The 57,671-nt window shown below is 38.6% G+C and carries 44 protein-coding genes, 1 tRNA gene and 2 pseudogenes (1 of these 47 running past the window's edge); 28 read left to right on the top strand and 19 right to left on the bottom strand.

The window, feature by feature from the left end:
- Positions 1 to 201: 201 nt before the first annotated feature.
- A pseudogene (locus AAFF35_RS28900) lies at positions 202 to 1,206 on the bottom strand (recombinase family protein); the annotation flags it as partial.
- A 127-nt stretch (positions 1,207 to 1,333) separates the two neighbouring features.
- Positions 1,334 to 1,696, bottom strand: a complete 363-nt coding sequence (locus AAFF35_RS28895) for a hypothetical protein (RefSeq protein WP_342329909.1) — start codon at positions 1,694 to 1,696, stop codon at positions 1,334 to 1,336.
- Positions 1,697 to 2,422: 726 nt separating this feature from the next.
- Between AAFF35_RS28895 and AAFF35_RS28890 the strand changes: the two genes are divergently transcribed.
- From AAFF35_RS28890 to AAFF35_RS28855, 8 genes are all read left to right on the top strand, one after another.
- Positions 2,423 to 4,084, top strand: a complete 1,662-nt coding sequence (locus tag AAFF35_RS28890; protein ID WP_342329908.1) for a hypothetical protein — start codon at positions 2,423 to 2,425, stop codon at positions 4,082 to 4,084.
- A gap of 10 nt (positions 4,085 to 4,094) precedes the next feature.
- Entirely contained in the window at positions 4,095 to 4,298 is a 204-nt protein-coding gene (locus tag AAFF35_RS28885; protein WP_342329907.1) for a hypothetical protein, read from the top strand.
- A 706-nt stretch (positions 4,299 to 5,004) separates the two neighbouring features.
- Positions 5,005 to 5,460 (top strand): hypothetical protein, encoded by a 456-nt coding sequence (locus AAFF35_RS28880; protein ID WP_342329906.1) that lies wholly within the window; start codon positions 5,005 to 5,007, stop codon positions 5,458 to 5,460.
- A gap of 21 nt (positions 5,461 to 5,481) precedes the next feature.
- Positions 5,482 to 6,270: a hypothetical protein gene (locus AAFF35_RS28875; RefSeq protein WP_342329905.1), complete on the top strand. Its 789-nt coding sequence runs from the start codon at positions 5,482 to 5,484 to the stop codon at positions 6,268 to 6,270.
- Between the two features lie 20 nt (positions 6,271 to 6,290).
- Positions 6,291 to 6,680 carry a hypothetical protein gene (locus AAFF35_RS28870; protein ID WP_342329904.1) on the top strand — a complete coding sequence of 130 codons (390 nt, stop codon included), beginning with the start codon at positions 6,291 to 6,293 and terminating at the stop codon, positions 6,678 to 6,680.
- Positions 6,681 to 6,724: 44 nt separating this feature from the next.
- Positions 6,725 to 7,249: a hypothetical protein gene (locus AAFF35_RS28865; RefSeq protein ID WP_342329903.1), complete on the top strand. Its 525-nt coding sequence runs from the start codon at positions 6,725 to 6,727 to the stop codon at positions 7,247 to 7,249.
- A 256-nt stretch (positions 7,250 to 7,505) separates the two neighbouring features.
- Positions 7,506 to 7,868, top strand: coding sequence for a hypothetical protein (locus AAFF35_RS28860; protein ID WP_342329902.1), 363 nt, complete (start codon positions 7,506 to 7,508; stop codon positions 7,866 to 7,868).
- On the top strand, positions 7,852 to 8,226 hold the full coding sequence (locus AAFF35_RS28855) for a hypothetical protein (RefSeq protein ID WP_342329901.1): 375 nt from the start codon (positions 7,852 to 7,854) through the stop codon (positions 8,224 to 8,226). The genes AAFF35_RS28860 and AAFF35_RS28855 overlap by 17 nt, the downstream gene beginning before the upstream one ends.
- A gap of 421 nt (positions 8,227 to 8,647) precedes the next feature.
- Here AAFF35_RS28855 and AAFF35_RS28850 read toward each other — a convergent pair whose 3' ends face one another.
- The 4 genes from AAFF35_RS28850 to AAFF35_RS28835 all read right to left on the bottom strand — a co-directional run bounded on the left by AAFF35_RS28850 (position 8,648) and on the right by AAFF35_RS28835 (position 11,987).
- Complete coding sequence (locus AAFF35_RS28850; protein ID WP_342329900.1) at positions 8,648 to 9,691, bottom strand: XRE family transcriptional regulator; 1,044 nt, start codon at positions 9,689 to 9,691, stop codon at positions 8,648 to 8,650.
- A gap of 11 nt (positions 9,692 to 9,702) precedes the next feature.
- On the bottom strand, positions 9,703 to 10,347 hold the full coding sequence (locus AAFF35_RS28845) for a hypothetical protein (protein WP_342329899.1): 645 nt from the start codon (positions 10,345 to 10,347) through the stop codon (positions 9,703 to 9,705).
- A gap of 104 nt (positions 10,348 to 10,451) precedes the next feature.
- Positions 10,452 to 11,072, bottom strand: a complete 621-nt coding sequence (locus tag AAFF35_RS28840) for a recombinase family protein (RefSeq protein WP_342329898.1) — start codon at positions 11,070 to 11,072, stop codon at positions 10,452 to 10,454.
- Positions 11,073 to 11,240: 168 nt separating this feature from the next.
- Complete coding sequence (locus tag AAFF35_RS28835) at positions 11,241 to 11,987, bottom strand: hypothetical protein (protein ID WP_342329897.1); 747 nt, start codon at positions 11,985 to 11,987, stop codon at positions 11,241 to 11,243.
- A 176-nt stretch (positions 11,988 to 12,163) separates the two neighbouring features.
- On the opposite strand from AAFF35_RS28835, the gene AAFF35_RS28830 reads away from it, so the two are divergent.
- From AAFF35_RS28830 to AAFF35_RS28815, 4 genes are all read left to right on the top strand, one after another.
- On the top strand, positions 12,164 to 13,690 hold the full coding sequence (locus AAFF35_RS28830; RefSeq protein ID WP_342329896.1) for a phosphoribosyltransferase: 1,527 nt from the start codon (positions 12,164 to 12,166) through the stop codon (positions 13,688 to 13,690).
- Positions 13,691 to 13,697: 7 nt separating this feature from the next.
- A complete protein-coding gene (locus tag AAFF35_RS28825) occupies positions 13,698 to 14,966 on the top strand; it encodes a DNA-processing protein DprA (RefSeq protein WP_342329895.1) in 1,269 nt (422 codons plus the stop codon).
- Positions 14,963 to 15,487, top strand: coding sequence for an HAD hydrolase-like protein (locus AAFF35_RS28820; protein ID WP_342329894.1), 525 nt, complete (start codon positions 14,963 to 14,965; stop codon positions 15,485 to 15,487). The genes AAFF35_RS28825 and AAFF35_RS28820 overlap by 4 nt, the downstream gene beginning before the upstream one ends.
- Before the next feature lie 155 nt (positions 15,488 to 15,642).
- Complete coding sequence (locus AAFF35_RS28815; RefSeq protein WP_342329893.1) at positions 15,643 to 16,125, top strand: hypothetical protein; 483 nt, start codon at positions 15,643 to 15,645, stop codon at positions 16,123 to 16,125.
- Between the two features lie 255 nt (positions 16,126 to 16,380).
- On the opposite strand, the pseudogene AAFF35_RS28810 reads toward AAFF35_RS28815, so the two are convergent.
- The 9 genes and pseudogenes from AAFF35_RS28810 to ruvX form a co-directional block, all read right to left on the bottom strand.
- Positions 16,381 to 17,220: pseudogene (locus AAFF35_RS28810) on the bottom strand (magnesium chelatase domain-containing protein); the annotation flags it as partial.
- Between the two features lie 114 nt (positions 17,221 to 17,334).
- The gene (ffh, locus tag AAFF35_RS28805; protein WP_342329892.1) at positions 17,335 to 18,675 is read right to left on the bottom strand and encodes a signal recognition particle protein; all 1,341 of its coding nucleotides are present in this window, start codon (positions 18,673 to 18,675) and stop codon (positions 17,335 to 17,337) included.
- 84 nt (positions 18,676 to 18,759) lie between these two features.
- Positions 18,760 to 19,755, bottom strand: coding sequence for a DUF3078 domain-containing protein (locus AAFF35_RS28800; protein ID WP_342329891.1), 996 nt, complete (start codon positions 19,753 to 19,755; stop codon positions 18,760 to 18,762).
- Between the two features lie 71 nt (positions 19,756 to 19,826).
- Entirely contained in the window at positions 19,827 to 20,162 is a 336-nt protein-coding gene (locus AAFF35_RS28795) for a hypothetical protein (RefSeq protein ID WP_342329890.1), read from the bottom strand.
- Positions 20,159 to 20,911, bottom strand: coding sequence for a hypothetical protein (locus tag AAFF35_RS28790; RefSeq protein ID WP_342329889.1), 753 nt, complete (start codon positions 20,909 to 20,911; stop codon positions 20,159 to 20,161). Before AAFF35_RS28790 ends, AAFF35_RS28795 begins: the two co-directional genes overlap by 4 nt.
- 49 nt (positions 20,912 to 20,960) lie before the next feature.
- Entirely contained in the window at positions 20,961 to 21,860 is a 900-nt protein-coding gene (locus tag AAFF35_RS28785; protein WP_342329888.1) for a glucosaminidase domain-containing protein, read from the bottom strand.
- Positions 21,860 to 22,546: a glucosaminidase domain-containing protein gene (locus AAFF35_RS28780; protein WP_342329887.1), complete on the bottom strand. Its 687-nt coding sequence runs from the start codon at positions 22,544 to 22,546 to the stop codon at positions 21,860 to 21,862. The genes AAFF35_RS28785 and AAFF35_RS28780 overlap by 1 nt, the downstream gene beginning before the upstream one ends.
- A gap of 3 nt (positions 22,547 to 22,549) precedes the next feature.
- Positions 22,550 to 23,185 carry an O-methyltransferase gene (locus AAFF35_RS28775; protein ID WP_342329886.1) on the bottom strand — a complete coding sequence of 212 codons (636 nt, stop codon included), beginning with the start codon at positions 23,183 to 23,185 and terminating at the stop codon, positions 22,550 to 22,552.
- Positions 23,186 to 23,215: 30 nt separating this feature from the next.
- Complete coding sequence (ruvX, locus tag AAFF35_RS28770) at positions 23,216 to 23,632, bottom strand: Holliday junction resolvase RuvX (RefSeq protein WP_069378247.1); 417 nt, start codon at positions 23,630 to 23,632, stop codon at positions 23,216 to 23,218.
- A 50-nt stretch (positions 23,633 to 23,682) separates the two neighbouring features.
- On the opposite strand from ruvX, the gene AAFF35_RS28765 reads away from it, so the two are divergent.
- The 3 genes from AAFF35_RS28765 to AAFF35_RS28755 are packed head-to-tail and all read left to right on the top strand — an operon-like array spanning position 23,683 to position 26,745.
- Positions 23,683 to 24,831, top strand: coding sequence for a hypothetical protein (locus AAFF35_RS28765; protein ID WP_342329885.1), 1,149 nt, complete (start codon positions 23,683 to 23,685; stop codon positions 24,829 to 24,831).
- 2 nt (positions 24,832 to 24,833) lie between these two features.
- On the top strand, positions 24,834 to 26,273 hold the full coding sequence (ricT, locus tag AAFF35_RS28760; RefSeq protein ID WP_342329884.1) for a regulatory iron-sulfur-containing complex subunit RicT: 1,440 nt from the start codon (positions 24,834 to 24,836) through the stop codon (positions 26,271 to 26,273).
- Positions 26,266 to 26,745 (top strand): gliding motility lipoprotein GldH, encoded by a 480-nt coding sequence (locus AAFF35_RS28755; protein ID WP_342329883.1) that lies wholly within the window; start codon positions 26,266 to 26,268, stop codon positions 26,743 to 26,745. The genes ricT and AAFF35_RS28755 overlap by 8 nt, the downstream gene beginning before the upstream one ends.
- A gap of 5 nt (positions 26,746 to 26,750) precedes the next feature.
- Here AAFF35_RS28755 and AAFF35_RS28750 read toward each other — a convergent pair whose 3' ends face one another.
- Both AAFF35_RS28750 and murF read right to left on the bottom strand, forming a co-directional pair.
- The gene (locus AAFF35_RS28750) at positions 26,751 to 27,380 is read right to left on the bottom strand and encodes a DUF6266 family protein (RefSeq protein WP_342329882.1); all 630 of its coding nucleotides are present in this window, start codon (positions 27,378 to 27,380) and stop codon (positions 26,751 to 26,753) included.
- Between the two features lie 248 nt (positions 27,381 to 27,628).
- The gene (gene murF, locus AAFF35_RS28745; RefSeq protein WP_342329881.1) at positions 27,629 to 28,930 is read right to left on the bottom strand and encodes a UDP-N-acetylmuramoyl-tripeptide--D-alanyl-D-alanine ligase; all 1,302 of its coding nucleotides are present in this window, start codon (positions 28,928 to 28,930) and stop codon (positions 27,629 to 27,631) included.
- Between the two features lie 89 nt (positions 28,931 to 29,019).
- Here murF and AAFF35_RS28740 point away from each other — a divergent pair, with 89 nt between their 5' ends.
- The 9 genes from AAFF35_RS28740 (at position 29,020) to AAFF35_RS28700 (ending at position 49,742) form a co-directional block, all read left to right on the top strand.
- Positions 29,020 to 31,503 carry a M14 metallopeptidase family protein gene (locus AAFF35_RS28740; RefSeq protein WP_342329880.1) on the top strand — a complete coding sequence of 828 codons (2,484 nt, stop codon included), beginning with the start codon at positions 29,020 to 29,022 and terminating at the stop codon, positions 31,501 to 31,503.
- A gap of 1,268 nt (positions 31,504 to 32,771) precedes the next feature.
- Positions 32,772 to 35,942 carry a TonB-dependent receptor gene (locus AAFF35_RS28735; RefSeq protein ID WP_342329879.1) on the top strand — a complete coding sequence of 1,057 codons (3,171 nt, stop codon included), beginning with the start codon at positions 32,772 to 32,774 and terminating at the stop codon, positions 35,940 to 35,942.
- Between the two features lie 12 nt (positions 35,943 to 35,954).
- Positions 35,955 to 37,361 (top strand): RagB/SusD family nutrient uptake outer membrane protein, encoded by a 1,407-nt coding sequence (locus AAFF35_RS28730; RefSeq protein ID WP_342329878.1) that lies wholly within the window; start codon positions 35,955 to 35,957, stop codon positions 37,359 to 37,361.
- Between the two features lie 835 nt (positions 37,362 to 38,196).
- Positions 38,197 to 41,361, top strand: coding sequence for a SusC/RagA family TonB-linked outer membrane protein (locus tag AAFF35_RS28725; RefSeq protein ID WP_342329877.1), 3,165 nt, complete (start codon positions 38,197 to 38,199; stop codon positions 41,359 to 41,361).
- 20 nt (positions 41,362 to 41,381) lie between these two features.
- Complete coding sequence (locus AAFF35_RS28720) at positions 41,382 to 42,911, top strand: SusD/RagB family nutrient-binding outer membrane lipoprotein (RefSeq protein ID WP_342329876.1); 1,530 nt, start codon at positions 41,382 to 41,384, stop codon at positions 42,909 to 42,911.
- A gap of 38 nt (positions 42,912 to 42,949) precedes the next feature.
- Entirely contained in the window at positions 42,950 to 43,858 is a 909-nt protein-coding gene (locus tag AAFF35_RS28715; protein WP_342329875.1) for a DUF1735 domain-containing protein, read from the top strand.
- Positions 43,859 to 44,182: 324 nt separating this feature from the next.
- Entirely contained in the window at positions 44,183 to 44,770 is a 588-nt protein-coding gene (locus AAFF35_RS28710) for a hypothetical protein (RefSeq protein ID WP_342329874.1), read from the top strand.
- 283 nt (positions 44,771 to 45,053) lie between these two features.
- Positions 45,054 to 48,227: a TonB-dependent receptor gene (locus AAFF35_RS28705; RefSeq protein WP_342329873.1), complete on the top strand. Its 3,174-nt coding sequence runs from the start codon at positions 45,054 to 45,056 to the stop codon at positions 48,225 to 48,227.
- Between the two features lie 48 nt (positions 48,228 to 48,275).
- Complete coding sequence (locus tag AAFF35_RS28700) at positions 48,276 to 49,742, top strand: RagB/SusD family nutrient uptake outer membrane protein (RefSeq protein ID WP_342329872.1); 1,467 nt, start codon at positions 48,276 to 48,278, stop codon at positions 49,740 to 49,742.
- Positions 49,743 to 49,935: 193 nt separating this feature from the next.
- Here AAFF35_RS28700 and AAFF35_RS28695 read toward each other — a convergent pair whose 3' ends face one another.
- Positions 49,936 to 50,835 carry an LD-carboxypeptidase gene (locus AAFF35_RS28695; RefSeq protein WP_342329871.1) on the bottom strand — a complete coding sequence of 300 codons (900 nt, stop codon included), beginning with the start codon at positions 50,833 to 50,835 and terminating at the stop codon, positions 49,936 to 49,938.
- On the opposite strand from AAFF35_RS28695, the gene metG reads away from it, so the two are divergent.
- The 4 genes from metG (at position 50,834) to AAFF35_RS28675 (ending at position 57,626) form a co-directional block, all read left to right on the top strand.
- Entirely contained in the window at positions 50,834 to 52,984 is a 2,151-nt protein-coding gene (metG, locus tag AAFF35_RS28690; RefSeq protein ID WP_342329870.1) for a methionine--tRNA ligase, read from the top strand. The genes AAFF35_RS28695 and metG overlap by 2 nt on opposite strands.
- A gap of 5 nt (positions 52,985 to 52,989) precedes the next feature.
- Positions 52,990 to 53,061 (top strand) — tRNA-Arg (locus AAFF35_RS28685).
- A 156-nt stretch (positions 53,062 to 53,217) separates the two neighbouring features.
- A complete protein-coding gene (locus tag AAFF35_RS28680; RefSeq protein WP_342329869.1) occupies positions 53,218 to 54,681 on the top strand; it encodes a gluconokinase in 1,464 nt (487 codons plus the stop codon).
- 509 nt (positions 54,682 to 55,190) lie between these two features.
- Positions 55,191 to 57,626 (top strand): TonB-dependent receptor, encoded by a 2,436-nt coding sequence (locus tag AAFF35_RS28675; protein ID WP_342329868.1) that lies wholly within the window; start codon positions 55,191 to 55,193, stop codon positions 57,624 to 57,626.
- A 13-nt stretch (positions 57,627 to 57,639) separates the two neighbouring features.
- Here the strand turns inward: AAFF35_RS28675 and AAFF35_RS28670 are convergent, their stop codons facing one another.
- Positions 57,640 to 57,671, bottom strand: partial view of a transcriptional repressor gene (locus AAFF35_RS28670; protein ID WP_342329867.1) — the 3' portion only. The gene runs 298 nt beyond the window's last position; the window shows 32 of its 330 coding nt (coding positions 299-330); the start codon falls outside the window, past its right edge; the stop codon is at positions 57,640 to 57,642.

Below are 57,671 nucleotides of genomic sequence, written 5' to 3'. Positions count from 1 at the left end.
GAGTTTATCCTTCTCATACTGTTTAAGTTTGTCATTTATTTGCTCTTTATGTAGGCATAAAGTTTTGATTGAATCTGGACTTTTAAGTTCATCAACTTTTTTTAAAGCATAAGGAACAATAGCTTTTGAGTTGGTTATGATGCTCCAAATCAAGTCATCTAAGTAATCGATATTTATTGATCTGATGCCACATCTTTTATGCTTCTGTATTTTAGATGAGCAATAATAGTAGTGATCCTTTTTACTTTCTCTGGTTCTACCTACGAAATTTGAACCGCATCTTCCGCAACTGCATAATCCTCGAAGTAAATACTTATACTTTATTTTGCCTGTTTGCTTTTTGTTTTTTCCTATTTGAAGCTGAGCTTTGTTCCAGACCTCTTCACTTACTATTGCTGGGGCTTTAAAAATCTCATCCTGATACTTTCTTTCACCTTTGTAGATAGAGTTCTTTAAAATGGATAAAACAGTGTTTCCAACCCATACTAGTTCGCTATTGGGTATGTGTTTAATTTCCTTAGTGAATCTGTTTTCTTTTCTAATCCCATTTTTAAGAAGTTTCCTGCCTTTGGTTTCAATACCATCTTCGTTTAATTTTTCTGCTATCCTTCCTGTACCATATCCTAATAAACATAGGCTATAAATTTCTTTTATAACTTGGGCTTCTTCGTTATGTAGGATAAGATTTTTGTCCTTATCGCTTGTGTATCCAAATGGTTTTAAAATTCCTGTATGAGCTTTTCCTTCGGCAGCTCTATTTCTTAAAACCCCTTTTATTTTTTTTGATGTATCTTTTACAAATTTTGAGGCAAATAAGGTCCGAATATCACTCATAAATTCATTGTCTGAATCGTTAAAATCAATTACACCTTCAATCTTTGTATGTACCTTAATATTGTGCTGACTAAAAACAGATTTTATAATTAATTTGGTTGTTTGATTTCTAGTTAACCTACTCTCGTCATATACAAAGACTGCTGTAATAATGCCATTCTCTATATCTTGGATTAATCTCACAAACTCAGGACGATTATTAAGCGTATCATAAGCAGCTGATTCACCTTTGTCGATGTAAACCTCATGTTCCATTCCTAATTCTGTGGCTTTTATTTTGCCTTGGTATACTTGATCATCAATTGATCCTGTGGTGTCTTTTTCTCTGGATTGCCTTGCGTAGATCCCTAGTTTGTTTATGTTATTTGTCATGTTTTTTAATTTAATTAGGCTACTTATTGATGCAGCTAAAATATTGTTGTTTGTAAAGCACCTAATCAGAACACGAGGTTCTATGTGGTGATGTAAAGTTTTAATATGTATTAATTGAAAATTCAGATTAGGTATCTTCTTTATCGGTGTTGTTTAGGTAAGGTAGAATGCTGCATATACAAACGTTTCCTGAATGTATGACCTCCTCCATTGCATTTGATACAATCGTGTTTAAATATTCTTTTAGCCTATTTGATGGATCTTGGGCAGTAGTCTTAGGGATAGCTGTTATATAGGCTAAATGATTATCATTATCTAAATTCCACATTATCAAATGTTCACCATATCGGTAGTGTTTTCCACTTAGTTCAATAGTGTTCTTACCATCATTTTTTCTAGTATAAATTCTTTCTTTATAGTCATAATCCATGGTAAGATGGTGCACGACTGTATTCAGAAAGTCCATTTTGCAATTATTGTTGTTTTTCATTTTTTTATAATTTAAAAATTCAGGCATACAAGTTCCATCAGATGAGTTTGAATGCAAATTTTAAGCATACCAATTTCATCTCCTGTTTTTGACAGAACATACTTTACTGTTGTTTATTTTTTGATTTTACACCTAATCTGACTAGAAATGTCAATGTGGTGTTGCTAATATGTAGTATTCTATATCTTATCGTTTTGTCTTTATAAAATCTGAAAATTTAATACCAGACATGGGCGGTGGGATTCATTTTTGCCTCTAAAAGAACAATACAAATGTAGGGAAAAAATATTTCTTATGCAATAAATATTTCATAATTCAAAGGTTTTTTTAATTTATTTTTAAATCTAAAAATAATTCGTTAAAAATAGATGTTCTAAGCATGTCAGGGCACGATTTTGTGCTGTTGGCTGTTCATGCTGTAGTTAGGTAATTTATACAGCCTGGAGGCATATTTCTATTTTTTATAGTGTTATGCAATTTTTTTAATGCATTTATACACTTGAAAAAAAATCTTTCTGCCTTATTTTGGTATTAGTCAGTGAATAACTCATTTTTAAAATATGAATACTATTTATGATGGTAACGCAGGTTACAACAGATCGTTTGATTAACAATACTGTAAAGTAGTAAATGGGCGGGAATAATTACCCCGCCTTCTCTTTATCATGTTAATCGGACATAAAGAGAACTACCCCCGATGGATTATTCGGAAACAGTAAAAATTAATTGAACAATTTAAATTCTAAAAACTTTTTTACAACATCAAAATTGTATGAAGAGATTACAAAAAATGTATTTGCCAAATCTGGCATAGATCCATATAAAAGAAGGTACAACTACCTTTATATTACCCATAAAATAATTTGGGATAGCACCATTAAAAAAGGCGATACAGCAGGTGCAAAAATGAACATAGAGACATTGTCCAAGTTATTTGGAAAATCTAAACAAGAAACATCATCAATTTTAAAAGATTTAGAAGATTGGGGAATAATTTATGAATCTGAAAAGTATACATATAAGCAATCATCTTCTCGTTATGCCCTTACTGATGCCTATTCCAAGGATAAATTTACAGTCATGCAGGTAGATATTACTGATGTATCTTTCATTAAAAAGTTGATTGATGTTGATAAGGTTGAAAGTGATAGAATCCTTAAACAGTTGAAAATAAATATTAAAAATATAACTGTCAATGAATTAGGTTTGGAGTATTTAAATTGTAAATATAGTAATATTAAAAAATCTTTTTCTTCAATCAATCTTAATACAATAGAGGGAGGTGTAAGCAAAGAAACAGTCTTTAAAGTGTCAAAGACAGCGATTTTTGGAGGTAAAGAGCCTAAGTTTTTCCTAGGGGGGGTAGAGATTGATCAGATGGATCTTCCATTGATCTCAATTTTTTTAGGTGATTACAATACAAGCAGACCAGATCCAAAATCTAGGGTGTATAATAATCTAACAAATTTGAAAAGGGAATTAAGGAATTATGTTTCTTTTAATGGTAAACCACTTATGATGACAGATATTTCCAATTGCCAGCCATTGTTAAGCGTGGCGTTCGTAAAAAAGGAGTTCAGGATAATATCTGGATTTGGTGAATCAGGTCTTCATGATGATATTAAACACTATCAGGAGTTAACAGAGTCTGGCATGTTCTATGAATATTTACTAGAGAAATCTGGGTACATGGGGGATAGGGGGAAATTCAAAAAAGACTTCTTTGCGCAGGTGTTTTTTAGCAAAGTTGTAAAATATAGTATGCCAATAAAAGATGTGTTCATTCAGGAGTTTCCAAATGTGTATATGCTCATAAATAGACTTAAAAGAGAAAATTTTAAAAATTTCTCTATTGGTTTGCAAAGAATGGAGGCTGGTATTATGATAGATACTGTGGCAAAGAAAATGATTAAACAAGGTAAATGTGTTCTAACCTTGCATGATGCAATTGTTTGCGATAATGAAACTGATTTGGAATTGGCAGAGAAATTAATCAGTGATGCGATGGCAAAGCATTATATAACTCCAAAGTTCAAAAGGGAGTCAGCGCAATTGATTTTATCCAATATGGATGATATTCATGTTGAAGATGTAAGTGGTAGCGAGAGATCAGTTATCATAGCTGATGAAAAATTAATACAACATTCATTTGGTGAGGTTTTAATTCAAAATTACAATGATTTTAAGACCGCTACAGCGACTTTAACAGGTGATGATATGCGAACGTTAATTAATCGGTTTGCAGTGTCTGCAGTGGGCTATAATGGTGCTACAATCAATAATATAATATACAGTTTCATTGTGAAATATGAAGATATTGAAGGTAAGGAGGATGAAATGAAGGTAATAGTATTCAAAGAAAAGATTATTAGAAAATTAGTGGCCTAAAAGTGTAAAAATGTTAGAACTCAAAAGATTAAACCAGTTCCAATTTATCAATAAGTGGGGTACTGTATATACAAAGTTGACGAGAGGTTGGATAGTGTCTAATATGATTGATTGTGATGATCTGGTGCAGGAGATTATAGCTTCTCCAACATTTGAAGAATCAATAGAAGATCTTTTGATATTGAATGATGGTTTAGAACTTGACTTTTTGTAATAATTAAATATCATTGTTACACAGGTGGATGATATACAAGGGGTGGTAATACTCTCGTTATCACCTTTTTAAATGTTTTTTTTATTTAATATGCTGTAATCCAGGCAGATATGTTTATTTTATTTCTATATTTACCTGTAAATAACGTAGAAATATGGTTAAAATTGAAAAAGGGAAGCTGATAATTGTGGTTGATTGCTTCGAGGACTTTGAATATGATACATTAGAGTGTCTACAATTTGATTTAATACACTTGATGAATGCATTACATATCTTAAAGAACTCACATAATCCTGATCATTACGTACCATCCGATTTTATGAGCGTTTTGGCTTTACAAAAAGCACTGGTGCCAACAGCAGAAGGAAATAAAGTATTATACCCAATAGATCAAACTAAAACATCCTTTAGCTCAACTTCCAGTCCTTTGCACACTTGTATAAGGTAGATGTAAGAAGGGTTAACATTTCCAGATTCCAGTCTTTGTATGGATTGTTTGTCTTTATAAATTTTATGGGCTAATTGTTCTTGGCTCATGCCCTTCTCTTTACGAATTTTTCGAATCCTATTGCCAAGATCTTTTAGAAGAATATCCTTTTCCATCGGGATATCAAAAGAAGCTTATAACCTTTAAAATAAAGACAACGGATCAGTAGTTTTATTGTTTTTTTTCTATATTAGCGCTAAATAAACTCGATGCCTCTCGATGAAAAGAATCCTAATTCCAGTACTTATATGCTTGTTAGCATGTAACAATCGCAATCAAAATCCTTCGAATTCTTCCAGCAATACATTAACAAACTCAACGGATAAGCATATAAATGCAGTTGATACATTAAAAAAACTTAATGATATCAAAATGGCTTTACTAGACGCCAGAACCGAGAAAGCTAATATATTCTTAGGTGAACCAGATAAGACAGGTACACTTGTTTTAGGTCGTAGTGAATATAGAATTTACTATAACAGGGTTAATGATGGTGAAAAGGTGAAAAATCTGGTCTTAATAATTGGCGATAGTAATGGAGATTATGCCAACTATACCATAAAAGATATTATGGCTGTAAGCTATGGCGCAAGGGCGCATTACGGATATCATTGGATAAAACTAGAACATGGGCGCTTAACAAGTAACTGCACAACTTTTACAATAGATAATTAAATTACTAATTCTAATAACAACATGAAAAAAAGGCTATTTGTATTTGTATTTTCTACTTTTACCATATTCGCATCTGCTCAAATAAAGAAAACATTGAGCTGGGATGATGGGATCATAACAAAAAGCCAATTGGACTCTAGTGGGAATGTATTGTCAACACAGTTTACGACTACAGTATCAGCTCCAAAATACATAAATAACCAAATAATAATTGGGACTGTCGAAAAGTCGATTTACTCTTTAGATTCAAAGAGTAGAGTGATGAAGATTCAGCAATTTTATGACGAAAAGGAGCATGCAGTTGGTTTATTAAGATATAATGATGAAGGTTACATTATAAGCTATAAAAAGATTATCAATGGTAATTTTCTTCTGAACGAATATATCTTTGAATATTGTGATGGTAATTTGTGTGGACTCCTGACAAAGGAGTTTAGAAAAGATGGTACTTTCTTTGGTACGAGAAGTAGATTGGAATATTCAGATAAAATAAATTTGGATTGTTTAGATCTGGCATTAAATTATTTTTTAATTAATTCCGTAGTACGCCCCTCCTATGAAGGCCAGAGTAAAAACCCATTTGCTCCCAGTATTCTAGCAACACCATTATTTGGTAGAACGTCTAAAAACCTTTTGAAATCTATAAGTATGGAAGTATTAGATCCTACAGCAAAGTATTTTCAAACCTTTAGCTTTTCTTCCGATTTAGATACCTTGACGAACACCTTCAAAATAAAAATTGATAATCAGGTAGGGAAAAGTGCTAATGTGAATTACTCTAATGTGATCCTGAAATATGAAAATTTGTAATCCAAACAGGCTAATTTTTAATGAAGATCTATAACCCTAAAGGAATTAGCAATTCTAAACCGCAGCCAGTTAAGCAACGGTACAATTCTTCGTTTCCTGTTCTTAGCTGGTTTGAAGGATTGATTATTGGTTCTATATTAGCACCAATCTCATTAATAATGGGGGTAACTGCAATGGGGACACTTGTCCTCATTGCTTTTGGTAAAGTGGATTATTGGGGTTCCACTGGTAAAGTTTTAGTAGGTATCGGTGTGCCTCTCATAATTATACTGTGTATCGTGAGCAAACCTCTGGGCAATCTAATCTTTACCATATGGTCATTTCTATTATTTTTAGTGGTAGTTGGTTTGCCAATGGTGGCAATTCTATACATGTGTTTCAAACCTACATTTGAGTATTTAGGATTTTAAGGCACGACTTAAATGATGTTTTATTACTGTTTAAAAAGAATTATTTGAAAATTTCCAGACCGACAAAAATTAAAAGGATCATTTTTCTTGATTTCGATGCTTGCTTAGTTCATGATATCAATTCTGAGCAAGCATTAACTGCATGGGAACTAAAACATGAGTGTAAGCATCCTAATAATGGATGGTTTAATTCACCTGAATCTTTGGATTTGGAATTGAATAGTATTCAACGGAATGAAAACGTGTACAATGATTTTACCATGAGATCAGATTCAAATACGCTAACTGTACTTTTAACCAATAGGCCTACTGCATTAGAATTAGAGGTTTTAAATGCATTAAATCATTTGAATGTTCACTTGCATGAGTTAACGTTTAAAAGCTATCCAAAAGAGCTTAAAAGCACCAGAATAGCAAAGTTTATTGTTGATTATCCAGATGTAAAAGAGATTGTGTTTTATGATGATCTATATGGCCATTTTTTAGATTGTCAGCCCCTAGTTGAAGAATATCTGAAAATCGATTTCAATTTTATTCTGGTACAAAATGAAACATTAATGGCTGTTTAATACTGATATATGAGATTTAGTTACATGGACGTTTTTAAAGCGTTAGAGGATGCGAATAAAATGCTGTTATCTGTGCAAAGTCAGGATGAACTTTTTATATCATCTAACTACGATTACTTTTCAATTTATTCTAAAAATCGAGTCAGCAAAGTAAAGACTTTAATCATTGACAATGCGTACAGAGACGAGGGATATCGTTTTTTAGAAGGATTTATTACGGGATTAATGATACCAAGATTAAAAGATTTAGAAAATAATGATGACACCAGAGGATCAGAAGAGAAAACATTTGTACCTACAAAAATACATCTTTCATGGTTTGAACGATTTAAACAGTGGTTTTGATGCATCAGCCATATCATATTTTAATGAAATACAATTTGAGATTGTTCTAGCCAGAGTTAAAGAGCTTAAAGCTATTGGAATCTATGGTATAGAGGCATGGAAGGATGGGGAGTTTTGGGCTGTAGATACATTTGAAAGTTATAAAACCTATCCGCAAGATTCTCACTGGTACGAAACTGCATTTAAAAAATTTAGAAATGGAGATGAAACCTTTCATTATTCAGCGAGTTTTTATGTGCCTGGGAACTACTTGGAATATGAAGATGAGGTCTGAAAATGAATATGATGCTGAAAAGCTAGACGAACTCCAGAGGATCAATCAGTTTATAGAACAAGACAGAAGCTTTGTTTTAGACCAATTCACTGCATATAGGGACAAGGTAAAAGGAGTAGAAATTCTTCGGCTTAAAATGCAAAACCATAAATCAACGTTTAAGCATGAGTTTAACCTTGGTGTTTTGTCCTTAGATCAGTACAATAAGAAAATTGAAATACTGAATGAAAAGCTAATGGAGCAGGAATTAATTAGAAGATCTATCGACAACCAGTTCATTACAAAAGTTTTTGGCGTTGCACCTATAGCATTGCCACGAGAAAGCATCATTTCTTATTTACAGCAGGTATTTCTGTAATGCTCTGCCACTCCAAGCCGCAGCGCCCTAAAAAAGAGCCCATTTTTTAAAAAATATTTTTGAAAGAGCCTTAGATTGGTCTCACAATTTTTTTCCCCAAAATTTTTTTATGTACCCGCTACTGTATGGGGAGGTGGAATGGGGTGGGGGGGTATAAGGGGATACCCCCACCTAGATCAAATTTTTGAGAAAATATATCTCTACAATTTGATCTTGTATCCGCACAAAACTGTTTATAGCCGATATTTCAATCAGTATTGGCCTGTTTTTTCAGAAATTAATACTGAAATGACAAATTGGTTAATTAATTAAATGGTGTTTATTTCTAATTTTTCCAGGTTATGACCAGGTTTCTCTGGGGTTATTGCACAGTTAATTAACTGGATAACCTTCATATTTAGAGAAAGTATTCAGTCAACAATTAATAAGCTCTTCTTAGTATTGCAGTTCTTTCTTGTAAGTAAATGCTCTTAAATTCATCAGTGGAAGAATGAACTAATGAGGCGACTTCATCAATTGTATAATCCATTTCTTCTAGATATGAATCGATGATTTGCTTTAATATCGTTGGCTGTTCAGGTGAAAATATAACAGGTTCTTTAGTCCTATAACCTTCAGCACCCATCTGCATCCATAGGTATTTCCATTGGTTGTCATTTAGTAAGCCTAAGTGTCGTGCTCTTACTAAAATAGATTGCATTGATGTTTTCCAGTATTTTTTTAAATCAGCTAAGATTGATAAATTCAGCCTAACTAATTGTGGTTTAATATCAGATTCAGGCATTAATAATTCGGCAGCAAACTCAAACGCTTCTTTCTCTTTATCTCTATCGCCCTCAACCTTACATGATAAATGCATTATTATATGTCCAAGCTCATGAGCTAAGGTTAGCCTTTTGCGATCCGCAGGTATATCTTTCCCTATAAAAATTAAAGGTATTCCATTAGCTGTATACATGCTAAAGCCATCCATGTCATTTATTGGAACGGGAATAATTATTGCACCGTAATATTCTATAATATTAGTTATATTCTCAATTCTGCCTCTTGGCAACTTCCATTTTTTACGGATATATTGAGCGCACATTGATGGACTTCCTTCTTGGTCAACATCCCAAATAGGAATCTCATTAGCACTAATCTCAATACCTTCCAATAGCTTTAAAAGTTGTCTTTCAACAACTATCATTCTAGCGTTGTTCTGATTTAGTTGCTTTACGGACGAAGATAGTTTTCTTCTATACTCCCCCTGAATTGGAATAATGACATCTTGACTCTCAAAAAATGACACGGGTATATTTAAGAATTTGGAGACTGCTAAGACAAGATCATCATCAAATCCAAAACCCATTTTTTCAATTTTGCTTATAGTGCCCTGAGCAACTCCCAAGGCATTGGAAAGTTGAGTTTGCGTATATCCTCTCAATTCCCTTGCTAGTTTTAGCATTTGAGGATTATATTTCATCTTATTATTTTTTAATGTGTACCAGTGCCTTTTGTTGTTTTCTTATAGGCCGCTTTAACACTAATTCTCTTAATTATTTTTTCTACAGCAACATGATTTTTATCTTCATTTAAGCTAAAATCAATTGTGGTTTGTTCTGCGGATTCAATACCATGTTCGTCAACCCAGTTTAATTGTTTCCCATCCCAACAAGCAGTGTAGATCCCCTGAATGGTGGAATTAGTTTTATCTAACGAATAACCGACATATAAAATTGTAGGCTTTTCTGGTAGACCAGGAATACTGGATTCCTGATAAAGGTATTTCATGTTCTGATTTGTATTCGCATTACTTGTAAAAAAATTTTTGGCATTCATTTTCTTAAATCGTATGAAAAATGAGTCCTTATACAAAAAGCCAAATACACCATTAAACTCTCCTACTTTAATATCAGTATGATTGTAAAATTCGTTAAAGATTCTATGACAAATATGGTCATGTACTATCCCTGCTTTAGTGCGGGGTTTATAAATCACTGTTCCAATGCCCAATGAATTAGAATAATCTTGAATCTTACACCAATCTTCAAAAGAAAGGTTTATAATGGAGGTTATTCTCTCATGAATATCTCCTAGGCTTGATTTATAATCAGATAATGAAAGTATGGTTCTTTTCATAGCAGGCTTTTATTTTTACCAAACGTACAAATAATATTCCACTTTTCATGTAAAAAATATTCCAAAAGATTTATTATTGCTTCTCCTTCTATGTCAGGCCACTTTTACGTTGCGATCAACTGTTTAACTTTCTGAACTGTAGCGCTACTTTTTTCGGTCAACTTCATAATGTTTCTTATGCTCTGTCCTTGCTTTAGGAATTTTACAACATCTCTATGTTTATCCAAAATCTGCTCCTTTGTTTCTTTGGTATCCTTATTTCGCCCCAATCTTCCTCCTTTGGCAATATAGTTTGCTCTACCACTATTAAGTCTTTGTTGCGTCTGCTTTAACTCCATTTCTGCAAATGCAGCACCTATCTGTAGCATGGTCTTAGTAATTACATTCTCTGTTTTATCAGCATTTAGGCTATGCATGTTATAGTTGTCAATTACAACGTTTATTTTGCACTTTGTACAGTCTTGGATAAATAGCAGTATTTCGATGACCCTACGGGCTATACGACTTACTTCGGTAAAAAGAATGTGATCTATATTGTTGGAAATTGCATAAGATATAATTTCAGAAAGTTGCTCATCATTAGAAAGACCAGATTTATAATATTCAAAATTCTTTATGATCTCATAACTGCTTTTGTATTTAGTCATCAGATCAGAAGTTTGTCGTGTAACATCTTGTCTTGTTTCGGTTGTAGAACAACGAGAAATAGTAATAGCTTTTTCCATATTTTAAGATTGCGGTCTGGTGTGATCTAAATGTAAGAAAAATTCATCAATGTATCAAATTAAATCAAAGATAATTTATGATACAAATATATGCGTGTATCATTTGCGATTTTAGACTTATTTTGATACACTTATATTTCTGATACTTTAATGCTGAAATTATAAATATCAAAATGGAAACATTAAACAATCTTGGAGTTGTTTGCTCTCAAATTCTCTGATTAACCTGAGTTGATTGATTTTAAAGAATTCTAACGTTTTTACCGCTAGATTATAGTTGGCTATGGTATAATCATCATTAGAATGTTCAGATTCTAACACCAGAGAAATATGCACGTTATTTCTTATCGTTTTTAATTTTTTTAAGTTTTCTTCTAAGGTGGGGTTGTCGGGAGCGATTTTACTACAGAACAGTTTAATCGCATTTTCAAAACTTATGGTATTCGTTTTGTTGATATAAGCTCCACATTTCACCTGTTTTTTACATATGTAGTCACCTGAGGATTCTCCCCATGTTACGCAAAATAGATGAAGTTTTGATAATGAGCATACAATTAACGCTTCTATTATCGAGACTAAATTAATTATACCTATTTTGAGAAATAATGATTCTACGGCTCCATATACTTGAATCCTATTGATTAGGTAGTTGTGGAAATCACTTTGAAGCAAAGAATAGCAAATGTTCTTTCTTTTGACATGTTCATTTACGATTTCAATTAAATTATACTCTTTAATAAAGTACGCTACTTTTCGAATGTAGTTCTTTGGTATCTGAATTTTGTTAAATTCTAAGATGTTAATATTTTCGAATGGAGTCAAGTAATGATTCCCAATTACTTTTTCTAAATTTTTTAATGCAGAGGTAGCCTGATCAAAAGCCGCTTGGATTTCTTTTTTATCAGCATCTTTCATATTTGTTTAATCTAATAGCTGGATCATTTAAATACCCATAGGATTTGCTTCTACGAATATAATAGAAACCGCTAAACTTGTTTCTAGAATTTATTGCATCATTCTAATTAAGCGAATGGCTTTTAGTTTATTATAAAGTAGTTAATTTTTTTTAGATTAGTGAAAACACTCTTGTTATGAAGCTAATAGGCACAAAATGGAAACTAATCGATTTCGATTCCGAAAGTATTATTGAGTTTTTAGATGAAGGCATATTAGTTCGCTATAAAGATTTGAATGATCGATTTGGTGATAGTCACAGATGGGAGGTAGAGGATGATAATATAACTTTAGTTCTAGAGAAAGGTAAGCTACAGTATTTAGGTAAATTTATAAGTGCATTAAGATTTAACGGCAAGGGAAAGAATAATATTGGTGAGAGGTGGAACTTCTCAGCAGAATTCATCTCAGCAAATATATTTGGAGCTCCATTTCACCTTCATAAAACTAAAGAAGCAATAACCTATTTAATCACATCCTCAGCATGGAAATTACACTGCCAGGATATTGTGAGAAAGAATACGTATTTGAAGTTTTTAAAAAATGGTGTAGTAATGGAATACCATGAAGACCTTACTTCTGCAAAAAAACAAAAATGGGAATTAGAAGGAGAAACGATAACCTTACACTATGGAGACGGCTATTCAACTTTTACGGGGCTAATAACTGGTAACAGGTTTTTTGGTAAAGGAAGAAATAAGCACGGAGTGTCATGGTTTTTTTTGGCTCAAAGGTTACCCAACAATAACAACGTATTTTTGACTGAATCTGGGTTAATAGGCTCAAAATGGAACTTAAATCTAGCAAAAAGCAAATCATCGTTGGAGAAGCAACCTACTAGTAAAAGATCCTTACTCCTCCAGTTTTCTGGGAAATTATCTTATAGTAATGAAAAGAATGAGCAATTGGGAGTAGATAATTCATGGGAATTTGAGGATGATAAATTAACAGTTTTTCTAAACAAAGGAAGATCATCATTTGCAGGTGAAATTAAAGATGATAAAATAATAGGGGAGGGAATTAATAGCAAAGGTGTAAAGTGGTATTTTGATGGAGTTCGGGTGCGGGATGGTGTTTCAAATGAATCGAAAATTAATACAAACGCTCTTATGGATGAATTTAATATGTTTACGGTTACAGAGTATAATGATGAGAATAAAATCTCATACTTATCTTATTACCATCGGTATTGGAATATACCAAAGGAAGTTAGAAATCCCGACTTCGACACTCACAGCAGTAACATTTTGAACCTTAAAAATAACCACCCAAGTGCAATAAACTACTTTTATAGCCGATTAAACCCGATAATTTCACAAGATGGTATAACATTATGCTATGTGCCCTCAAGTGATCCTGCTAACAATAGTTCTGGTATTAGAAAATTGTGCCAATTACTTACTCAAACAAAGAATAGAATAGATGGAACAGGGTGCATTGTAAGAATAAACAAAATTCCTAAACTGGCAAATGGTGGAGATAGAAGTGTAAGTGTTCACTTAAACTCTTTAACAATTCAAGATCCTCATCTAATACAAGGAAAAATGATACTTTTACTGGATGATGTTACTACCACAAATAACTCACTAATCGCCTGTAAACAGTTGTTGATGAAAGCAGGTGCGGGTAAAGTTTATTGTTTTGCACTAGGACAAACTTCATAATTTAAGAATGAAACTAACAACAGAATATCTTTTGACATTACTTAAGACACCCAAGATTGGACAGGTGTCAGTAAAATTCATTAATGATAACATTGCATATAAGCTTTCTAATATTGGGGAGTTACATGAAGCAATATCAGAGCTGAAAACTAAAAATGCAAAGCTTTCGATTCCAAAACTGGAAGACCTGAAACAAGCTCATTATAACACTTTGAGGGTGCTAGAAAATGCAGATAGACTAAGCATTAAAGCAATCAATTATAATGAGAAAAATTATCCTTCGAAATTGTTGAGGTTGAGTGATTTTCCAGTAATAATATACTTGAAAGGATCAATAGACTCGATCCTTAGCAAAAATGCAGTGGCAATAATTGGAACCCGTGAACCAAGTGACTTTGGTCTTAGAGCGGGAAGGAAGATTGCAGGAATATTTGCCGAAAATAATTTTACCATTATCAGTGGTTTAGCGAAAGGCAGTGATACAGTGGGACATTTAGGTGCTGTTGACAAAAATTTACCAACTGTGGCCGTATTAGCTGCTGGTCTTGATTCGATATATCCTAGCGAGAATAAACATCTATCTGAGCGAATAATTGAAACAGGAGGAAGTTTACTTTCTGAATATGAGCCAGGCATGAAACTTCACCCTCAGCAACTTGTTTTGCGTGATAGAATACAAGCTGGTTTATCCGATGGAGTGATTGTTATTGAAACTGGTATAAAAGGCGGAACAATGCATGCTGTATCAGCAGCAAAAAAAATGGGTATGCCAATAGCCTGCTTAACTGGACACCCGTCTCATATGAGCGATTTTGATAAAATAAAAGGGAATGCTTATCTAATAGATTCTGGTGCTAGTTCATTGGGTAGCTCTGATCAGATTAACTCATTCATGTTAAAACTAAATCCAGATATTAATTTAGAAAACATCAAAAATGCTGAATCTAAAATAGGTGCAGTTGTTAATGAACAGAATATAAAACCTTCAAATGGTTTTGATGAAAATAATAATGAAAAACCAAATGTACCACCAGTAGATTTGAAAACGGGGGGCTATCCTGAAAAGAATGATATTGGTACAATAGAAGTTATTTTTGAAAATATAGAGCAAAAAATTTCTGAACAAGAACCTAGTTTGGGAGAAATAAAGGAGCTTATTTTAAAACTTACTGAGGAACAAAGAGAAACAAACAAGCTGTTGAAAATATTAGTTTCTCAATCTCCGAAAGATAAAAGCTCAAAAAAGAAACCTGATAACCAATCTTCATTTTTATGACACCTTCAGTGATATTTGATCTAGATCAAACGCTAGTTGATACAAGACATTTAGCGCATCTTAGAAAAGCAGGCAGTTGGAATCAGGCGTATAGTGAAATAAAAAAGTTAAAGAGTTATGATAAGATAGATGATATTTTTAATTCTTTGAGCAAAAACTCAATTAAGATTATTATAATAACAATGTCACCATCAAGCTACTGTTCTAGGGTCATTGATCATTTTGGTTGGAATGTCGCAGGGAAAATCTGTTACCATGACGTAAAGCCTAATTTAAAACCTCATCCTGAGCCTTTTTTTAAAGCAGTACGAGATTATCAATTAGACCCAGAAAGAACAATATCAGCAGGTGACAATGCTATCGATATCATCGCATCTAATAGGGCAAATATTCCATCAATAGCTTGTTCCTGGGATTCTGATGATGTAGCAACTTTACTGGCTTCAAATCCTACTTTTCATGCTTCCAGTCCTGATGATTTATTTATGCAGGTGACCAAATTCCATAATCTAACGCAATAATTTGTCTACTTATGTGCAGGGTTTTCGTACTGTAAAATAATTCTTACTTTTATTGTGAGAGCGTTAATTTAACGGGTAAGTTTTGGGGTTTATCTCCGTTTCTTTTTTTCTCTTTTATTATAGGTATAAATTTTAGGAAATTTTAAAATAATACAATGGAATATATTGATGATGATATAGACTTTGCAGAATTAAGTAAGAAACGCACATTTACAGAACTCGGTAACGAGCAACGAGATGATTATTCTGATAAACCAGAAAATACGGTACTGGATATGCGTATTGTAAAGTTGATTACAGATGAAAAAAATGTTGTTAGTCTCGATTTAATATTTCGAGTTGACCATCATCAAAAAAACATGATCAATTCACATTTTATGTTTCTTACACTCAATGTGAAAGTTTTTGATAGAAATAGGGTATTAGAAAACAACCTTAACTCTCCCTTAGCCGTAGGTTACATCTCTACATTATACAAAGAAAATGCTGAAAGACTACTCAAAGAGCTTTTTCAGCAGTCCGCAGAAATTATCAAAGGTGGTATTGTTGGAGATACTAGTGTTTCTGAAAGCGAATCACAAGACCAAGTTGCAAGGATCATTAAAGCCTATTTGCAAGGCAAAAAGGACAAAAATTAAACCCAGCTACAACTCAGCATGTGATCGTGCTCCAAATCATGTCTTTCATGCTCCCAATACAAATGATTTATTCGTGCAGGTTATGAAATTTCATAACCTTATAAAATAATTAGACTGGTTCAAATTCATCGTTAAGCATCAAACATAATATCTACACTTGTTATCTTATGTTTAAATTTTGATACTGTTACATGCTTTTTTGCTGCAACAGCTATTTGGACGTATATAGTCATCCCCCTTAATTGATGATACGACATCAGAAATGGTATGGTGCGGACATCGATAGGGACGCGCTGTCATGAGCGAATCTATGGCATTGAGCTTTCCTGCCACCGAATGGATTTTAGTGGTTTCCAGCGCCTCCTGTAAGCTTAGCGGAGGAAGTATGGTGGGGACTCTCTTTGCAAGCATTGTTTTTCCTGCTCCCGGCGGACCGATCAGAATCAGGTTGTGTCCTCCCGCTGCGGCAATTTCCAGTGCACGCTTAATGTTCTCTTGTCCTTTTACATCAGAAAAATCAAATTCATAGCTGTCCTGATGTTGGAGAAAGGTATGCGCTGAATTGACGAATACCCGTTCCGGTTTTTCCTGGCCATTAAAGAAAGAAACCACCTCAAGAAGGTTGGACATTCCATATACCAGCAGTTCCGATACAATTGCGGCTTCTCTGGAATTGTCTTTAGGCAGAATAAAACCTTTAAATCCCGCGGCTTTTGCCTGGATGGCAATAGGTAAGGCGCCCTTGATGGGTTGTAATCCTCCATCTAAGGAAAGTTCGCCCATGATAAAATAATCGGCGGTTTCGGGGCTTTCGATCTGACCTGAGGCCGCGAGAATGGCGATGGCAATCGGAAGGTCATAAGCTGATCCTTCTTTTCTGATGTCTGCAGGAGCAAGATTAATCACGATCTTCTGTCTGGGCATTTTCAATCCGGCAGACTGGATCGCGCTTTCTATTCTGCGGAGACTTTCTTTAATGGCATTGTCAGGAAGGCCGACGATGTGGTATTTATTTCCTCCGCCAATGCTGACTTCAATTGTGATCGTTAGGGCATCAACGCCAAAAACAGCGCTTCCATAAGTTTTTACCAGCATATACAGATTGGGTTTTGCCTAATCTATCAGCAAATACAATATGGAGGTAGCTTTTTGGTAAATAAAAAGCCCGGCTTGAAGGGCCGGGCTGATCTCTTATCGTACGAAAATACCTTACATTCTTCCCTGAGGCATTTTAGGCATATTTTTCATCATTTTTGCTGCTGCTGCAGGATTAGAGAACTGCTTCATTACTTTACGCATGTCTTCAAACTGTTTGATCAGTTTGGTCACGTCCTCAATTTTATTTCCGGAACCCATGGCAATCCTTGCGCGTCTGCTCTGCTGAATGCTGTCTGGGTTTTCACGCTCGTACTTGGTCATAGACTGAATGATAGCTTCCACATTCTTGAAAGCATCGTCTTCTATCTCCACATTTTTCATCATTTTGCTCACGCCCGGAATCATGCCCATCAGGTCTTTCATGTTACCCATCTTCTTGATCTGCTGAATCTGGCTATAGAAATCGTTGAAATCAAACTTGTTCTTACGGATTTTCTTTTGAAGTTCTGCCGCTTCTTTCTCATCAAACTGCTGTTGCGCACGCTCAACAAGGGAAACCACATCACCCATACCCAAAATACGTGAAGCCATCCTTTCAGGATAGAATACATCCAGGGCTTCCATTTTCTCACCGGTACCGATAAATTTGATCGGTTTATTCACCACCGATTTGATCGATAAGGCTGCACCACCACGGGTATCACCATCCAGTTTGGTTAACACCACCCCGGTAAAGTCTAACCTGTCGTTAAATGCTTTTGCTGTATTAACCGCATCCTGTCCGGTCATGGCATCAACAACAAACAGGATTTCGTGCGGTTTAGTATGTTCTTTTACGGCGGCGATCTCGTTCATCATCTCCTCGTCTATCGCTAAACGACCGGCCGTATCTATAATAATTACATTGTTGTGCTGTTTCTTTCCTTCAGCAATACCCTCCATTGCAATCGCTACCGGATCCTTCGAACCAATATTTGCATAAACAGGAACTCCAATCTGCTCTCCAAGGATCTGTAACTGGTCTATCGCTGCCGGACGGTATACGTCGCCTGCCACCAATAGTGGTTTCTTGCCTTTACTTTTCAGATAATTGGCCAGTTTTCCTGTGAAAGTTGTTTTACCGGCACCATTCAGTCCGGCAATCAGTATGATAGTTGGATTTGTTTTAAGGTCTAACTCTGTTACCTCACCACCCATTAAGGCAGTCAGCTCATCGTTCATTACTTTGGTCAGCAACTGACCTGGAGAAACAGCAGTAAGTACATTTAAGCCCAGCGCTTTTTCTTTCACCTCATCGGTGAAGCTTTTCGCTGTTTTGTAATTTACGTCGGCATCCAATAAAGCCTTACGGATTTCTTTCATGGTCTCGGCCACGTTGATCTCTGTAATACTGCCTTGTCCTTTTAAAACTTTAAATGCACGGTCTAGTTTATCCTGTAAATTTTCAAACATTTTCTTTAATGCTTAGTGTTCAATTTTTTGTAAAAGCCAAAGTTATTAATTTTGGCCGAATCAGATGGGAATATTTGTAAAGTATTAGCGTGGGAAGACAAACATCACGCCCAGCGCAAGTGTCTGACTCCCTTGTATACTGGGATCGGTATCTTTGTCCATAAGCCCTATGCCACTTAAAGAGACATTCATGAGTCTGTTCAGCTTAGAAGTCAGCGTAACATCGAGACGATGGTCTATGTGAATCAATGGCCTGTCGTAAGGAATAAACATCTGATACCTTGCTTTCAAGGTGGTGTTCGTAAAGATTTCTTTTTCAAAATTGCTCACGATCTGGAAAGCGAGTTCATTTCTGAAGGTCTTACCAGAGTCGACACCAAATTTAGGATTCTTATCTATAAATATGCTTTTATCTAATACAAAAGTCTGCTTTGCCGTACCTGTACCAATCCTTGTAGAAAAGTACTTGTTGGGCTTATACTCAAAACCCATGGACTCGGTCAGATAACCCGGGGCCATAAAACCGGAGATCTGGGTAGGAATTTCAACACCATCCTTCATGTCATACCTGAAACCTTTGTCAAACTGGGATTCAAAGTTTATGGAGGCAAAGAAATACCAGTTTTTCGACATCTGTATGGCAGCTTTGTTATCCCAAAAAATCCTGTCTCTGGTTTTCTTTTGCAGCTGATCCTTATTCTTGACTTTCCCATACTCGAGAATGACCTCGCTTACATAGCTATAGTTCTCTTTGCTGTATTCGGCTTTATAGTTGACCAATCCTCCTACAGCAAGGGAATTTACTCCACCGCCTTTCCAGTTATTCGAGAAAGTTGCCTGGTTCACATTGATCCCTATCGCGGTCTTTGTTTTCCAGTAATTTACTTTCGCATCCACAACAATGGGAGAAAGGGTTACAGGTTTAAAAATTAAAACTCCTGTTCTGGAAGGTAAGGGACTACGTTTTAGTTTGATGTCTAAACCTTTGGTATCAATTGGAATGGTATCTACTTCCTGAGCAGACAAGGTATTTATGGATGCGACAAAAACCAATAAGAAGCTGGCATAAAAAATCTTCATTCCTACAAAGAAAAACAAAAATGTTGCTTATTAAAAGTTTAATAGCAAACTAATTGCAGAATGACAGGGAATTAAGGGTTTTGAGAGCGGTAGCTGAACCAGGAGAAGTGCTTTCTATGCGATAAATAACTCAGGTTACGCTCGTTGGTATAAGCTTCTCTTTCAAAACGGATGTTAAAATAGGCGAGGTAATGGTTTTTAAAACGAATCAGGTTAACCAGATAATTCAGCATATATAGCAGATAAAAAGGAAGGATGAGCAGCTCCAGCTGTTGACGAAGGTGGATGCGCTCATGATTGACCAGTGTTTTATTTGCTTTTTGGTGTTTGTTCTGTAAAATGATAAAGGGGTAGATGGCCATGGCATTGGCAGACAATCGGGGATATATCAAAAAGAACGACCTCAAAACTGCTCAATGGTTAATTTAGGGAGAGGCTTCAACCTGAAAGCTGCCGGATTTCGCTTGTAGCTGGCATAGCTGTTTCTCACAAAGACAACAAAAGCATAATCCGATGCGGTTAATGCAAACTGATAAGTGGGCCGGTATTGCTGCATAAAATCTTCTGCCTCGAAATCACTAATGTGTAAGGTTCTTTTCACGTAATCAGGCTTAAACCTATAATCGATGATGGCTTCCTTATAGTCCCTTTCCAGGATTTTCTGCAAATGTCTGGCATTTTTGCCATCTCTGCTCAGCAGGTTGTAAATGGCGTCAATCCCTAATCCTACACCACCCATTCCAAGGTTCAGCAGGTCTTTTGCTTTTCCTTTATCCAGGGCATACTTATATTCTTTCAGGGATTTCTCATGGCGTTCCCTCGGGGTATATTTATCGCCAATAATGGCTACTTCCCGTAGATTGATTCCCAGAGATTTCAATTGAAAATAGACCGCTTTCTGGCCTTTGTAAACAATGGTGTCGAGCGCATATCCCTGTAACACGGCAAATAAGGTATCTCCAACAGCGGCTTTTATGGCAAATTCTCCTTTTGGTGTATTGTAAATCCCCTCATCATTGGTAGAATTGTAGATATATACCTTTGCGAGGCGGAGTTTGGACTCCTTATCCACGACAAAACCTTGTACGCCAGTATTCTGTGCGACAATTTTAAGGCTCAAAAAAGAAAACAGTAAGAGTAAACCTAAATACTTCATCAGAACACAAAATTACGAGATATCTATATCGGCAGATTAAATATTAACATTATTTAACTAAGATCAGTTTCTGCCCGATTTTGATGCCCTCTTCGCTGAGGCTATTCAGTGTCTTTATGTCCTCTATACTAATGTTGAACCGTTTGGAAAGGTTATACAGTGTATCTCCCTTTTGCACGGTATAGACCTTTTCTGCCGGAGCAGCAGGCATGACCGATCCAATCACCGTTGTTTTTGCAGGGGCTGAAGTATCTGCAGGCGTAGTGATCACCTGTTTTGAGGGCGGAGTTGCCACAGGGGTGAATTTTTTCTTTTCCTGGGGAATATTGGCATTGATCTCGGTAAAGATCTTGTCTTCTCTCTTTAGTTTTTCTTTTTCTGATTCCGATTGATCATACTGATACAACTGATATTTTTCAATCATACTGATCAGCATCGCCGGATATCTAGGATTGGTGGCGTAACCAGCTTGTTTCAGTCCGTTTGCCCAGTTTTTATAGTCGTTCTTATCCAGTTCGAATAAAAAGCTGTAGCGTTTTCTTTTGAGAAACTCGGAATGGTCTTTATAGGATTCACGGGCATCTTTATACACCCGGAAGCAGTCATTGCTTTTATCATCATCCTTGTAATAAGCTTTCCCTTTCCATTCAGAAGTACATTTGATCCCGAAATGGTTATTGGCGTATTTAGCCAGGCTGCTGTTCCCGCTGCCGGATTCAATAATGCCTTGTGCCAGGGTAATACTCGCTGGAATCCCATAGGCATTCATCTCTTCAATGGCTACTGCTTTAAAAGCTTCGATGTAGTTTAAAGTGGTATAAGAAGGGATATTTGGATTTGCTTTATTCGCAGCTTTCTCTATTTCCTTATTGTTCCGGCTGTATTTTTTAGTCTTACAGGCGAAGAACATCGGGAGGATAAGGGCAAGGAGGAGTATTCTTTTGTTCATCAGAGTTTTATTTTTTGTCCGGGTTTCAGGTTTACATTCTTCAATCCGTTTTTGTTCATAATGGCCTTGGTCGTCGTATGATTCCGTTTTGCAATTTTACTTAAATTATCGCCTGCTTTTACGGTATATCTTTTCCCTGAAGCACTGCTTCTGGATTTTTTTCTCTTTCTGCTGGAAATTACTACCGCTGGTTCTACATAATCGTCTGGTCTTTCGTCATACTGATACAATTCATATTTTTTGATCAGTCCAACGATCTGTGAAGACCAGGAGCGGCTCCTGGCATAACCACCGCGTTGTATTCCCCTGGCCCAGTTCCGATAATCATACTGATCGTATTTTTCAAATAAAGGGCTAAAAGTGGCCCTGCTTTTAAGAAATTCAATAAAATGATCGTAAGATTCATCTACTGTAGGATAATCCCGGTAAGCGGAACGGATTTCAGTATTTGAATTGGGGCCTTTTACCCCAAAATGATTGTTCATATAGCGGGCGATTTTACTCTGACCTGCTGCAGATTCATGAATGGCCACTGCCAGGATAATGCTTGCGGGGATTTGATGTTCCCGCATGAGTTCCTGCGCATGTGTCAGGCGTTCAGCAATATAATCTTCCGTACTTTGTGCCCGGGCAGCAAGACTTAGAAAAGTGATGCTGATCCAAACCCACAATAGTTTTTTAATCATATTCTATTTTTTTCTGATGATAAATAAGCCGTCCCTGACGGGAAGAATCATTTTTTCTACACGGTCGTCTGCCGCTATTTTATCATTAAATGTAGTAATATTTTTAGTGTCTTTATCGGGATTGGCGTTTAGGACCTTACCGCTCCATAGGACATTATCGACGATGATAAGCCCTCCAGGCCTCACCCTGTCGAAAATAAGGTCGTAATAAGTCCCATTGTTTTTTTTATCCGCATCAATAAAAACCAGGTCAAAAGTTTCCTGAAGTTCATGGACTGTTTTTGTGGCATCACCCAGGATGTACCTGATTTTTGCTGCATCCGGAGATGCTGCAAAGTTGCGGCGGACCATCTCTTCCAGTTCCTCATTGATGTCCAGCGTATAAATGATCCCTGTTTCTTTGAGTCCTTCGGCCAGACAGATTGTTGCATAGCCGGTAAAGGTGCCGATTTCCAGAATTCTGTCCGGGCTGATCATTTTGCTGAGCATGCTCAATACCCTTCCCTGGTAGTGGCCGGAAAGCATTCTCGGCATCAATACTTTCAGATTGGTTTCCCGGTCTATTTTTTGGAGTAACTCACTTTCAGGTTCGCAGTAATTGAGCAGCAATTGCTGCATATCTTCATTAATCAGGCTCATAATTGTTTTTTAAGCATCCTTATTCTTGTTCTATAAACGGGGCTGTTCCATAAAATATTGCAGAATGATGGTTGCTGCAATGGTATCCACCCGATCTTTGTTCTGTCGGTCTTGTTTTTTGAGGCCACTCTGCATGATGGCCTGATGGGCCAGTTTAGAGGTAAAGCGCTCATCAATCCAAAACTGAGGGATGTCAGGGAAGTTTCTTCTTAAAATTTTCGAAAAACCTTTCACATGCTGCGCAGAATCTGATGGAGAGCCATCCATTTGTTTTGGATCTCCGATCACGAATGCTTCTACCTGTTCGGTTAAAAAGTATTTCTTCAGGTATTCAATGATGTCTTTGGGGTGTATGGTATCCAGTCCTGTGGCAATAATTTGCAAAGGGTCTGTAACGGCGATTCCGATCCGCTTGGTTCCATAATCAAAAGCTAGAATTCTAGGCATAAATGCAAATATGCAAATCAATAATCTAAAAAATTGTTATTTTGCACCAAATGCAATTTAAAGACATCATCGGGCAGGAACAGATTAAAGCGCAACTGGTACAAACAGTTGGGGAAAACAGGGTGAGTCATGCTCAGTTATTTCTATCGAGCGAGGGGAGCGGTGCCTTACCTATGGCGATCGCCTATGCTCAATACATCAACTGTCTTGACAGGCAGGGCGATGATAGCTGTGGTGCTTGTTCTTCCTGTCGGAAGTACGAGCGGTATATCCATCCTGACCTGCATTTTTCCTATCCTTTCTTCGCTTCAAAGGATGCCCGGATCGCTGTTGACGTCTTAGACGAATGGCGGAGTATGCTGTTGGAAGATGCTTATTTTGATATGGACATCTGGCGTTCTAAGCTGAGTGCGGACAACAAACAGGCCAATATCAACATTGCGGAATGTCATGATATTATAAAAAAATTAAGTTATAAAGCATTTGAAGCAGAGACGAAAGTCCTCATCATGTGGCTTCCGGAATACCTTGATAAAGAAGGGAACGCGTTGTTAAAAATCATTGAAGAACCACCTAAAAATACGTTGTTTTTATTGGTAGCCAACAATCAGGAACAAATTTTATCTACTCTGCTATCCCGCACCCAGATTGTTAAAATCCCGAAGCTTTCTTCTGCTACGATTGAAAGCTATCTGATGGAAAAACACGCGATGTCGGAAGAACAGGCTACAGAATATAGCTTTCTGGCAGATGGAAATCTGATAGAAGCGAAGCTATTGGTGGCCAATACTCAAAACGAAAATGCGGATAAGTTTGCAGAGTGGTTAAGAATGGGTTATGGAAACCGCGTACTGGATCTGACGGTTTTTGTAGATCAGGTGGCAGGCTGGGGAAGAGAAAATCAAAAGAATTTTTTAAAATACGGAATTAACTTTTTAAGAGAATGCAGCCTCTTGCTAAGTGGTGCTGAAGAACTGGTGAAACTGCCTGCAAGAACATTAGACACCGCTAAAAAGCTGAGTAACCACGTCCTTGATCTGGGGATGGCAGAGGCCATTATTCAGGAATTGGAACGGGCACATTACCATATCGAAAGAAACGCAAACCCTAAAATTCTGTTTTTAGATGTATCTTTACAATTGGTAAAAATAATTAAGTTTAAAACGTTCCCGAAAGGGACTCAATATATATACAATTAACTATGGGATGTGGAAGTTGTTCTACAGGTGGCGGTTGCGCCCCCTCGGGCTGCAAAAGTAATGGCTCATGCCTTACCGGAGGCTGTCAGAAATTAGAAGTTTACGATTGGCTGTCGAATTTAGACATGCCTTCAAATTATATACCTTTTCAAGTAGTAGAAGTTAAATTTAAAGGTGCCAGGAAGGAATTTTTCCTGAACAATGAGAATATTTATCTTGAAATTGGAGAGTTGGTAGCTGTAGAAGGGCCTACCGGAGGTTATGATGTGGGTCATATTTCCCTGACGGGAGAATTGGTCCGTATGCAGATGAAACGCCGGAAAACCCCGATCGATCAGGTTACCCGTAAGATTTACAGGAAGGCAACAGAAGCTGATGTCGAGAAGTGGAAGATTGCTAAAGGACTGGAGTGGGAAACCATGCATAAAGCCAGAACCTTGGCCTTAGACCTGCGCTTATCGATGAAAATCAGTGATGTGGATTATCAGGGCGATAAAACCAAAGCTACTTTCTTTTACACTGCTGAAGGCCGTGTTGATTTCCGTGAACTCATCAAGAAGATGGCAGAAACTTTCCGGATCAGGATCGAAATGCGTCAGATTGGAATGAGGCAGGAAGCGGGAAGACTTGGAGGAATCGGCTCTTGTGGCCGTGAACTTTGCTGTTCTACCTGGTTAACGAACTTCAAAACGGTCTCTACTGCTGCTGCAAGGTATCAGAACTTATCGCTGAATACCTTGAAGCTCGCCGGACAGTGCGGAAAGCTGAAATGTTGTTTAAACTATGAGCTGGATACTTACCTGGATGCCTTAAAGGACATTCCTGACCGTGTAGAGAACCTGCAGACAGAAATCGGCGTTGCCCGTCATCAGAAAACAGACATCTTTAAGAAGCTAATGTGGTTCAGTTATCCGAATATGGAAGACTGGATTCCTTTAAAAGTGGACCGTGTAAAAGAAATCATGGCCATGAATAAAAAGGGTTTAAAACCAAATAACCTAAAGGAAGAGGCAGTAGAACTGGTAACTACTACCGTGATTGAGAAAACTCCTGATTATGAAAATGTGGTTGGACAGGATAGTTTAACACGTCTGGACGATAAGCCTAAAAATAAAGGAAACCGCAATAATAACAATAAACCCGGAGGCAACCGTAATGGAGAGCCAAGGAACAATAACAACGCGAACAGGACGGAAAGACAGGGTAAATCGGGACAACAGGGAAGAGCACGCACAGAGGGCAATAGGAACCAGGCTGGCGGAGCTCCTGCAGCGAAGGCGCAGCCTAAAGCACAACCTGTAGCGACGGATGTTCAGCCTAAAGCGGCGAATCCTGCAACAGCAGCTCCTGCAGACGGTACTGCACCAAAACCGAGCAGAAACAACAGGAACAGAAATAATAACCGTAGAAAAAAACCAACGGATAAGCCTAAAAATGAATAATTTAAAAGCATTTCTATTGCTTGCAACTGGTATCACAATCACCCTTTTTAGTGGTTGTGATACCAATAATATCATTGACAATAACATTTCTATGCCCTCCAGAAACTGGAGCTATGTGAACAAGGTGAAGGCTGTTGTAGAGATCACGGAGCCCGCTAAGTCTTATAATATTTACTTTAAGTTACGCCATACCGCTGATTACGGATATTCCAATATTTTCGTCTTGTTTCATTTACGGGAACTGGGGCAAAAACGGGAAAGCAGACGTTACGAATACCGCCTGGCACAGCCTGACGGACAATGGAATGGTTCCGGTTCCGGAAACCTTTACACCTATACTTTGCCGCTTTTAACCAATTATAAGTTCCCTAAAGCGGGAAAATACGAGTTGGAAATCGAGCAGAATATGCGCGATAATCCGCTTAAAGAAATCAGTGATGCCGGAATTAAAGTTTCTGCAATAGTTCCATAGTCCGTTTAAACCACAACTTTTCCCAAATAGGCACTATGTGATTGTCTCGTTCTGTCTGCGGAAACGAAGGCAATATAGACCTCATAGCTGATTCCCTGATTTGTTGGCAGACTAAGGAGATCTGTACCGGTCTTTCTAAATTGCCCTGTAGTGGTATAATAAGCCTCCTGATCGGCCGTATTATAGGCAAGGAGCATCACCTGATCATCAGGATTGGTGTCTGCTAGCCATTCGGGATTCCAGCTGAACTTTAATCCATTTCCTGGGATCAGCTCGACTGTCAGTTCTTTCGCGAGGGGAAGATCTCCGAAACTGACCTGCATCAATGATGGATCAACAACATGAGTACCTCCTTCCAGTCTGATCGCATTTTTCATCAGAAAAGATTTTGCCGCAACAAAACCCTTTGCTGTTTTATTATAATCTTTAAATCCTGCCCTTACGTAAGTTGTAAGCGGCTTTAACCAGGATTGCGCCAATGCAAATTTACCCTGATTTTTGAGTTCTCCTGTGGTAAAGGGGGCTGTTCTTTCACTTAAACCTTTGATATAGTCGGTATCGTTGCGGCTGCTGCCTATTACTGAACCAACCTTTCCTTTGAAGGGACCATTGATCCCGTTTTTTAATGTGGCCATGAGTGTTAAATTAATAGCTAAATAAATGGTTCCGGTCCGATTCGGAAGAAACATAAATATACTACAAATTAAACCCGAATCAAACACGGATAAATCAGGGGTTTTGTCCCTGTTCTATCCGTGTTCTATCCCTGTTCTATCCCTGTTTGATCCCTGTTCTATCCGGGGTTCATCCGAAGGAGTTTTGACCTTATTCCGCCTTTAATGTAATGCTGATTTCTGCAAGGATTTTTTAAGAAAATAAATAATTATAGGTAAGGGAGTAAACGTTCCAGAGCCATGCCTCTGGAGCCCTTCAACAAGACCAGGCGGTCGCTTAACGATTCCTTTTCAAGGAAAGCCTGTGCTTCGTCCGGACTGCGAAAAAAATGACCTCTATGTTGTCCTTTTTCTTCGTAGAAATCTTTTCCTATGAAAATAAGCGTTTCTACGTTTGTTTTTTCTGCTTCAGAGATCACCAGGCGATGTTGTTCGGGGGATTCTTTTCCCAGTTCAAACATGTCGCCGATAATGACCACTTTGCGTTCGGCGCTGAGGCTGTTTATATTGGCCAATGCGGCCGTCATACTGCTGGGATTTGCATTGTAAAAATCGCAGATAACTGTGTTTCTATCTGTTTTTGTAAGTTGTGAGCGGTTGTTTTTTGGTTGGTAACCAGATAATCCGGTGTTGATTTGTTCCGGGCTAAGGTCAAAAAATTCACCGAGGCATATCGCAGCGAGGATATTTTCGAAATTGTAAGACCCGGTAAGGTTCGTTGTCGTCTGGTGCTCGCCTGCTGCGTCTGTCCAGCTGAGTTCCAGAAAAGGATCGGTTTTTAGCAGTGTTCCGGACACCGTGTTTCCTGCGCCGGTACCATAATAAATCACTTTGTCTAAGCCTGCAACAGCAGTCATTTCCAGGAGATACGGATTGTTCCGGTTGATGAATGCGGTACCATGATGGCCTTTGAGGTAAGCATACAACTCCGCTTTTCCTTTTTTTACCCCCTCAAAACCCCCAAAACCGTCTAAATGAGCCATGCCGATGTTGGTGATCAATCCATGAGTTGGTTGTGCGATACCGCAAAGGAATTCGATTTCTTTCTGATGGTTCGCACCCATCTCAATGACTGCAATCTCGATCCCGTTGTCAATAGAAAGCAGGGAAAGTGGAACGCCGATGTGGTTGTTCAGGTTGCCTTTAGTCGCAAAGGTTTTGTATTTTTCTGAAAGCACTGCATTGACCAGTTCTTTGGTCGTCGTTTTTCCATTGCTGCCTGTTAGTCCGATAACGGGAATGTTCATCAGAGAGCGGTGATGCCTCGCAAGGTCTTGTAAAGCCGTTAATACATCCGGGACAAGGATACAGCGCTCATCTTTTAAATAATCAGGATTGTCGATGATGGCATAAGCAGCGCCATTGCTTAAAGCTTGTGCAGCAAAGGAATTCGCATCAAAGTTCTCTCCTTTGAGCGCAAAGAAAAGACAGTCTTTGGTAATGCTCCTTGTATCGGTGCATATCGTAGGATAATTTAAGAAATGTTGATACAGGGAATCGATGGCTGACATATACATAAATCTAAATGATATGGTAAAATTACACTATGAAAGAGAAACAAAAAATATTCTTTAGTATTTTGGAGTCTTAATTGCTGACTATGAAATACTTTTTCCTCTCTTTTTTATGCTTGTTTTTTGTTGGAAAGTCCGTTGAAGCGCAGATAAAGTCGCCTGATGAGTTTTTAGGCTACAGTTTAGGGAGTCGTTTTACACCTCATTATAAAGTGCTGGAATATTTTAAATATATCGGAGGGGCAAATAAAAATGTCAAAATTCAGAAATATGGTAAGACTTACGAAGGCAGAGAGCTGTTGGTGGCCGTCATTTCTGCTAAGGAAAACCTGGATAATCTGGAAACAATCAGGAAGAATAATGTTAGCATGAGCAATGCAGAAAAGGTGTTTCCTAAGTCAAGGCAGCCCGCGGTGCTCTGGTTGAGCTATAATGTGCATGGAAATGAAGCCAGTTCTACGGAAACGGCCTTAAAGATGCTATATACATTGACAGATAGTAAAGTTCCAAACATCCAAAGCTGGTTAAAAAATACGGTAGTCATCATTGATCCATGTTTAAATCCAGATGGAAGAGAGCGTTACGTGAATTTCTTTTCGGCGGCAACAGGTTTTCAGCCAAATTCAAATCCGATGTCCAGGGAACATGCTGAACCATGGCCGGGTGGACGTTCCAATCATTATTATTTTGACCTGAACAGGGACTGGGCCTGGCAGTCTCAGGTAGAAACTCAGCAACGTTTGGCTTTATACCATGAATGGATGCCTCAGGTACATGTTGATTTTCACGAACAAAGCTATAATGAGCCTTATTATTTTGCGCCCGCAGCGGAGCCGATTCATCAGGACATTACACCATGGCAACGGAATTTTCAAATCACAGTAGGAAAGAACAATGCGAAGTATTTTGATCAGAATGGCTGGCAATATTTTACAAAAGAACAATTCGACTTATTATACCCTTCTTACGGAGATACTTACCCTTTATATAATGGTGCGATCGGCATGACTTATGAGCAGGGGGGGATTAGTGCGGGTTTATCTGTCGTTACCCTTGATGGGGATACACTGACCTTAAAAGACCGGATAGACCATCATTTTACCAGTGGAATGGCGACAGTGGAAACGGTTTCGCTGCATGCAGAGAAGCTTGTTGAAGAGTTTAAGAAGTATTTCGAAAACGGAATCAGTTCCCCTCCGGGGCTTTATAAAACGTATGTGATCAAAGCGCAGAATAAAAGCCGGTTAAAGCGGTTGGTCAGTCTTTTGAAAAAGAATGAAATCGAATTTGCCTTTGGGCTTGATAAAACTTTAAGCGGTTATAGTTTTGAAACGCAGAAAACGGAAAGCTTCAAGGTAGAAAGGAATGATTTGGTGGTGAATCTTCAACAGGCGAAAGCTGTGCTGGCCAATGTATTACTGGAGCCACAAACTTCGGTCAGCGATTCGAACACTTATGACATTACTGCATGGGCATTACCTTATGCTTATGGCCTCCCGGCTTATGCCACTACGGAATCTGTAAAGGGGAGATATCCGGCGATGGAAGAGGTGAAGGAAGTTTTTCCGGTCATTGCCAAGCCTTATGCCTGGATTTTCCCATGGAATTCTATAGAGGATGCACAGGTGCTGATTGCTTTGCAAAAGGAGAATGTAAAGGTGAGAATTGCAGAGGAGGCATTTAGCCTCGGCAGCCGTAATTTTGCAGTAGGTTCTTTATTGGTTTACAGAACAGAGAATGAGCGTGGAATTCCCGATCTGCAGGCTAAAATTATAGGAATTGAGAAAAAACTGAAGATGTCTTTCTATCCGGCTTCGGGTGGTTTCGTGGATAAAGGGAAAGATTTTGGTTCTTCCGCTTACCGGCTCCTGACTACGCCAAAGGTGGCTGTGATTGCAGGACCGGAGAGTTCTTCGCAAAGTGTAGGGGAGATCTGGCACTTTTTTGAGCAGGAACTCCATTATCCCATTAGTTTGATTGATGCTAAAAACATGGGCAATCTCGACATCAATAAGGTAAATGTGTTGGTCGTTCCGGATGGTTCTTATGGAGATGAGGTTGCCGGAAAACTGGAAGACTGGCTAAAGATTGGCGGGAAGGTGATTCTTTTTGAAGATGCCATTCTGAATGTGAATGAGGCGAAACCGTTCGAGATTAAAAGAAAGGAATTTCCGAAAGAAGAGCTTAGTGGAACCAATTCCAGTGAGTATGCAAGAAGAAAACAGGGAGATTTATCAGAAGCGATTCCAGGTGCCATCTTTAAAATCCATTTAGACCATAGTCATCCATTGGCTGCTGGTTTGGGAAGCTATTATTATGCCTTAAAAACAGATGATAAGGTGTATGAGCATCTGAGCCGGGGATGGAATGTAGGCGTTTTGAAAACCGGAAGTTATGTGGCAGGTGTGGCAGGAAAGAATGTGGTAAAGAAGCTGAGTTCAGGAATGGTCTTTGGCGTGCAATCGATAGGAAAAGGGGCTGTTGTTTACCTGGGGAGTGACGTACTATTCCGCTCCTTCTGGGAGAATGGGAAGCAACTTTTTTTGAATTCTTTGTTTCTGATTGATTAACAGGTGTGTCTGTTGTTGATTTAGTATTTGTAATAAATCGGTAATTTCAAAAGCGGAACCGATTCCGCTTTTTTTGAAAAAAACAAATGGTTATGGGACCCTTGGTTATCTCTTGTTTTCCCTTCTTTATCAGAATAAAAAAAATGAATAAGATTCAGTATCAGAAGGTGAGACTTTAACTTACCTGGCTTTTGCTTTTTATAACTTATCGTTCTTTTTTCAGCATACTTATATAGGTCATGAAGATAGTAAGGGCATATTAACCTTATTGCCAACGACTTCAACAGCGCAGCGCCAGGGACGGACAACATCAAAAGAGGTGTCCCATCGATTACTTCAGATCTAAAAATGGTAGTTCCTTTGCTGACGGGGCAGCAGGCGAATAAATCAAATATCAATTTCAATGTGACCAAAGGTGTTTATGCCAGGGTTACCTTAACGATATAAGATTGGAATACTGCAGCGGTCATGACAAAGGCAGCGAGAAAGAATTTAGGCCTGATGTCGGCGGGTGCTGAAGGTATTCTTGCGAAGATATTGCTGCAAAGAAAAAATAGAGCTATAGGCTCAAGGCTTTAAGTATGCTGATATTTGGCGCTTAAAGCTTCCTTTAGACAGGAAAGGAAGTAATCTCGATAGTACTACTGCGATAAAAATGAGCATGCCTGCCAAAAGTGATGAGTTTTTATTTAAAATTCCCCAGGCAGAATTTGATGCGAACAAAGCATTGACCTCCGCAGATCAAAATCCTTAATTTTTTCTAACGTTTTTGTAATTAGGATGTTAGCCGTCGTTTGTCACCTTTGGGTGACAGCTTTTTAGTTTTCAGATTGCTGAAAATCTTTAGGGTTATTTTATTAATCATTGAGTAAATTGTGTTGTCATTAGGAAATCTGATTTCTGTTTTTTTTGTATTGAAGATTGCTTGCAGATAAAGTACTGTGACTGTGGGATATTTGCAGATTATTTTTTCTATTATATTTAATCGTGTAATTTGTTACATAAATGTTGTCTTATAAGAAATATGGTTTTTTTTGAAAACAATATTGCGAATCTTCTGTTTTTGGGGTGTTTTAGAAGAATAATAGAAGTTTTTTTAAGATTATACGAAATAATAATTGTTTTTATGGTGTTTTTTAATTTATTTATAAAGATAATTTAATGTCATTACTTTGTCATTTATGCTTTTTTGAGTAATTATACAGGTTGTGGGAATACAGTGTTTAGTTATCTTCAGCCCCTAATAACTAACCTAATTTTAATTTTTTATGAAAAAACTTTTACAAAGTTTGTTCATTTTGATGTTCATCGCAGGATCTGCGATAGCTCAGGATCGAACAGTGACAGGTATGGTTACAGATCAGGAAGATGGCAAGCCACTTCCGGGAGTAACTATAAGGATTAAGGGTGCTAAAGTCGGAACTCAGAGTGGTGGAGATGGCCGGTATTCATTAAGTGTTCCTTCGGCAACACCGTCAATTGAATTCTCTTATCTTGGCTATTTAACTCAGCTTAGACCATTGGGTGCTGGCAGCGTAATTAACGTAAGCTTAGTTTCAGATTCGAAAGCCTTATCAGAAGTGGTTGTGGTAGGATATGGAACAAGATCTGTTAAGGATGTAAACGGAGCAATTGGTAAAGTTACCGGAAGTCAGCTTGCGGAGCAACCGGTAGAGAGTTTTGCGAAAGCACTTTCCGGTAAGACTGCCGGTGTTCAGATCTCCAGTGCAGGCGGTACATTGGCCGACGGTGTGTCTATCAGAATAAGGGGTGTAAACTCGATCTCTACAAGTTCATTGCCATTAGTGGTTATTGACGGGATTCCAGCCAATACAAGAGAGAATCTAAATACCTTTAATAGTGGTAACGGAACGCGTTTTGATCCTCTTTCTTTAATCAATCCAAACGACATCGAGTCTATTGAAGTATTAAAAGATGCAGGTGCTGCTGTATTATACGGTTCACGTGCAGCAAATGGTGTAATTTTAGTAACGACTAAAAAAGGTAAAAACGGAACTACACAGATCACATTCGATTCTAAACTGAACTTTGCTACAGCTGCAAACAAACCAAACCTGTTAAATGGAGATGATTTTAATATGATCGCCAATGAGAAGGTTAAGAATAAGTTTGGAGCAACAGCTCCTGTGGTTGCGAAAGACAGTGATATTGATGGCGATGGAGTTCCTGACAGAACAGATTGGATGAAAGAGATTTTCCGTACCGGAACTTCTTATGATAACACTGTTTCCATTTCAGGTGGTAGCGATAAAGCAACTTATTACGGATCTGCCAGATATGCTGATCAATCAGGTATCCTTTATGGTAATAAATTGAAAACAGGGGCTGCCCGTATCAATTTATCTGTGAAACCTAAAAAATGGTTGCGTTCAGGGGTAGAACTTTCCTATACTAAAAGTATTAACTATGGTTTGTTGACCGATGGTTACTTAGCGGGTGCTGCGATTTCAGGATATAATGCAATCCCGACAGTTTCAGTTTATGATCCAAAGGGGCCAAAAGGATATAATCTTACCGCTTCAACTCCTATTGGTTATTTAGGACTTGGAAATAACATTACTACAGTAAATGGAGCTAGTTTAATTGGCAACAGGGTATATAATCCGATTGCTACTATTGACTTGCAAAGAAATCAAAACACGCCTCAGAATTTTATAGGTAATGCTTTTATTGAAGTTTCTCCTATCGCAGGGTTAAGAATCACCTCGAAATACGGTGTTGATTATCAACAAAACTTTGAAGATCAGTATTCTAATCCTTTAATTGCCGGATTGGGTCTTTCTTACAATGGATTGGTTCAGGATAACTTTTTAAACCGTAACCAATGGGTTTGGCAAAACTTTGCTACCTATGATAAAACAGTAGCAGAGAAGCATAGAATCAGCTTAACTGCTGGTGCGGAATATCAGTATATGAAAGAGCAGCAAATCTATGCTTCTGGAGCAAACTTTGCAGATCCTTTCTTCCAGCACATTATTGATAACACTTATACAGGATCAGATCCTAATACAGGAGATTTATTATTGGCTTCAGGTGGTTCTATGGAATCTACTGGTCTTGAATCGTATTTTGGCCGTGCAGGTTATACGTATAACGACAGATATTTTGTTGAAGGTGCATTCAGAGCAGATGCTTATTCAGGCTTCGGAGATGCAAATAAATGGGGTAAATTTCCAAGTGTGTCTGCAGGATGGATTGCTTCTGAGGAATCTTTTCTTAAAGAGAACAAATACATCAGCTATTTAAAAGTTAGAGGTAGTTACGGTTTAGTAGGAAACTCAAGAGGTGTTGGTGCTTATGCAGCAAGAACATTGTATGGCGGAGGTTCTTATACTTCTATCAACGGTTTCTCCAGTACTCAGCTTGGAAATCCAAAGTTGAAATGGGAAACATCTAAAAAGTTCAATGTTGGATTTGACATGAGCGTTCTTGATAAACGTATTAGCTTAACTGCGGATTACTTTAGCACGGATGTTTCAGACCTTATCTTAAATGCTCCTGTATTACATACTGTTGGAGTTCCGGGATCAAGCATTCTGAGCAATATTGGTTCCATGACAAATAAAGGTTTCGAGATTACAATCAACACGGTTAACATCAAGAACAAAGATTTCTCCTGGACTTCCTCTTTCAACTATACTCATGTAAAGAACAAAGTGACTGAATTGGTTGCTACAAACAACAATGCCGATATCGCATCTGCATCTACTGTTGCAAGTGTAGGCCGTGCTCTTGGAACTTATAAATTAATTCAATGGGCAGGTGTTGATCCTCAGACTGGATACCCTCAGTGGTATGGAGCAGATGGTGTAACCAAAAAAACCTGGAATCAGGTAACTCAGAAATACACTTTGGATGACGGAACTGTTACTAGTTTAGGTGCCGCTGATCAGGTTTATATGGACGGTAAAACAGGAACTCCTACTTTTTACGGAGGTTTAGACAATACTTTTACTTATAAAGATTTTGATTTGAATCTATCTCTTGTTTATCAGGGTGGAAACTATCTTTATAATTCTACTTTGTCTGGCTTGTTAACCAATACATTCCAAAACAATGAGTCACGTATCCTTGATCGCTGGACAACTCCAGGTCAGGTTACCAATGTTCCACGTTTGTCAAGTGGTGATAGCCCTTCAAATCAGATTTCAACAAGATTCCTTGAAAAAGGTGATTTCTTAAGATTAAGAACTGTTTCTCTTGGATACAGATTGAAGAGACAATGGGCTGAAAAAGTTGGATTGTCTAATTTGAGAATCTCTGCTCAGGTATACAATGCATTTGTAATCACCAACTACAGTGGTATTGATCCAGAGGTGAATTCAAACAGGAACAATACTAACATCGCTACCGGATATGATAACCGTGCTATTCCACAGCCGAGAACATATACTTTGGGTTTAAATGCAACATTTTAATTAGAAGGTCATATGAAAATTTTAAATACATATAAAACGATAAATATAGCATTAGCTGCTGTCATGGTTTTGGCAATGGGCTCTTGCCAAAAGCAAATTTTTGAAGAGCCTTTCTCGAATCTGGCGCCGGGTGATGCTTTCTCCAGTCCTGACCGTATAGAGAAAGCTTCTGTCGGAATGTATGATCAATTGCAGAATCCGGAGTTCTTCGGTGGAAGGGTTTTGATCTATGCAGATCAAAGAGGTATAGATGTTAATCCTGCATCTTTTTTCGGAGACCTGGCTTTATTTAGCCCGGTAACTTCTAACAACGCTTATGCTAACACTGCATGGCAGGGAGCGTACCGCACAATTGGAGAAGCCAATTTATTCTTAAAGAATATGGCTGCTGCAGGTAGTGTTGTACCAGCTGCAAAAGTAGATCAATACAATGGCGAGGCTAAATTCATTCGCTCGTTATGCTATTTCTATCTTGTGAACCTATATGCACAACCATACAAATTCACTTCCGGAGCATCTCATCCAGGTGTTCCATTGATTCTGGAAAGTGCATCAGATCCATTTGGTTCAGGAACTCAGGTATCAAGAGCAACTGTTGCTGCAGTATATAATCAAATGGAAACGGATTTAAAAGAAGCGGAAGCAAAGCTGCCAGCTGATTATAATGATGTGACCTTGCAAAATACCGCTCGCGCTACAAAATCTGCTGCACAAGCTTTGTTGGCACGTCTTTATTTATATAAAGGAGACTATCCAAATGCACTGATTTATGCGAACAAATTTGACGGTAGTAAATATGCATTAAACGCAGATCCGGCAACAACTTTCAGATTATTTACGACCAATGAGAGTATTTTCTCTATTGCACATAATGGAGGTGATAACCCGAATACCAATCATGCTTTAGGACAGCACTATGCTCCAGGTTTACGTGGAGATATTACAGTAAGCCCTGAGTACGTTGGATTAATGGATCAAACCAAAGATTTAAGGTTTAAAAATTTGATCACTTCTAAAGGAGGTTTATTGTATACGACCAAATATGTGAGTGTATCTGAATGGGTTCCTGTAATTCGTTACGCTGAAATTATGTTGATTAAAGCGGAAGCTTTGGCAAATATTTCTTCGACAGTAGATGCAAATGCATTAACGATTGTAAACAATCTTAGGGCACGTTCATTAGCTGATCCGATTACAGCTTCAACAAAAGATGAACTGATTGCTAAAATCCTCGTAGAAAGAAGAATCGAACTTGCTTTTGAAGGTCAGGGAGAATTCGATTTCTTACGTACAGGACGTGGAATTCCAGCTCATAGTACTGCTGCAGCACAAGCTTACGGCTCCAACTATGTAGTATTACCGATTCCTTTTTATGATACTCAGAAAAACCCGAACCTAGCTCAGAATCCTGGCTACTAAGGCTATTAATTAAAATTCGAAAAGGGTCAGGAAGAATATTCCTGACCCTTTTTTGTTGGTTTTCTGGGAATCTATTCCTCGCTGACATTCAAGGTTCGAAGGGAAGTGTATGTCGGCTTCTGCTAATGGGCCATCAATGAAGTCCTGCGTTATATAGACCTTATTGGTCAGATGATGTCTTTATAAATTCACTATTCTAAAGCTGATGCCTGCGCTTATTCCGACTCCTGGATAGCTCTGTGGCGATATAAATGAGTAACTCTTATGGCAATTTCCTGATTGAAGATGATTTTGAGGCGATGTGTCAGTTGCTTGTCTAAAAGAGCAGCTAAGGTACTGTAGGAGAACTGTTACGTTTATTTCATTTTTGTAAAATAGGTTGTTCAAATCGATTGTCGGTCAGGCAGAGTTTGTAGAGGAAAAGACAATGATCTTCTGTGAAATGGATTTTGGAAATGAAAATGGGATCAAAAAGCCATTGTAAATTTAGTTGACTAATTTTTCTATAATTTGAGGAGGCATTGATCTGTTATTTTTCTAACAACTTGTTTTTGTTTGATTTATTATTATTAATGTCGAGTTTTTTTGTCTATTCTGTGTCAATTTTTAGCTATTTATTATCTCCAATGTTGTTGACTATTTTTTATTAGGATAAAAACAGCGCTCAGGTGATCCTTTAGCATAATATCTTAAAATTGAACTATGATCGCGTTAATTGTTACACTTTGTTGTGTCATTTAATTGTCATTTATACAGCGGTCGATCAGATTTGGTTATGCACGCATACTAAATCGTCTATATTCGGTTACTATTAACTAACCTAAATTTTATTTTTATGAAAAAACTTTTACAAAGTTTGTTCATTTTGATGTTTGTCGCGGGCACAGCGATGGCACAAGACCGAACAATTACTGGTACTGTTACAGATCAGGAAGATGGCAAGCCACTCCCGGGTGTTAGCGTGAAAATCGTTGGCGCCAAAGGCGGTACACAAACGGGTGGAGATGGCCGATACTCTTTAGTAGTTCCAACTGGCACAAAAGAACTGGCATTCTCTTATCTAGGCTATGTAACACTAAATAAGCAAATTACTTCTAACGTTGTGAATGCAGTCTTAAACTCTGATTCACAGGTTTTAAGTGAGGTTGTGGTAACGGGTGCCCTTGGTATCCAACGCCAGAAAAAGGAGTTGGGGTATGCCGCGACTTCTTTAACCAACGCAGAAGTTAACAAAGCAAAACCGGTTAACATTGCAAACGGTTTACAAGGCAAGGTTTCAGGCTTAAATATTACGACCATGAACAGTGGTGTATTTGAGGATGTAAAAATCAACCTAAGGGGTATTCGTTCCTTAACAGGAAACAACAACCCGATGTTATTGTTAGACGGAGTACAGGTGCCGCTTACCAACCTGGCATCGTTAAACCCTAATGATGTGGAAAGCACTACGATCCTTAAAGGCGCCTCAAGTGCGGCAATTTACGGTCCTGATGCGGTGAATGGGGTTATTGTTATTACGACAAAGAAAGGTAAAGAGGATTCAGCTGCGGAAATCACTTTGAGTAACAGTACTCAGTTTTCCAGTATTTCCTTCTTTCCTAAATTCCAGACAAAATTTGGTAGCGGTGGACCTGATCCATCCCGAAACCTGACCGCTGGGTATACAGGATACGAAAACTGGTCATGGGGACCTGCATTTGATGGTTCGTTACAACCAGTTGGTAAGCCTTTTACTGATGGAACACCTCAGCAAATGTTACCCTATACCGCAAACAATTCAAGAAAAGAATTCTTTAATACGGCAGCGACCATTCAAAATGATGTGTCTTTAAGAACCGCAACTACTTATATCAGCTTGCAGGATGCTAATGTTAAAGGGATTGTTCCGGATGATGAAAGCCGTAGAACAGGTCTTCGTTTAAATACCACTCAGAAATATGGTAAATTAACTACTACTGCCGGTGTAAACTACTCTCAGCAAAATTATAATGTATTTAATGACGATGCGATGGGTGATTATAATGCAGCAAATAATGTTGGATTAAACGGAGGTTTAATGAACCTGATCTTTAATACACCAGCGCAAATTCCAATTACTGCTTACAAGGATTTTAGAAACAATCCATATGCATCTTATAACGGTTATTTTACAGATTATGGTATTAACCCTTATATCGCTTTGGACAACTGGAGAACAACTGGTAAAAGAGAAAACCTGATTGCAAATCTTGATTTGAAATTAAAAGCGACTGATTGGTTGGATTTCACTTACAGGGCGGCAATTACTTCAAACCATGTTGGTGAAAGAAACATTTCAAAAGGCCAAACTGCAACTCCTTACGGAGTAACCAGAGGTTTTGTTTCTGTTCCTCAAACCGTGGAGGAGCGTGAATATCGCTACCAACAATTGTCTTCTGAAGTGTTTGCAAGTTTCAACAAAACGTTTGCAGAAGATTTCAAAGTTGCCGGAGTTTTGGGAAGCTACCTTCGTCAGAGAGATCAACGTGATACGAGAGTTGGAGCAAGCAACCTGGTTATCCCTGGCTTATACAATATCTCAGAAAGAACAGGTGAGTTAACAGGATCATCTCCTGCTTCACGCTCAAGATTACTTTCGTTCTACGGAAGTGCTTCATTGAGCTACAAAGGATGGGCAAACGTAGAAGTCACCGGCCGTAATGACCAGACTTCTGTTCTTGGTTTGAACAATAACTCCTTCTTTTACCCAGGCGTGAGTGGATCATTGGTGTTAACTGATGCGTTTCCAAACCTAAAAGATAACGACTACCTTTCTTTCATGAAGTTAAGGGCATCATGGAGTAAATCAGGTAATGCTGATATCAATCCATATTTGCTGGCGGCTACTTATTCTCAGGCCAATGGCTTCCCTTATGGAGGTGTTCCGGGATATACCGCTAATAACAGAACTTATGATGCGGAGCTTAAGCCTGAATTTATCAAAAGTTCGGAGGTAGGTTTGGAATTAGGTTTCTTAAAAGACCGCATCTCGTTTGAGGTTTCCTACTTTAACCAGAACAATACCAACCAAATTATTCCTATTGCAATTTCTAACGCTACAGGATATACCAGTTACCAAATAAATGCAGCATCTTTTGTGAATAAAGGAGTAGAGTTAGATTTAGGTTTAACACCGCTGGTAACGATCAAAGATGTTCGTATCAATTTTAAAGCAAATGCATCTTATAACGACAGTGAGATTAAGAGCATTTATTCTGGTCTTGATGAATTATTTATTGGTGGTTTCACCAGTGCAGGAAACTATGCGATCGTTGGAAGTCCGGCTTTCGTATTCAAAGCAACTGATTATTTAAGAGATCCTCAGGGACGTGTAATTGTTGATGCAAATACAGGACGCCCTACCGCAGATCCGGTAACAAAGAAACTGGGTAGAACTATGCCAGTATGGATTGTTGGTTTAAATCCTTCAGTAAGATGGAAAAACTTAACATTCTCTGCATTGTTTGAATACAAAGGTGGACATTATGCTTACCATGATATCGGTAATGCAATGGCTTGGACTGGTGTTTCTGAAGCAAGTGCGACCAATAACCGTGAGCGTTATGTGTTGCCAAATTCTTCTTATGCAGACCCGGCTAACCCAGGACAATATATCGCTAATACCAATGTTGCGATTGGTGATATTAACTCTTTTTATACAGGTGAATACCGTGATGTAGCGACTAACTTTATTACTAAAGCAACTTCATGGAGATTGCGCGAAGTCTCTTTAGGATATGATATCCCGGTAAAGGTCCTTGGAAATCAGAAGGTAATTAAAGGCTTATCAGTAGCAGTTACTGGTAGAAATTTATTTTTATGGGTGCCTAAAACAAATGTTTATGGCGATCCTGATTTTACTTTTGGAACAACGACAGGTAGTAATCTTGGTGTTTCTAATTCAAATGTTTCTGGTGTTGCTGATTCAAAAATCAACCCTCCAGTACGTACAATTGGCGGAAGCGTAGTGATTAAATTTTAACGACTATTAAAAAGAAACTAATGAAAAAACTAATATGCATATTTTTTACAGCCGCTCTGTTTGTCTCTGCGGGCTGTAAAAAGAGTTTTTTTGATATCAATCAAAATCAAAACTCTCCGATTGATGAGAGCATCACGCCAAAGGCGATACTGCCATCAGTTTTACATAGAGCTGCATCAAAAATGGCGACTTCTTATGGTAATTATGGAGGTTGGATGGGCTATTGGGCTCGTTCAGGTACCTACGGACCGAATACAGAAGAGGAATCATACAACATCACCACTGGCTTTGAAGCCGATGAATGGACTTGGTATGATATTCTTTTCGATGCCAATGTTATGGAAAAGAAAGCTGCTGCTGCAAACCAGCCTATTTATCAAGGTATAGCCAAACTGATTAAAGCAGTAGGTTATATGTATCTGGTTGATCAGTACAATAATGTTCCATATTCTGCCGCATTTGATATTAAAAACCTGACCCCTGCTTATGATAAAGGATCAGATATTTATAAAGCATTATTGGCTGATTTAGAAGTAGCAGCTAAGCTGGTTGCTGATGGACAATCTGATGCTGCCTTACAGGCAGCTGACATCGTTTTCCACGGTGATAAGGTTAAATGGCAACAATTAATCAATACGCAAAGGTTAAAGCTTTTGATTCACCAATCTGAGGTGATCTCTCCTGCTGATGTGAACAGCGTAGTTGCTAGTATCACTGCTAATGGAAAAGGGTTCTTATCTGGCGTTGGTGAATACAACACCTCCGCTGACGGTTCAGCTTTGGTAAATCCTCCTTATGCCCAAGACAAGGATAAGCAAAATCCATTCTGGGATACTTATTCTCAATTATATACCGGTGATGTTGCAAATCAGTTCTGGAGAGCAAGTAATTTTATCCTGAACAAATATGCCGACCATGACGATGAGCGTTATGCTTCTTTCTTTGCTGAAGCTCAAACGCCACTTCAAGGACAGGTATATTATGGATTTAACTACGGGGAGATCATCCCAAATAGCGATCCATTTAAAGCCGCGAACTCTTCGGATGTTTCAGGTCCTGGTATTACAAAGAGTGCATCGCAGCCACAATGGTTCTTTACTGTTACTGAATCTTTATTCTTACAGGCAGAAGCGACTCAAAGAGGTTGGTTGCCAGGAAGTGCTCAGGCTGTTTATGAAGACGCAGTAAGATCTTCTTTCACTTGGTTGGGAGCAGATCCAGCTAATGCGACATTGATTTTAGATGCTGGTGGGTATGCGAATTTCGCCGCTGCACCAAATAAAATTAAATTGATTGCAGAGCAAAAATACCTGGCTTTAACTGGTGTCAATAACTTTGAAGCCTATGTTGATTACAGAAGACTTGATGGTGCACAGGCTATATTAACGGATATGCCGCTTTCTTTATCACCAAGTCGTGGTGGCAATCAAGTGCCTCTTCGTATTCTATACCCTCAGACGGAGTACAATTACAACGCTGCTAACGTAGGAAAAGAAGGTACAATCAATGCACAGTCGTCAAGGATATTCTGGGATAAAGGCCCTAGATAATCAAACTGTTAAAAGTTAAACCATTAGCAATTAGAAAAATGAAAATTAAATATATAAATAGACGCACAATATTGGCACTGGCAATAGTGACGATGCTATCCTCTTGTTTAAAGGATGATAATGTGCAGCAGGATTTCACGAAACTTCCTCCTTTAGTAGAGATTTATGATGGAACTCCAAATTTCGATGGGGCACCAAACTCTATTAGTGCTGCATTTGTCAGCTCAGCACAGCCTATTACTTATAATGTGCCAATTAACTATGCTTATAGCTCTCCAAGTCCTGGTGTTACAGTAACGATCGCTGTAGATGAGGTTGAGTTGGCGAGATATAACAATGTAAAAGGTACTTCAAGGGTTCTTTTGCCTGCAAACTCTTATTCGATTCCAAACAATAAAGTGACGATTCCTGCAGGTGCGCAGGATGTTCAGTTGCCTATTATTTTCAATTCAGATAAAATTTCAATTTCAGGTTCTTTTGCATTGCCATTGAAAATTACAGATGCATCAGGTACTGCCATTAGCAAGAATTTTGCTTCAGTGGTTTTATTGATCGCTGTTAAAAATCAATGGGATGGTATCTACTCTTATAGCGGTAGCATAAGCAGAAACTCTGCAACGGGCCCTGACCCGGCATTGAGTGGCACATTTACGAACTTAAAGAATGTTCCTTTAGCTACTACAGACGCAAACGCCGTCTCTCTGGTACCTTTATGGTCTACCGGGGTTGGTGCTGCTGGTATAGACAATACTTATATCACAATTGATCCGGTTACTAATCTGGTAACTGTAAAATCAGCTGGCAATGCATCACTTAAAAATACCATTGGAGCCGTAAATAAGTATGACCCTGCGACCAAAACCTTTACATTGGCTTTTGATTGGGGAACAGCTCCAAATACTCGTGTTACTACCCTTACTTTAAAATATGTAGGGCCTAGACCTTAGTACTTTTAATTCTAAATGACAGAAAGGCCATCTCTTAACGGGATGGCTTTTCTGCATTCAGGCCGTTTGGTTATAAATTCTATTTTTACCGCCAAAATCTTCTGGCAGAAATAAGTGCGCCTTTCAGCTTTAAAATAAAGGGTCCGCCTCAATTCTTAATGTCTGATTCTTTTTTTGATAATTTTATTATACATTTATCATATAAATATAAATATGAAAAGGTTAGTTTATTTTTTTGCTGTTTGTTTCCTGCTAATCTGCTTTTCACGGACGGTGAAAGCCCAGGGGGAAGTTTATGTAGGTTCTGGCTTAATTGGACCGCCAATGAAGGTTACACGTTATGTGAACGTAATTGGTTCCCCCTATTTATTCGATGAATGGTATTCCGGCAGGGTAAGAACGGCAGATGGCCAATCTTATAAGGACCTCAAATTGAAATATGATCAGGCCTTGGATGAAGTCAGTTTCAGGTATGGAAATGAAGCCCCGATGAATTTTAACTCAGAGGTGAAAGCATTCAGTATTTTCATTTTTAATGTCGAAGGAGTAGAGTCAGAGGTGAATTTTGTAAATGGTTTTGAGCCTATCGATGGAGCAACTAAGAAATCTTATTTTCAGGTTTTTGATCCGGGAGCTCGTAGAAAAATCGAATTTGTAAAGAGAACGGTAAAGAAAATTTATGAAAATCGGGTATATAACTCGGCTACAACTGAGAATCTGGTAGACGAAAAATCATATTATTATCTTTTGATAGATCAAAAGCTACACAGGATAAAGAAAAATGTTAATGATGTTTTGAAATATATGGGAGACCATAAGGCTGAAATCCATAAATATATTTCCGAAAGCGGTTTTAAATTTAAGAATGATATTGATTTTGAAAATTTAGTTAGATATTATAACGGTTTGTAATTTTTTTAATTCTTTTGCCGTATTCAGCCCCGATGCAACATAAAAAGCAATGATCTGGCTTTTGCTTTTTATTCAGGGTTTTAACTGCCTGCATCTTAAATCGAGATTCTCATTTGAGAAGATATATTCAATTCCTTTTTTTTAAAAATCAAAAAAAACCGACCATTATCTATATGTTGTATTTTTTTGTGAAAAAAAACACAAAACTGTAAATTTTTTTCAAACAATTAGAAATGTTACATATATTAGGTTAACTATTAACTAACCTAAATTTTACGTTTTTATGAAAAAACTTGTACAGAGTTTGTTCATTCTGTTGTTTATTGCGACCAGCGCAATAGCTCAGGAAAGAACAATTACCGGGACAGTTACCGACGACAGCGATGGAAAGCCGCTTCCGGGAGTAACAATTCGATTAAAAGGGTCCAAGGGTGGCACCCAGTCAGGGGCTGACGGCCGCTTTACTCTAAAGGCCCCTTCGGGAGTTCATGCATTGGAGTTTTCTTATCTGGGATATGTTTCCCAATCTAAGAACATTGGTACTTCGAATGTCGTAAATATTGCCCTGGAATCTGATTCTAAGGCACTGACAGAAGTGGTGGTAACAGGCTATGGCGTCACCAAGAAAAAAGACTTTACGGGGTCTGCTGCGACAATTAAAGGAGATGACCTGAAAGACAGACCTGTTCAGAGTTTTGTGCAGGGAATGACAGGACAAGCCGCCGGTGTGAGCATTATTCAACCGAATGGTTTATTAAACAATCCTCCCGTGATCCGGGTGAGGGGTGTGAGTTCGATATCATTGAGCTCGTTTCCATTGGTGATCGTGGATGGAATTCCTTTCCCTACTACAGATGCTTCTGCAAATTCGACGACCAATAATCCATTGGGTGACATTAACCCAAATGATATCGAATCTATCGATATCCTTAAAGATGCGGCTTCAACGGCACTGTATGGCTCTAGAGCCGCGGCAGGGGTATTGGTTATTACCACCAAAAAAGGAAAAAAAGGAGATGCCCGTGTAGGTTATGATGGTTGGTTTGGGGTGAACAATGCTGTTCGCTTACCAGAACTCCTGAATGCGCAACAATACATGGATGTTAAAAATGCAGCACTTAAAAATGCGGTTGCTTTAAATCCAAATGTGGTACCGGTCTCGCAAAGAGATGCAAATGGAAATGGCTTCCTTCCTTCTTATAACCCAGACGGGTCATTAGTAGATACAAAATGGTATGATGAGGTATATAGAACCGCATACTCTCAGAACCATAGCGTAACCGTTAGCGGAGGTACAGACAAAACAACTTACTACATGTCCGGTGGGCTTTCTGATCAGAATGGGTTTTTGAAGAAAAATACCTTTAAAAGATATTCAGGAAGGGTGAATTTAACACATCAGGCTACGGATTGGTTAAAGTTGAATTTAAACATGAATTATAACAACAGTTTAAATGAGTCGCCCAACAGCGGATCTGCTCCTGGTGCAGCGTTTAACTCTTCTGGTTTAGGCCGTATTGTGGTTGCCATTGCGCCGAATGTTGCTCCCAGAAATCCAGACGGGTCTTATAACATGACCGTTAACTCGGTTGGAAATGGTGCTAATCTGGTTCCAAGTAACTGGGCACATCCAACAGTTTTAATTGATAAAGATAAAAATAGCTCTGAAACCAACCGTTTCTTAGCCAATCTTGGTGCTGATTTTAAGCTTACTGAAGGCTTAAATTTCAGAACTAATTATTCCTGGGACAGAAGTAATGTTGAAAATGTGAGGTTCCTGAATCCTTTTCAGGGAGACGGTGTTACGCCGGGAGGCCGTGCGACCAATCAGAACACCAGAAGAAATAACTGGAACTGGATCAATACCCTGCAATACAATAAGTCTTTTGATGGCGTTCATAACCTGAACGTGACTATCGGTTCTGATGTTCAAAAAACAAGAGCTGAAAACTGGGGCTCAACACGTGATAAATTGGGCGATCCGACCTTTTTTGACCAATTTCAAGGAACTTATGTAAGCAATATCCCTTCCGGGAATTCGATTGATCAGGTTTCTTTTGAAGCCTATCTTGCGAGCGTAAGTTATAACTATAATGGAAAATATTTTATCAGTGGTAACTTTAGAAGAGATGGAAACTCGGGTTTAGCTGCTGGCAGGAAATGGGGTAATTTTGGAGGTGGATCAGTTGGTTGGTCTATTTCGCAGGAAGATTTCTTTAAGAACTCAAGCTTGGGCAATACGGTAAACAACCTACGTCTTCGCGCCAGCTTTGGTAAAGTTGGAAACGGAAATGTTGGTGCGTACAATGAGTATACAACCTATAGCCCTGCAATATATGGGGCAACGCCTTTTGCCTGGTACTATAATAAAGCAGGAAATAAAGACCTGACCTGGGAAACCAGTACCCAGACCGATATTGGTATCAACCTGGGCTTATGGAATGACCGACTGACACTTGAAGCGGATTATTTCTATAAAAATATTAATAACCTGATCCTTGATGTTCCTCAGGCCCCGTCTAAAGGGATTCCTGAGGATGTGATTGCAGGAGGAAGTATTTTGGCAAACGTTGGTTCAATGTACAACAAAGGCTTTGAATTTGGCATCGGTGGTCTTCCGGTTAAAACGGATAAATTCAGTTGGAAAGTAAACCTGAACTTTACCTTCCTTAAGAATAAAGTTACCGAGCTTGATCCTACAGTGAAACAATTGATCGGAACCACGGGCGGATTGGAGTCTGCAAGTATTACTAAAGTAGGTGAACCTATTGGTAGTATTTATGCGGTAAGAACCAAAGGTGTAAATCCTGAAAATGGAAGAAGAATATTTATCAATGCAGCCGGTCGTGAGGTTCAATACCTTCATCAGGGTGGTGTCAATGCATGGACTTATCTTGACGGGACAGTTGCGCCAAGTGCGGCAGGAGATGCACAGGTGATTGGCGGAACCTTACCAAAGTGGTACGGAGGGTTTAACAATACGTTTACTTATGGCAATTTTGACCTGAACCTGATGTTTACTTTCTCCGGAGGTAACTATATCTATAACGGATCACGTGCAGGATTATTGGATCAACGTTTCTGGAACAACTCTACCGAGATTCTGAAAGCCTGGACAACTCCTGGACAGTCTACCAATATCCCGAGAACGGTGTATTCAGATAACGTTTCTAACGGATCTTCTTTTGCAATCAGCGATAATGTGGAAAAGGGTGATTTCTTACGTTTGCAGACTGCAACCTTAGGATATAAACTTCCAAAAACACTGGTAAGCCGCGCAGGGATCAGTAGCCTTAGACTTTACGCTTCCGTAAATAATGCATTTTTAATTACCAACTATTCAGGTGTGGATCCAGAGATTTCTACCAATGGTAATTCTACACTTTCAAGTGGTGTTGAGCGTAATACAATTCCTCAGGGAAGGGCATTTACTTTTGGTCTTAGTATTGGATTATAATATTTAAAGAGAATATTCATGAAAATTTTTCATATAAAAACATATAAATTGAAGATAGTCACAGTGGCTATTCTTGCAATTCCTTTGATTGGGAGTATTTCTTCCTGCAAAAAGGATTTTTTGACTGCAGAACCTGAGCTGACTTTACCGGAAGGGGAGGCCTTTGCTAATCCTACCAGGATTCTGGCGCAGGTAAACGGACTATACTTTTCCATCAAATCAGGTGCTTTTTTAGGAGGTCGATACCTCATTTATAATGACATCAGGGCTGAAGAATTCAGTAACCGGACCAGCAATGGGGTAACCGGACTGACCGTTTACCAGGGTACAAATGTTGCTTCTGATACTTATATCGCAAGATTGTGGTCGCAGGGATACATCACCATTAACCGGGTAAACTTATTCCTTAAAGGAATGGCTGATCATCCGGGTGTCGTGACTCAGGCGGTTAATGATAACTATGTGGCAGAGGCGAAGTTTTTAAGAGCGCTGTCCTATTTTTCTTTAATACAAATCTTTGCTAAGCCTTATCTGTTAGACAATGGCGCTTCAAGGGGTATGCCTTTACGCCTGCTTCCGGAATCAAATCTGCAGAATAACGGTTTAAAGAGCAGTTCTGTAGCAGCCATCTATGCCCAGATTTTAAAAGATCTGGATGAGGCAGAAACAGGATTGCCGAATACGCAGGGAGATGCCCTTACAAACACAACAAGAGCACATAAAAATACCGCTATCGCGTTGAAAACCAGGGTTTATTTGGCTATGGGTAAATATGATAAAGTAATTGAAGAAGGAAATAAGCTGGTTTCACAAACCGCTCCTTTTGTTACGGTTGATGCGGCAAGGGTAGGCCATGCTTTACAGGCAAATATTGTAAATGTTTTTGCTGCACCTTACACCACTTCTGAATCTATTCTTTCCTTTCCTTTTGCAGATACAAACATTCCAGGTACTCAAAATCAACTTGGCTATTATTTTAATGTGGGTAATGGTAACCTGGAGTATTCTCTGAACATTACCGGAGCGGGAATCTATGCTGATCCTTCCTGGACAGCGACGGATGCGAGAAAAACAGGCTTGACTGCCACCTCGTCTTTTTCAGGCAGAACCTATACTTATCCAACTAAATTTAAAGGAATTAGCCCCTTTCTGGATTCTGCTCCTGTGATCAGGTATGCAGAGGTGCTCCTGAATCTTGCCGAAGCAGAAGCGCTGAATCCTGGCGGAAACCTGGTTCGTTCCAGGGCATTGTTAGATGCCGTTCGTAAACGCTCAGACCCAACTTACGATTTCGGTGTCCTGGCCACTTCAGCGGAGCTGTTGGCTGCTATTCTGAAAGAAAGAAGAATTGAGTTCCTGACGGAAGGAATGCGGTATAATGACTTAGCAAGAAGAGTCGCGCCAATTCCATCATTTGGTGCTGGTTCTGTTTCTATTCCGGTAACAGATCCCCGTTATACATTCCCGATTCCCCTTCAGGAAACAAATACAAATCCTGAGGTAAATAATATGTAGGATTAAATGATCGTTAACAAAAAAGGGCCGGGTTTCATGAAACCCGGCCCTTTTTGTTAATATCTTCTTTGGTGTTTATCCTTAAATACTGTTTATCACCAAGTGCTTTCAGGAGTTTTTTTTCTAAATTCAAATACTTATATGTGTTTGAATTTCAAAAGCTTATTCGTTAATGATCTTTGCGATTGAGGGGCTATAAATACTTTAATGATACCTTTTTCTGTTCAACGGAGAGACTGGCTTTTTTTCCGACAATTAAGGTTCTGTTGTCGTCGATGTGGCCAACCGGGAAATTGAAACACACGGGATAGCCATATTCTTTTACCAGATCCAGAATTAACTGTTCCGGACTTGATCCGAAAGGAATATCCTCAGGTTTGGCGCCAGTAAAAGCACCTACAATTAAGCCCTTTAAGCGGGATAATTTGCCACTGCGTTTTAGCATCCACATCATTCGGTCTATGGCATATTCCTGTTCACCAACATCTTCCAAAAACAGAATCTTATCGCTGTAGTCTATTGCCGAAGCTGAGCCTTCTGTGGCTACCAATAGGGTCAGGTTTCCTCCTATGATGATACCTTCTGCATGCCCTTCCAGATTTTTAAATTCGCTTTTATACTCGTAAGAGAGCGGTTCTCCGAATAGTGCTTTTCTTAACGATTCCAGTGATTCCGGAGAAGCATCCTCAAAAGTTTTGGGCATCTGCCCATGAATACTTTGTGTATTCAGCGCGGCTAAAAGATGAGAAAGCAAAATAGTGAGGTCACTGAAACCGATGAGCCATTTGGGGTCTTCTTTAAAATGGGTAAAATCAAGTTCGTCAATGATTCTAATGGTTCCATACCCTCCTCTGGAAGCAATAATGGCACGAATGTCGGGATCGTCCAAAAAGGTTTGAAGGTCTTTTGTCCGTTGTGCATCACTTCCGGCAAATTGATGGTGCTGGGCATAAATGTTTTCTCCAAGCACAACTTCCAGCCCCCATTGCTCCAAAATCGCAATGGCACTATTGATATCTCCTGGTAATTTCTTTGCTGGGGAAACGATTGCAATTTTGTCTCCTTTTTTTAAATGGGCTGGCTGTTTAATCATGGGCAAAACACTTATATTTGACAAAATAATAAAAATAGTTTTGGATAATAGTAAAATAAAGAGATATACGGTTACGGCCGCTTTGCCTTATACCAACGGACCGGTACATATTGGACACTTAGCAGGTGTTTATCTGCCTGCGGATACTTATGTAAGGTATCTGCGTTCGAATAAGAGAGATGTGAAATTTATCTGCGGATCTGATGAAAATGGTGTACCCATTACCCTTAAAGCAAAAAGGGAAGGTGTAACGCCTCAGGTAATTGTGGATAAATACCATAAAATCATCGGTGATTCTTTTAAAGAATTTGGTGTTTCTTTTGACATCTATCACCGGACTTCCTCTTTAATGCACCATCAGACTGCTTCTGACTTTTTTGAAAACCTTTACGATAAAGGAGTATTTACAGAAGAAGTGACAGAGCAATACTATGATGAAAAAGCGCAAACATTCCTGGCCGACAGGTACATTACCGGAACATGTCCGAAGTGTGGAAATGAAAATGCTTATGGAGATCAATGTGAGAATTGTGGAAGCACCTTAAATGCAACTGATCTGATTAATCCTAAGTCTACCCTTTCAGGAGAAAAGCCGGTAAGGAAGGAAACCAAAAACTGGTTTTTACCGCTGGATAAGTATGAAGGTCAGCTTAGAACATATATAGAAAGCCATAAAGAATGGCGTCCAAATGTTTATGGACAATGTCAGTCCTGGTTAAATGCAGGACTGCAACCGCGTGCAATGACACGAGATCTGGATTGGGGAGTAAAAGTTCCTGTCAAAGATGCTGAAGGTAAAGTGCTGTATGTTTGGTTCGATGCACCTATCGGTTATATCTCTGCGACAAAAGAATTGTTTGAGTATGCCCGCCTGGATGTCTGGAACCCTAAAGCTGAAGAATATTATATCAATAAAACAGGATTAACAAAGGGAAACTGGGAAGACTACTGGAAAGATGAAGAAACCAAGTTGGTTCATTTCATCGGTAAAGACAATATTGTTTTCCACTGTGTGATTTTTCCGGCAATGTTAATGGCCCATGGTGATTATACTTTGGCTGATAATGTACCGGCAAATGAGTTCCTTAACCTGGAAGGTCAGAAAATATCGACTTCTAAAAACTGGGCGGTCTGGTTAAATGAATATCTGCTGGAGTTTAAAGGTAAACAAGATGTATTACGTTATGTCTTAACCGCTACCGCTCCTGAAACTAAGGATAATGATTTTACCTGGAAAGATTTTCAGGCGAGAAATAACAATGAACTGGTTGCCATATTGGGTAACTTTATTAACAGGGTGACGGTCTTAACACATAAATATTTTGGTGGTAAGGTGCCAATGCGCATGGAAGTTACTCCGGTTGATCAGGAGGTGATAGATGAACTTGCGGCCTTCCCGGCAAAGATAAGTGCATCAATAGAAAACTATCGTTTCAGAGAAGCGCTGTCTGAGGTGATGAATGTTGCGCGCATGGGAAATAAATACCTTGCGGAAACTGAGCCCTGGAAAGTGATTAAGACGGATGAAGACAGAGTGAGGACGATTTTAAATATCAGTTTGCAGATTGCCGCAAATATAGAGGTACTGATTGAGCCGTTTTTGCCTTTTACTGCAGATAAATTGATGAAAATGCTGAATTATGGAGGTCACCAGTGGGCAGATGCCGGAAGGACCGACTTACTTCACCGTGGTCATCAGCTAAATGAGCCGGAATTGTTATTCGAAAAGATTGAAGATGAAGAAGTGCAGGCGCAGATTGATAAGTTAAATCAAAGTAAGGCAGATAATACGGTGAATAATGCCGTGGTTACCCCTGCTAAAGAAGACATTCAATTTGAACAATTTGGCGCGATAGATATTCGTGTAGCCACTATTATTGCTGCTGAAAAGGTAGAAAAAACAAAGAAGCTGTTAAAATTAACCCTTGATACAGGGATTGACGAACGGACTGTTGTATCTGGTATTGCTGAGTATTTTAAACCGGAAGATATTGTTGGTCAGCAGGTAAGCGTAGTTGTAAACCTTGCTCCGAGAGAAATTAAAGGAATTTTATCACAAGGAATGATATTAATGTCTGAAAATTCAGAAGGAAAACTTACTTTTGTGGCTCCTATACAAAACCATGGTAATGGTAGCGTAATAAAATAGGTACTGGTCCCGTAGTTCAACGGATAGAATAGAAGTTTCCTAAACTTTAGATATGAGTTCGATTCTCGTCGGGACCACTCTTTAAATCATTTGAAATGGCTTTCCTTTTGCAGGAAAGCCATTTTTGTATTTATAGTATTTTGACCTCGCTTATTTTATTGCAGCAGGATTTCCTTGTAGCAAAGCCAAATGCGTAGAATATTTTTTCTATATTAAAAATCTAAATCTGAATCATGGAATATATTCTGGGAATAGACATTGGAACGGGGAGCACGAAAGGAGTTGCGCTTGACCTGAATTATGAACCTATTGATTCGGTTCAACATCATTATGCTTCTGATTCGCCAATGGCGGGGTATAGTGAACAAGAATCAGGAGAAATTGAGAGCGCTTTTAGGAAGTGTATGGCAGAGATCATCGATCGAATGGGATCTAATCCTGTTGCTGTCGGGCTAAGCAGCGCCATGCACAGTTTGATATGTGTAGATGAAAATTGTATCCCTCTGGCACCGATGATGACTTGGGCGGACTCCCGTAGCTCTGACATTGCGACAAGAATTAAAACATCTGATCAGGGAATGGATATTTATAAGAGAACGGGAACTCCGATACATGCTATGTCTCCGCTCTGCAAGATCATTTGGCTGCGCGAACATCAGCCGGCATTATTTGATCTTACTGATAAGTTTGTTTCTATTAAGGAATATATCTGGTATCAGTTGTTTAAAGAATTTAAAATTGACCATTCGATTGCTTCCTGTACCGGTTTATTTGATGTAGAAGGGTTGAATTGGGCTGAAGATGCTCTGCTGATCGCAGGTATTACTGAAAGTCGTTTGTCAGCACCAGTTAGTACAAGCTATAGCAGGAAGGATGCCTCTGGAGTCACATTTGTTATAGGCGCCAGCGACGGCTGTCTGGCAAATCTGGGGAGTGATGCAATTGAGCCTGGCATTGCCGCACTTACAATTGGAACCAGTGGCGCAATACGGATTTCCAGTAAAAAAGCAGTTTTTAATGAACAGGCCATGACGTTTAGTTACCTGTTGGATGAGCAAACCTATATTTGCGGAGGGCCGGTAAACAATGGTGGAATTGCGCTTCAATGGTTTCTTAAAAATACTTTGGGTAAGGAAGAATTGTTTACTAATGATTATACTTCATTCTTTGAAAAAGTAACAGGTGCAGCAGCAGGAAGTAAGGGCTTGATCTTTCTTCCTTATCTGACTGGCGAGCGAGCTCCGATATGGGACTCTGATAGTTGCGGTGCTTTCTTTGGCCTTCGGCTTCATCACCGACAGGAGCATTTTTCACGGGCAGTTCTTGAAGGTATTTGTTATGCCCTTAATGAAGTTCTGCTTGCAGTAGAGCAATATTCTGACGAGATCAAACAAATCAATGTGAGTGGTGGATTTGTTCATTCCAGGATATGGATGGAAATATTGGCAGATATCACGGGGAAAGAAATTGTACTCCTGCAAACAGAAGATGCCTCCGCCATTGGAGCGGCTTACCTCGCTATAAAAGCAATTGGGTTATCTAACAACTATCCATTCCCTGTAAAAGAGAGACAGACAATTTTGCCAAATTTGGAGAATCATGAGCTGTACCGAAAGATCTTTAAGATCTACCAGCAGTTGTACCCAAATCTTAAAGAGAGCATGCATCAACTTTATAGCATGAAGTCTGGTGATTAAAATTCCATTTTTTCTGGCTGCAGACTTTGCCGATGGATAATAAAGCAATGATTTGCAAAAGACGTTTCATTTGCATTCCAGGCTACGCAGAATATTAAAAGCGTATTACATTCGTTTTTTATTTAAAATAGTTCTAAATAGAAATAGGGGGAAATCCTGAGTTATGATAATTCTATATAGTAAGAGCGCATTAAGTTGCTTAAACTAAAAGAAAGGAATAAAAGCAGATGGTATAATCGTACTCCCCCTAATACTATAAAATGGAACCTGGCAGTCAGTTTCTGCCAGGTTTACCCTCAACTAAATGAGGCTTATTTCTAAAGCGATTATTATTATTTACAAGCAATGAAAATTAAAACATTTCCTGTTACAGGAATTCTCTGTGCCTTATTTTTTATCCATTCTTCGGCCAGGATCGGCATCAACGATTATTGTATTCATCATTAGCATCGCAAAAGGAAAAGTAAAAATAATAACGCAACCCTAATTTTTTAAATGATCCTCAATATATGAAAGCAGCACTGTCCTTTTTATGTTTGTTTATTTGTTCTCTGTATGTTCATGCCCAGCCTCACCGCATTACCGGCCGACTGGTAGATGAAAAAGAGAAACCCGTTGGTTATGCAGGGATTTACCTTTTTAAATCGCCTGATTCACTAAAGGTGACCACTGCAATGACTGATTCTTTGGGATATTTTCACCTTAACGGAGTTCCCAAAGGGAGCTACAAAGTTAAAATCAATTACATTGGATATTTGAGTTATACCAGTCATGTGCTGGATTTAAGCGGACCGCATCAGGTTCTTTCTTTAGGGAATATCAAGCTGTTGGAAGACAACCGCCTGCTTCATACGGTAGAAATTGCGGCGTCAAGACCATTGCTTGAGCAGCGACTGGATAGAATGGTGATGAATGTAGAAAACAGCGTTCTTAGCCAGGGTAGTACTGCTTTGGAATTGTTATCAAAAGCACCTGGTGTAACCATCGATGACAGTGGGGAAATCAGCCTGAAAGGCCGACCTGGAACTACGGTGATGATCAATGGAAAATTGACTTATTTGTCGGGAAGCCAGCTGGCGAATTTGCTTCGTGGAACAGCATCTAATACCGTATCCAGAATAGAAATCATGGCAAATCCTTCAGCACGGTATGATGCTGCAGGTAAGGGGGGGATCATCAATATCTTGCTTAAGAAAAATGTAAAAACGGGATTGAATGGAAATGTTTCTGTAAATGGAGGTGCTGGAAGAGGAGCCCGCCTTGGTGGAGGGACTGATCTCAATTACCGAACGGAGAAAATCAATGTCTTTGGGAATTACAATTACTTTTTCCAGAATTTAAAAGGAAATACCAATACCGACCGTACTTTTTTTACAGACCAGTCGACTACACAGGTGCCTTCGCGGATTTCCCGACAGGAAACGATAGAAACCGCAAAATTACGGTCCCAGAATTTTCGCGCCGGCCTGGATGTGTTTCTCAATGAGAAGAATACTTTGGGCTTTCTGATCAATGGCGGTATAGGAAAGTATCCTTCTCTTCAAAAGACAAAAAACATCTTATACAATGGGACTGGAAATGAACAGTTATGGGATACCCGGACACTTACAGAAGGAAAGGAAAGATGGGAGGATATGCTTTACAACGTGAACTATCTGCATCGTTTTGATGATAAGGGACATGAACTTACGCTGGATATGGATTATGTAAGCCATTTCTCTAAAATGGATCAGCAATTGGATACCCGGTATATGGATCCATCAGGAACAACACTTCGGGCGCCAGGCTCCCGTCGCGGAGATCTTCCTTCCAGCAATGACATCTATGTGGCTAAACTGGATTACACCTTACCATTAGGAAGCTCCGGAAAGTTGGAGAGCGGTTGGAAAGGTAGCTATGTACAGACGGAGAACAACCTGAAATATGATACTTTAAAGAATGAAATTTATCTGCCGGATGCTGGCACGAGTAATCACTTTAAGTATAAAGAGCAAATCCAGGCAGGCTATGTTAACCTGAAATATGCTTTTGGGAAATTCAGCTTTCAGGTCGGTCTGAGAGGGGAGTATACTTTCACCAGAGGACACCAGATGACCACGGATTCTTTAGTCACGAGAGAATATTTTAAAGTATTTCCCAGCATTTTCCTGAATCAGGAACTTAGCGAAAATCATAAACTACAAATAGGTTACAGCAAAAGAATTGAACGTCCGAGTTATTGGGACCTGAATCCTTTCCGGATATATGTTGACCCTTTTAGCTACCAGGAAGGAAATCCTTATCTGCAACCTGCAATGGTAAACTCCTTTGAGCTGGGATATAGCTTTAAGTCGAAATATCATGCTAACCTTACTTATAGTCGAAGTAATGATGTGATCAGTAATATCGTAGGTGGTTCCGGAGCACAGAATATGACCTTTTTGAAACCCGAAAACCTGGCCACTTTTGTCAACTATGGATTGAGCATTACCGGTTCAACTGATTTTACCGCCTGGTGGACAGGAACACAATTTGCCAATCTGTTCCGTAATGAATTTACGGTAAATGATAAAGAAGTTAGAACGGCTTTGAAAGGAAATAGCTTCACCTTTGATTCCCAAAACTCCTTTAAAATAGGGGAAGGCTGGAAAGCTGAACTTAATGGTTTGTATCGCTCCAAAGAGCTATCCGGTATTTTTAGCACTAAGGGCTATTACATGGTTTCTGTAGGGGCAAAAAAGGAATTGATGCAGGGTAAGGCAAGCCTTAACCTGATGGTTAATGATATTTTTAAGAGCGCTCAATATAAACAGGTTGCTAATTACGGAGGAATACAGACGTACAGCTATGAGCGTCCGGATAGTCGCTCGGTAATCCTGTCCTTCTCTTATCGCTTTGGTTCAGGACCTTCTGCTGAGAAGGTACGTAGTACCGGAAGTAAGGAGCTGAAGAACAGAATAAAATAAAGTGCCGGGAGGGCTAGTTGATGAAAGAGTAACAGTGCTTCTTCT

Source organism: Pedobacter sp. FW305-3-2-15-E-R2A2 (assembly GCF_038446955.1).
GTDB lineage: Bacteria > Bacteroidota > Bacteroidia > Sphingobacteriales > Sphingobacteriaceae > Pedobacter.
This window is presented reverse-complemented; position numbering and strand designations above follow the sequence as displayed.

What these genes read in the sequence shown, in the direction of transcription:
- AAFF35_RS28780 (WP_342329887.1), bottom strand. Translation starts at nt 22,546, where the DNA reads ATGATTAAAAAACTATTGTGGGTTTGGATCAGCATCACTTTTCTAAGT.
- AAFF35_RS28750 (WP_342329882.1), bottom strand. Translation starts at nt 27,380, where the DNA reads ATGGCCACATTAAAAAACGGGATCAATGGTCCCTTCAAAGGAAAGGTT.
- AAFF35_RS28885 (WP_342329907.1), top strand. Translation starts at nt 4,095, where the DNA reads ATGTTAGAACTCAAAAGATTAAACCAGTTCCAATTTATCAATAAGTGG.
- AAFF35_RS28765 (WP_342329885.1), top strand. Translation starts at nt 23,683, where the DNA reads ATGCAATTTAAAGACATCATCGGGCAGGAACAGATTAAAGCGCAACTG.
- AAFF35_RS28830 (WP_342329896.1), top strand. Translation starts at nt 12,164, where the DNA reads ATGAAGCTAATAGGCACAAAATGGAAACTAATCGATTTCGATTCCGAA.
- AAFF35_RS28845 (WP_342329899.1), bottom strand. Translation starts at nt 10,347, where the DNA reads ATGAAAAGAACCATACTTTCATTATCTGATTATAAATCAAGCCTAGGA.
- AAFF35_RS28775 (WP_342329886.1), bottom strand. Translation starts at nt 23,185, where the DNA reads ATGAGCCTGATTAATGAAGATATGCAGCAATTGCTGCTCAATTACTGC.
- ruvX (WP_069378247.1), bottom strand. Translation starts at nt 23,632, where the DNA reads ATGCCTAGAATTCTAGCTTTTGATTATGGAACCAAGCGGATCGGAATC.
- AAFF35_RS28735 (WP_342329879.1), top strand. Translation starts at nt 32,772, where the DNA reads ATGAAAAAACTTTTACAAAGTTTGTTCATTTTGATGTTCATCGCAGGA.
- AAFF35_RS28695 (WP_342329871.1), bottom strand. Translation starts at nt 50,835, where the DNA reads ATGATTAAACAGCCAGCCCATTTAAAAAAAGGAGACAAAATTGCAATC.
- ffh (WP_342329892.1), bottom strand. Translation starts at nt 18,675, where the DNA reads ATGTTTGAAAATTTACAGGATAAACTAGACCGTGCATTTAAAGTTTTA.
- AAFF35_RS28755 (WP_342329883.1), top strand. Translation starts at nt 26,266, where the DNA reads ATGAATAATTTAAAAGCATTTCTATTGCTTGCAACTGGTATCACAATC.
- AAFF35_RS28835 (WP_342329897.1), bottom strand. Translation starts at nt 11,987, where the DNA reads ATGAAAGATGCTGATAAAAAAGAAATCCAAGCGGCTTTTGATCAGGCT.
- AAFF35_RS28840 (WP_342329898.1), bottom strand. Translation starts at nt 11,072, where the DNA reads ATGGAAAAAGCTATTACTATTTCTCGTTGTTCTACAACCGAAACAAGA.
- AAFF35_RS28855 (WP_342329901.1), top strand. Translation starts at nt 7,852, where the DNA reads ATGAAGATGAGGTCTGAAAATGAATATGATGCTGAAAAGCTAGACGAA.
- murF (WP_342329881.1), bottom strand. Translation starts at nt 28,930, where the DNA reads ATGTCAGCCATCGATTCCCTGTATCAACATTTCTTAAATTATCCTACG.
- AAFF35_RS28825 (WP_342329895.1), top strand. Translation starts at nt 13,698, where the DNA reads ATGAAACTAACAACAGAATATCTTTTGACATTACTTAAGACACCCAAG.
- AAFF35_RS28850 (WP_342329900.1), bottom strand. Translation starts at nt 9,691, where the DNA reads ATGAAATATAATCCTCAAATGCTAAAACTAGCAAGGGAATTGAGAGGA.
- AAFF35_RS28875 (WP_342329905.1), top strand. Translation starts at nt 5,482, where the DNA reads ATGAAAAAAAGGCTATTTGTATTTGTATTTTCTACTTTTACCATATTC.
- AAFF35_RS28880 (WP_342329906.1), top strand. Translation starts at nt 5,005, where the DNA reads ATGAAAAGAATCCTAATTCCAGTACTTATATGCTTGTTAGCATGTAAC.
- AAFF35_RS28725 (WP_342329877.1), top strand. Translation starts at nt 38,197, where the DNA reads ATGAAAAAACTTTTACAAAGTTTGTTCATTTTGATGTTTGTCGCGGGC.
- AAFF35_RS28715 (WP_342329875.1), top strand. Translation starts at nt 42,950, where the DNA reads ATGAAAATTAAATATATAAATAGACGCACAATATTGGCACTGGCAATA.
- AAFF35_RS28785 (WP_342329888.1), bottom strand. Translation starts at nt 21,860, where the DNA reads ATGAACAAAAGAATACTCCTCCTTGCCCTTATCCTCCCGATGTTCTTC.
- AAFF35_RS28790 (WP_342329889.1), bottom strand. Translation starts at nt 20,911, where the DNA reads ATGAAGTATTTAGGTTTACTCTTACTGTTTTCTTTTTTGAGCCTTAAA.
- AAFF35_RS28895 (WP_342329909.1), bottom strand. Translation starts at nt 1,696, where the DNA reads ATGAAAAACAACAATAATTGCAAAATGGACTTTCTGAATACAGTCGTG.
- ricT (WP_342329884.1), top strand. Translation starts at nt 24,834, where the DNA reads ATGGGATGTGGAAGTTGTTCTACAGGTGGCGGTTGCGCCCCCTCGGGC.
- AAFF35_RS28710 (WP_342329874.1), top strand. Translation starts at nt 44,183, where the DNA reads ATGAAGGTTACACGTTATGTGAACGTAATTGGTTCCCCCTATTTATTC.
- AAFF35_RS28705 (WP_342329873.1), top strand. Translation starts at nt 45,054, where the DNA reads ATGAAAAAACTTGTACAGAGTTTGTTCATTCTGTTGTTTATTGCGACC.
- AAFF35_RS28675 (WP_342329868.1), top strand. Translation starts at nt 55,191, where the DNA reads ATGAAAGCAGCACTGTCCTTTTTATGTTTGTTTATTTGTTCTCTGTAT.
- AAFF35_RS28800 (WP_342329891.1), bottom strand. Translation starts at nt 19,755, where the DNA reads ATGAAGATTTTTTATGCCAGCTTCTTATTGGTTTTTGTCGCATCCATA.
- AAFF35_RS28740 (WP_342329880.1), top strand. Translation starts at nt 29,020, where the DNA reads ATGAAATACTTTTTCCTCTCTTTTTTATGCTTGTTTTTTGTTGGAAAG.
- metG (WP_342329870.1), top strand. Translation starts at nt 50,834, where the DNA reads ATGGGCAAAACACTTATATTTGACAAAATAATAAAAATAGTTTTGGAT.
- AAFF35_RS28870 (WP_342329904.1), top strand. Translation starts at nt 6,291, where the DNA reads ATGAAGATCTATAACCCTAAAGGAATTAGCAATTCTAAACCGCAGCCA.
- AAFF35_RS28730 (WP_342329878.1), top strand. Translation starts at nt 35,955, where the DNA reads ATGAAAATTTTAAATACATATAAAACGATAAATATAGCATTAGCTGCT.
- AAFF35_RS28860 (WP_342329902.1), top strand. Translation starts at nt 7,506, where the DNA reads ATGATGACACCAGAGGATCAGAAGAGAAAACATTTGTACCTACAAAAA.
- AAFF35_RS28820 (WP_342329894.1), top strand. Translation starts at nt 14,963, where the DNA reads ATGACACCTTCAGTGATATTTGATCTAGATCAAACGCTAGTTGATACA.
- AAFF35_RS28680 (WP_342329869.1), top strand. Translation starts at nt 53,218, where the DNA reads ATGGAATATATTCTGGGAATAGACATTGGAACGGGGAGCACGAAAGGA.
- AAFF35_RS28815 (WP_342329893.1), top strand. Translation starts at nt 15,643, where the DNA reads ATGGAATATATTGATGATGATATAGACTTTGCAGAATTAAGTAAGAAA.
- AAFF35_RS28720 (WP_342329876.1), top strand. Translation starts at nt 41,382, where the DNA reads ATGAAAAAACTAATATGCATATTTTTTACAGCCGCTCTGTTTGTCTCT.